This window comes from Prauserella cavernicola (assembly GCF_016595675.1).
Taxonomy (GTDB): domain Bacteria; phylum Actinomycetota; class Actinomycetes; order Mycobacteriales; family Pseudonocardiaceae; genus Prauserella_A; species Prauserella_A cavernicola.
On sequence record NZ_JAENJH010000005.1, the window covers coordinates 287416 to 344092 of the forward strand.

Below are 56677 nucleotides of genomic sequence, written 5' to 3' on the forward strand. Positions count from 1 at the left end.
GCGGCCAGGGCGGTCAAGGTGGTCAAGGCGGCCAGCAAGGTGGCGGCCGCGGCCGTGGCGGCAAGCCGCAGCAGCGCCAGGGCGGTCAGGGCAAGCAGCGTCAGGGCGGGCAGGGTGGCCAGGGCGGTGCGGGCGGCGCGATGGCCGACGCGCTGCGCAAGGCGGGCTACGGCCGCTGATCGAGGTCGCCGCCACGGGTGACCTCGGCGAACGACGTGGCGAGCCGGGCACTCAAGCCTGACAATGGGCCAATGACGTCCACCGGAGGCTTGAGCCCGGCGACCCGCGCGCGGCTCGAGAAGGAGCTCGACCAGCTACGCGAGCAACGTGAGTCGCTGGCCCCCCGGCTCGGGGAGGACCCGCTCGGCGACAGCGCGGACCAGGCCGACCTGCTCGAGCGCGCCGAGGTGGTGTCGCGGCTCGACCGTCGCATGGCGGAGGTCTACGACCTGCTGCACGGCGGCCCGTCCGCAGACCCCGAATCGGCGCTGCGCTCGGGCACACAGGTGACGTTGAAGTTCGGTGACGGCAGCGTCGAGGACATGGTCGTGGTCGGTTTCGCGGAGGAGGCCGACGAGGACGACGTGTCGGCTCTGACGGCCGACAGTCCGCTGGGGCGCGCCATCGCGGGTCACCAGAAGGGCGACACGATCACCTACCGCACGCCCGCGGGAGAGTCGACGGCGGAGATCGTGAAGTTCAAGGCCCCGTAGCGGTTGCCAGCCGCCGATGCCCACTGCGGTGAAGGGCACCTTTACTGCGTTCAACGCAGTAAAGGTGCCCTTCACCGCGTCTGGGGTAGGCCCGTGGGCGCTCAGTTCAGGGAGAAGCCTCGTGCCAGTTCCGAGAGCGCCTCGTCCAGGACGTCGCACAGTTGCCGTCCTGGCTCGGCCAGCCAGTGTTCGTACGCCGCGAGCGACACCCCGAGCGCGGCGTAGGCGATGGCCTGCGGGCGCAGCGCCCCGGGATCCTCTCCGAGTCTGCCCGCCGCGTGCTCGGCGACCACGGCCCGCCAGTCGCCGTAGCGCAGCGTCGAGTGCGCCTGCAGCGCGGGCACGCGCAGGATCAGCTCCATGCGCCTGCGGTGCCGCGGCACCTCCTCGGGGTCCACGCGGTTGAACTCCACCACCACGGCGCGCACCGATTCCATCAGTGGTTCGTCGGCCGGCCGCCGCGCGAACTGTTCCCGCATGTGGTCGAGCTGTTCGGTGAAGGCGCCCCACACCACGTCGTTCTTGGAGTCGAAGTAGCGGAAGAAGGTGCGCCTGCCGATGCCTGCGCGCTTCGCGATCGCGTCCACGGTGGTGGCGTCGAATCCCTCGTGGTCGAACAGTTCGAACGCCACGGCCTCGAGTTCGTGGTGGCTGGTCGCTCGGCGCCGGCCTGGCCGAACGGGTGGTTCCGACACCTTTCCGCCCCGATCCCTTCCATTTGGCACTCGGTGCCATATACCCTCGCGACGACGGTACAACCTGCTCAGTGAGGAGTAGCTTGCCATGAACGAGTCCGCCACCAATGAGGTCACCGTCGAAGAGGACCTGCTCGTCGAAGAAGTCTCGATCGACGGCATGTGCGGTGTCTACTGATCAGTTCGCCCCGGACCGGCCGTACCGGCTGAGCTCGTCGGTCTCGCTACGGCCGGAACCGTTCGGCGCTCTCGTGTACGACTTCACCACTCGCAAACTGTCGTTTCTGAAGACCCGGCTACTGGTTGACGTCGTCCGCGAACTCGAGCAGCAACCCGATGCGCAGGCCGCGCTGGTCTCGGCCGAGGTTCCCCCGGCCGAGCACCAGCGCTACCTCGACGCGCTCGCCGGGCTGCTCTCCGCGGGCACGATCGAAGCAAGAGGGACGTCATGAAACTCGTCGAGCACTTCCAGACCGGGCTGGACGCCCCGATCTGTCTCACCTGGGAACTGACCTACGCCTGCAACCTCTCGTGCGTGCACTGCCTGTCGTCGTCCGGCCGCCGCGATCCCCGCGAGCTGTCCACAGCGGACTGCAAGGCGGTGATCGACGAACTCCAGCGCCTGCAGGTCTTCTACGTCAACATCGGCGGCGGTGAACCCACCATCCGCCCCGACTTCTGGGAACTGGTGACCTACGCCGTCTCTCACGATGTCGGCGTGAAGTTCTCCACCAACGGCGTGCGCATCACGCCGGAGCGGGCGCGCTGGCTCGCCTCCACCGACTACGTCGACGTGCAGCTCTCCCTCGACGGCGCCACCGCCGAGGTCAACGACCACGTGCGCGGGCCGGGTTCGTTCGACACCACCGTGCGCGCCATGGAGAACCTGCGCGACGCGGGCTTTCGCGACTTCAAGATCAGTGTGGTGCTGACGCGGCACAACGTCGCCCAGCTCGACGAGTTCAAGCGCATCGCCGACGCATACGGCGCGCAGCTGCGGATCACGCGCCTACGTCCCTCCGGCCGGGGCGCGGACACGTGGGACGAGCTGCACCCCACGGCCGACCAGCAGCTCCAGCTCTACGAGTGGCTGGTCGACAACGGCGAGAACGTGCTCACCGGCGACTCGTTCTTCCACCTCAACGCGCTCGGCTCCACTCCGTTGCCGGGACTGAACCTCTGCGGCGCGGGCCGCGTGGTGTGCCTGATCGACCCGATCGGCGACGTGTACGCGTGCCCGTTCGCGATCCACGACGAGTTCCTCGCGGGCAACGTGCGTGACGAGGGCGGCTTCACCTCCGTGTGGCGCACGTCCGACCTGTTCGCGCGGTTGCGCACGCCGCAGACCGGCGGCGCGTGCACGTCGTGCTCGGCCTACGACTCATGCCAGGGCGGCTGCATGGCGGCGAAGTTCTTCACCGGCATCCCGCTCGACGGCCCGGATCCCGAATGCGTCAAGGGCAACGGCGAACGCGCGCTCGCCCTCGTCGGCGCCGACGCGGCCAAGCCGAGGCCGGACAAGGACCATTCCAAACCGAACCGGGCCAAGCGCAGCCGCATCGGTGTCGACATCGGCTGGGGTCCGCCCGAACCCGAACGCCTGCCGGATCGCGCGTGCGACACGAGTCCGCTGGCCGGTTTCCGGCCGTGAGACTCACCGAGCCGGTCATGCTGGCCGGCCGCCGCGCACCGTCACGCGTCGTCTTCGGGCCGCACGAGACGAACCTCGCGCGCGGCAGGGCGATCTCGCAGGCCCACGTGGCCTACTACGAGCGCCGCGCCGCGGGAGGTGCGGGGCTGGTCGTCACCGAGACGGCCAGCGTCGACGACTCCGACTGGCCCTACGAACGGGCGCCGCTCGCGGCCGACTGCGGCGAGGGCTGGGCCTCGGTCGCGCGAGCCTGCCGTCCACACGGGACGCTCGTGCTCGCCGGTCTCGGCCACGCGGGTTCGCAGGGCTCGTCGGCGTACTCGCAGCGGGCGCTGTGGGCGCCCTCGCGTGTGCCCGACGTCGCGAGCCGCGAGCTGCCGATGGAAATGGAGGCCGCGGAGATCCGCGCGGTCGTGGCCGGGTTCACGCGCGCAGCCGAGCTGGCCGTGGAGTCCGAGCTGGACGGCGTCGAGGTGGACGCGGGCCAGCACTCACTGCTGCGGCAGTTCCTCTCCGGGCTCACCAACCAGCGCGGAGACGCCTACGGCACCGACAAGGCGCTGCTGCTGCGCGAGGTGCTCGCCGCGGTGCGGGCCCGCCTCGGCGACGAACTGGTGCTGGGGCTGCGCCTGTCGTGCGACGAGCTGGCGCCGTGGGCGGGCATCACGCCCGAGCACGCGCAGGAACTCGCGACGGACCTCGCCGCCGGGGTCGACTACCTCGTGGTGGTACGCGGCTCGGCGATGGGCACCTCGGCCACGCGCCCCGACTCGCACACCGAGCCGGGCTTCAACCTCGAGCTGTGCCGCACGATCCGCACGGCCGTGGCCGGTGCGTCGCCGGTGGTGCTGCAGGGTTCCGTGGTGGATCCCGAGCAGGCCGAGCACGCGCTGGCCGACGGCGCCGCCGACCTGGTGGAGCTGACCCGAGCGCAGATCGCCGACGCCGAACTGGTGCGCAAGCTCGGCACACCGGAGCGCGTGCGGCCGTGCACGCTCACCAACCAGCGGTGCCGGGTGCGCGACAACCGCAACCCCATCGTCAGCTGCATCGGCGACCCGCGCAGTGGGCACGAGCTCACCGACACCCCCGTGGACGGCAGCGATACCCCACGATCCGTGCTGGTCGTGGGCGGCGGACCGGCGGGCCTGGAGGCCGCGCGCGTGCTCGCGCTGCGCGGGCACCGGGTGCGCCTGGTGGAGCGCGAGGACACCCTCGGCGGCGCGCTCGCGCTGGCCGCGCGGGTGCCCGGCCGCGATCGGCTGGGCCTGCTCGCCCGCTGGCTGGAGGACGAGGTGCGCGGGCTCGGCGTCGACATCGCCACCGGCACCGAGGTGGATCTCGCCGGGCTCTCCGGCGATGTCGTGGTGGCGACCGGTTCGGTGCCAGGACCGCGCGGCTACACCGTGTACGACGGCGGGCGCGTGCTCGACGTCGTGGACCTGCTGCGCGAGCCGTCCCTGCTGCCGGAGGGCCCGGTCGCCGTCCATGACCCGGTCGGTGACGCGGTGGGCGTCGGCATCGCCGAACTGGCGGCCGCGGCGGGCAGGCCGACCACGATCATCAGCCAGGACCAGGTGATCGGCACCCAGCTCGCCCTCACCGGCGACCTCGCCGACGCCAACGCCCGCCTGCAGCGGGCCGGAGTGCGCCTGGCCAAGCGCAGCGTGCTGCGCGAGGTGCACGCCGACCACGTGGTGGTCACCGACGCCGTCACCGGCACGCCCACCCGGCTCGACTGCACCACGTTGATCCACTGTGGACACCGGCTGCCCGATCCCGCCCCCGCGCCCGAGGGCGCGGTCGAGGCTGGCGACCGCGTGGCGCCCCGGACCGTGCACGAGGCCGTACTCGAAGGCCGCAGGGCGGCGCTGACGTTGGCGACGAGGCCGCTGGCGGTGCGCCCATGAGTGCCACGAGCCGCTACCGCCACTTGTTCTCGCCGCTGCGGCTGGGACCGGTGACACTGGCCAACCGCGTGGTGTTCTCCGCGCACCTGACGAACTACGCGCACGACGGCCTGCCGAGCGAGCAGCACGCGGCCTACTACGCGGCGCGCGCCCGGGGCGGCGCCGGGCTCATCATCACCGAGGAGCACTCGACCCACCCCACGGACTGGCCGTACGAGAAGCTGATCCACGGCTTCCACCCCGAGGTGGTCCCCGGCTACCGGCGCATCACCGACGCGGTGCACGCGCACGACGTCCCGGTCTTCGCCCAGCTCAACCACAACGGCGGGCAGGCGTCCAGCATGTACTCGCGACTGCCGGTCTGGGCGCCCTCGCCGGTGCCGGACCCGCTGTTTCGCGAGGTTCCCAAGGGCGTCACGCTCGCCGAGATCGACGAGATCGTGGCCGGCTACGCGACGGTGGCCGAGCACTGCAGAGCGGGCGGGTTCGACGGCGTCGAGTTGCAGTGCTCGCACTCCTCGATCGTGCGCGGCTTCCTCTCCCCCGCCACCAACGTGCGCAACGACGACTACGGCGGCTCGCTGGCCAACCGCGCGAGACTCCTGCTGCGGCTCGTGGCCGCCGTGCGCGAGGCGATCGGGCCGGGAATGGCACTGGGCGTGCGGCTGTGCGGTGACGAGCTGATCGAGGGCGGCACCACGATCGACGAGGCCGTCGAGGTGGCCAGATGGGTCGAGGCGAGCGGGTGTGTCGACTACATCAACACCTCGATCGGGGTCGCCACGTCGACGCTCTACATGATCGAGGCGTCGATGAGCATCCCGCCCGGCTACGCGATGTTCATCCCGAGCGCGCTGCGCAAGGCGGTGGACCTGCCGGTGGTCGGCGTGGGCCGGTTCAAGGACCCGCTGCAGGCCGACCGTGCGCTCGCCGAGGGACATGCTGACCTGATCGGCGTGGTGCGCGGGCAGATCGCCGACGCCGACTTCGTCGCCAAGGCGCGCGCCGGCCACGCGACGGAGATCCGCACGTGCCTGTCGTGCAACCAGGAGTGCGTGGGCCGCATGGGGCTCAACCGCTGGCTCGGCTGCATCGAGAATCCCCGCACGGGCAAGGAGAGCGTCGCGCTGCCGACGCCGATCCGGCGTGGCCGCAGGGTCGTCGTGGTGGGCGGTGGCCCCGCCGGGTTGCAGGCCGCGGCGACGGCTGCCGAACGCGGGCACGAGGTGACGCTGCTGGAGCGGCAGCAGGGCACGGGCGGGCAGGTGAGCCTCGCCGCGAGCGTGCCGAGCAGGGCCGAGTTCCTCGACGTGGTGCGCAACTCGCTGTCGGAGTGCAGGCGCTACGGCGTGGACGTGCGCACCGGTGTCACCGCGACCGCCGCCGAGATCCGCGCGCTGGAGCCCGAGGTGGTGGTGCTCGCCACCGGCGCGAGGCCGCAGGCGCCGTGGTGGGCGGGCGGTATCGAGCGCATCGTCGACGTGCGCGACGTGCTGGACGGCACGGCCGCGCCCGAGGGGCACGTCGTGGTGGTGGACGACCTGGGCTTCCACCAGGCCACGTCGGTGGCCGAACTACTCGCCGACCGCGGCTGCACCGTGCGGATCTCCACCTCGGGCATGGTCGTGGGCCAGGACCTGGGCGTGACGCTGGACCTGGAGACCTTCACCGTGCGCGCCGCGGCGAAGGGCATCACCCAGACCACCGACGAGGTCGTGCTGGGGGCCGAACAGGACGACGGTGGTGTGCGGCTGCAGATGCTGACGCACACCACCGGATCGACCACGGACGTGCACTGCGACTGGGTGGTCTGCGCGACGCACCAGACGCCGGAGGACGAGCTGTGGCACGAACTCTCGGGCGCGGCCGGGTTCGAGGTGCACCGCGTCGGTGACTGCGTGACGCCCCGCCGCGCGCACGCCGCCGTGATCGAGGGCCACCGGGTGGCGGTGGGGATATGAACGCCGATTGCGTTGCCCTGCTGGTGATCCGGCGTGGCGTGCCGCCGCTCGGCGGAGACGAGGCGGTGGCCGAGGCCGGTGGCGACGCGCTGCTCGTCGGTGCCGGGTGTGCCGAGGCCATGGCGCAGCTGCCGCCGTTGCGCCGCGCGTGGTGCGCCGAGTCCGGTGACTTCGCCGCCGGTGCGTGGGCGCGCGCGCTCGCGCCGGTGCTGCGCAACGTGCGCCGCGTGGTGCTGCCCGCCTCCGCCGACGGCAGGGATCTCGCGCCCAGGCTCGCGGCGGAGCTGGACCGGCCGCTGCTGGCCGGTGCCGTGCGGATCGGTGAGCGGGGCGCCGAACTGGCCCGCTGGGACGGACGGCTCGCGGTGACCGTGGATACGTCACGGCCGTTCGTCGCGACACTCGTGCCCGGGGTGCGCGGCAGCACGCCCGCCGAGGTGGAGCCCGAGGTCACCGCACTCGAGCTGACCGTGCCCGAGTCGGCCGACGCGCGGGTGCTCGAGGTGCTCGATCCCGACCCGGCCACCGCGGACCTCGCGGAGGCGCCGCGCATCCTCGGCGCCGGAGCGGGCCTCGCGCGCGGTGGGCTGTCCGGTCCGGAGTCGCTGGACCTGCTCGGCGAGGTCGCCTCGGCGCTGGGCGCCTCCCTCGGAGCGACGCGCGTGGTGACCGACGCGGGCTGGGCGCCCTACGAACGGCAGATCGGCACCACCGGTGTGGTCGTCGATCCCGATCTCTACGTGGCGTTCGGGGTCTCCGGCGCCACCCAGCACACCGGCGGGCTCGGCAACCCGCGCCACGTCGTGTCGATCAACACCGACGGCAGCTCGCCCATGACGGCGATGGCCGACCTCGGGCTGGTCACCGACGCGCAGGCGCTGCTGCGGGAGCTGGCCCGCCGTCTGGACGTCCCCGGGAGCGAACATGCGTGAGAGGGCAGGACCCGCGAGTACCGCGGTGATCGTGGACCAGCCCCGACGGCCGGACTTCGACGCGATCGTGGTCGGCGCGGGGCCCGCGGGCTCGGCCGCGGCACTGGAGCTGGCCAGGGCGGGACATTCGGTGGCACTGCTGGAACGCGGACCGTTCCCCGGCGCGAAGAACGTCTACGGCGGCGTCGTCTACGGCCGGGTGCTCGACGAGCTGATCCCCCGCTGGTACGACGAGATGCCGGTGCAGCGCTGGGTCACCCGGCGCCAGACCATGGTGCTCGACGGCGAACGCTCGATGACGGTGGACTTCCGCAGCCAGAACTGGGGCAGCGCGCCCTACAACGGCGCCACGACCTACCGCGCCGAGTTCGACGAGTGGCTCGCCGGGCACGCGCAGAAGGCGGGCGCGGTGCTGGTTCCCTCCACCGTGGCCACGCGGCTGTTGCGCACCGAGAGCGGCCGGATCGTCGGCGTGCGCACCGACCGGCCCGACGGCGACCTCACCGCCACGGTCGTCATCGCCTGCGACGGCGTGAACTCGTTTCTCGCCAAACAGGCCGGGCTCGTCCCCGGCGACCAGGCCGCGCACACCACACTCGGCGTCAAGGAGACGCTGGCGCTGCCTCGCAAGACCATCGACGAGCGCTTCGGCGTCAGCGCCAACGAGGGCGTGGACATCGAGATGCTCGGCTGCACCCAGGGGATCCCTGGCGGCGGCTTTCTCTACACCAACGCCGAGACGCTCAGCGTCGGGCTCGTGCTCGGGCTGCGGGGGCTCGCCGAGTCGGGCAGGCGGCCCGAGGAGATCCTGGCCGAGCTGAAACGGCACCCCTCGATCCAGCCGCTCGTGCGCGGCGCGGAGCTCGTGGAGTACTCCGCGCACCTCATCCCCGAGGGCGGCTACGACACCATGCCGCGGCTCGTCGGCGACGGCCTGCTGGTGGCGGGCGACGCGGCGGCGATGTGCCTCGCGGCCGGGATCTGGCTGGAGGGCGTGAACTTCGCGCTGGGCTCGGGCATGTACGCGGGCAGGGCGGCCGCGTCGGCGCTGGCCGCCGGCGACCTCGCCGGGCTGCGTGAGTACAAGCGCCTGCTGGAGTCGTCGTTCGTGCTCGCCGATCACAAGAAACTGCGCAAGGCGCCAGGGCTCGTGCTCTCCGAACGCATGCAGCGGCGCTACCCCGGCCTGGTGTGCGACCTGGTCGAGGGCATGTTCACCGTCGAGAACCCCCGGCCGAAACCGGGGGTGCGCAAGCTGCTGCGCGCGTCGGCGAAGCGCCACGGCGTGACACTGCGCGAACTGGCCCGCGACGCCCTCACGGGCCTCCGAACGTTCGGTTGAGGAGGCACCCACCTGTGAACCAACCAACCGCGGTGAAGGGCACCTTTACTGCGTTCAATGCAGTAAAGGTGCCCTTCACCGCATCCGGGAGGCACCCGTGAACCAGCGGTACGGCGACATCTCGTTCGAGGACCGGATGGCGCAGGTCGACTTCCGGGTGGCCGAGGAGCCGCACATCGTCGTGGACACCGACGTGTGCCGCTCGTGCACCACCAAGGCGTGTGTGCACGCGTGCCCGGCGAACCTGTTCGTGCCCACCGCCGAGGGCGGCATCCTGTTCAACTACGAGCAGTGCTTCGAGTGCGGCACGTGCTACCTGGTGTGCGACGGCGGCGACGCGATCAGCTGGAGCTATCCCGATGGCGGCCAGGGCGTGGTGTTCCGGCATGGCTGATCCGCTGGTGGTCGTGCTCCTGCGCTGGACCGACGCGCGCGCCAGGATCGACCCGCTCTCCGGCGAGGTCGAGTCCGATCCGCGCGGCGCGGGCCCGAGCGAGGCCGACCGCTGCGCGCTGGAGCACGGCCTGCGGATCGCCGAGGCGGCAGGCGGCCGGTGCGTCGCGGTGACGCTCGCGCCCGAGGAGGCCACCGAACTGCTGCGCGACGCGCTCGCGTGCGGAGCCGACGCCGTGCTGCGCGTGGCCGTGGCCCCGTGGGACCCGCGCGTACCCGACTCGGGCGCCGCGACCGCGCGGGCACTGGCCACAGCCATCAGGGCCGAGCTCGGCGAGCCGTCGCTGGTGCTCACGGGCGACCATTCCGCCGACCGCGGCACCGGCAGCACCCCGGCGTTCCTCGCCGCCGAACTGGACTGCGCCCAGGCGCTGGGGCTCGTGCGACTGTCCTATGCCGACGGTGAGCTGCGCGCCCTGCGCAGGCTCGACCGGGGCCGCAGGGAACGGCTGGCGATCCCGCTGCCAGCCGTGTGCTCCGTGGAACCGGCCGGACTGCGGCTGCGCAGGGCGAGCCTGCCCTCGACCCTGGCCGCGAGAACCGCCGCCATTCCCGTGGTTGCCGGTACGGTCGAGGCCGAGCCGGTGACGGCCCACGCCGCGCGCCCGTTGCGGCCGAGGGCCAAGGAGCTGCCCGCACCGCGCGAGGCCGACCCCAGGCTGCGGCTGCTGCGGCTCACGGGCGCGCACGAGGAACGGGAGCCGCCGCGCGTGGTCGTCACCGACGACCCGGCGGAGGCGGCCGACGAACTGCTGGACTACCTGAGGGGGAAGGGCTACCTGTGAGCGTCGCGCTGGTCACCGGAGCCGCCCGCGGGATCGGCGCGGCTGTGGCCCGGCGCCTGGCGTCGGCGGGCTGGCAGGTGGTGGCCGTCGACCGGTGCGCCGACGACCCTCGCGTGCCCTACCCGCTCGGCACCAGGCAGGAACTGGCCGCGCTCGCCGACGCCTACCCCGGTGCGGTGCTCGACGTCGTCGCCGACGTACAGGACCCGGCGGCGCTGCGCGCGGCGGTCGAGCTCGCGGAGGAACGCTTCGGCGGGCTCGACGCCGCCGTCGCCGCGGCCGCGCTGATGGCGGGCGGGCGGCCGTTGTGGGAGAGCGACGACGCCGAATGGGACGCGCTGTTCTCCGTCGGCGTCACGGGCGTGGCGAACCTGGCCCGCGCCGCGATCCCCGCCCTGCTGCGCAGGCCCGAGCCGCGCCAGGGCCGGTTCGTCGCGCTCGCCTCGGCCGCCGCGCACCACGGGCTGTGGCACCTCGCGGGCTACAACGCGGCCAAGCACGCCGTGGTGGGACTGGTGCAGGGCCTAGCGACCGACCTGCGCGGCACCGGCGTCTGCGCCACCGCGGTGTCGCCGGGCTCGACGCGCACGGAGATGCTCACCGCGACGGCGCGGCTCTACGACCTCGCCGACGTCGAGGAATTCGCCTCGCACCAGCTGGTGGGGCGGCTGCTGGAACCCGACGAGGTGGCCGCGGCGGTGTGCTTCCTGTGCTCACCGGAGTCCTCGGCGATCACGGGCACCGTCGTGCGCGCGGACGGGGGGTTCGCGCCGTGAGGCCGGGCACGCGGCTCACGCTGGACTCCTCGGTGCGCAGGCGCGGACCGCTGCTCATCGGCGGCTCGCCGCTGCGCCTGGTGCGGCTCGGCAACGCGGGCACCCGGCTGCTGGAGCGCTGGGTGGCAGGCGAACCGCTGGGCGACGGGCCCGCCGAGGAACGCCTGGCCCGCAGGCTGCTCGACGCCGGGCTCGTGCACCCGAGCCCGCCCGCGGAACTGACCGCGGCGGACGTGACGCTCGTGGTGCCCGTCAAGGACAACCCCGACGGCGTGCGGCGGCTGCTCGCCGCCACCGGCGAGGTGGGCGAGGCGATCGTCGTCGACGACGGCTCGCGAGTGCCGCAGCCGGGCGCGTGGCTCCGGCACGAACGCTCGCGGGGACCCGCGGCGGCGCGCAACGGTGGCTGGCGGCTGGCGAGCAGCAGGCTGGTGGCGTTCCTCGACGCGGACACCGTGCCGGAACCGGGCTGGCTCGAGACGCTGCTGCCGCAGTTCTCCGATCCCACGGTGCTCGCCGTGGCGCCCCGCATCCGCAGCGCCGCCGGAGCGGGCGCGCTCGCCCGGTACGAGACCGACCGGTCGAGCCTGGACCTCGGACCGCGCCCGGCTCCGGTGAGGCCGCTGAGCCGGGTGAGCTACGTGCCGAGCGCGGCGCTGGTCGTCCGCCGCTCCGCGCTGTCCGCTGTGGACGGTTTCGACCCGGACCTGCGGTTCGGCGAGGACGTGGACCTCGTGTGGCGGCTGCTCGAACAGGGCGCGGTGCGGTACGAACCGAGCGCGGTGGTGACGCACGAACCCAGGGCTGCGCTGCGCCCGTGGCTGCGCCAGCGGTTCGAGTACGGCACGTCGGCGGCGCCGCTGTCGAAGCGGCATCAGGGCAAGCTGAGCCCGGCGAGGCTGTCGGTGTGGAGCGCGGCGGCGTGGGCACTGCTGGTGCTGGGCAGGCCGAAGCCGGCACTGGCGCTGGCGGCGGGCAGCGCTGCGCTGCTCCCACGCAAGCTGCGGGGCCGGGGTGTGCCCGTGCCGGAATCGCTGCGTCTGGCCGCGCTCGGCCACCTCGGCGCGGGGCGGCTGCTGGCGGAGGCCACGCGCAGGGCGTGGTGGCCCGCGGCGCTGCTGACGCGCCGTGGCCGCCGGGTGCTGCTCGCGGCGCTGGTGCCGTGTGCGGCGGAGGCACTGGGCCACTCCCCCGCGTGGCTGGCGCTGCGGCTGGCCGACGACCTGGCCTACGGCGCAGGTGTGTGGGCGGGCTGCGTGCGGGAGCGGACGGCCGCACCGCTACTGCCGACGTTCACCGAAGGTGCGCTCCGATGACACCGTGGGCGGTGTCGCGGCGGGGCGCACGCACGTCGGCGGCTCGCCGGTGCGGCTGTGCGCAGCGCGCCGACACCCGCGAACCGCCAGGCCGGGCCAGGCTGTTCCCGGTGCCGAGACCCCACTCGCGCCACGCAAGCCCGCGAGGCCCCCACTCGCCACGCACCAGCAGACCGCGCCCGAGAGCCAGGCTCCACTCGCACCACCCGACACCGCTCCCCGGCGCCAGACGCGCCCCGTGCCGGAGCCGCGTACCCGTGCTCCCGGCCCCTGACATGACCTCGCTCGCCGATCGTCACTGGCCCGACGTCGAGCCCGCGCTGCTCGCCGTGCCGCTGGGCGCCACCGAGCAGCACGGGCCGCACCTACCGCTCCACACGGACACCACCATCGCCACCGCACTGGCGCGGCGGCTCGCCGAGCGGGTGCCGGGTGTGCTCGTGGCCCCGGCCGTGCCGTACGGGTCGAGCGGCGAGCACGCCGGCTTCCCCGGCACGCTGTCGATCGGGCAGGACGCGCTGGAGCTGCTGCTCGTGGAGTTGGCGCGCTCGGCGGACCACTTCGCGGGCGTGGTGTTCGTCAACGGTCACGGCGGCAACCTGGAGCCGCTGCGCAGGGCCGTTCGGCTGCTCCGCGCCGAGGGCAGGCGCGTGTTCGCCTGGGCACCTGGCGGACCGGCCGACGACACGCACGCGGGGCGAACGGAGACGTCGGTGCTGCTCCACCTGCGGCCCGCCGACGTTCGCGTCGATGCCGCGGAACCGGGCGACGCCACGCCGCTGCCGGACCTGCTCGACCGGCTGGTCGACGGTGGTGTCCGCGGCGTGAGCCCGAACGGAGTGCTCGGTGACCCGACGGGAGCCTCGGCGGAGGAGGGTGAGGCGCGGCTGACGACGTGGGGGGATGCGCTCGTCGCCGCCGTGCGCGGCTGGCTTGCCGGGTGACGCTAACCTGCCCAGAGGCACGCAGGATCAGCAATGAGGGTGGTGACGCGATGCCTGCGACGAACGGACGGCGCGGCAAACCGGTGCTGAGCAGGCGCCGCGAGGTCAGCCACATGAGCGCGCGCTCGCTGCTGATGACCCTGCTCGGAGAGTTCGTCCTCCCCCGCGACCGTCCGGTGTGGACCTCCGCGCTGGTGGACGCGCTGGGGATGTTCGACGTGGAGGAGAAGTCGGCGCGGCAGGCACTCGCCAGGACGGCGGCCGAGGGATGGCTGGAGTCGGAGCGGGTCGGCAGGCGCGTGCGCTGGTCGCTGACGCCGCCCGGTCGCAAGCTGCTCACCGAAGGAGCGCGGCGGATCTACGACTTCGGCAGCACCGAGCGCACCTGGGACGGCACGTGGCTGGTGGTACTGGTGTCGGTGCCTGAGACCAAACGGGACCTGCGGCACCAGTTGCGGACCAAGCTGACGTGGGCGGGCTTCGGCTCCCCCGACCCCGGTGTGTGGGTGACCCCGCACGTCTCGCGCGAGCAGGAGGCGCTGGGCATCCTCACCGACCTCGGGCTCGGCGACGGGCTGTCGTTCGCCGGTTCCTACGGCGCGATCGGTGACGAGTCCACGATGGTCGCGCGCGCGTGGGACCTGCGGGAACTGGAGACGCGGTACGAGGAGTTCGTCGACGCGTTCACGGCGCTGGAGCCCACGGACGGCGACGCGGTCCTTGACGCGCAGACGCGCCTGGTGCACGAGTGGCGCCGGTTCCCGTTCCTGGACCCCCAGTTGCCGGCGGCGCTACTGCCCGAGGGCTGGAGCGGAGCCACGGCGGCCGAGCTCTTCCACCGCAGGCACGCCGAATGGCGCCCCACCGCCGAACACCGCTGGGCCGAACGAGTGGCAACCCAAGAAGCCGACTGACCCAACGCCGCACCCACCCCCATCGCGAGTCCCCCACTCCAGCACGCGAGTCCCCCGTTCCGGGCCGCGAGTTCTTCAGTCCTGTCGCCGAGGTGCCCGCTCGGGCGTCGGGTTCTTCGCCGAGGCCGCCAAGCTTAGGCGCATCACTTCACGTTATTGCCAAGCGGCGAGGACCTCGCGAACGCGCAGCGCAGGACCAGTGGAACGACAACCGCACCGGAACGGGGAACTCGCATGCGGGAGCGGGGAACTCGCGTGCCCGAGTGCGGGACTCGCGAGCCAGAACGGGGGACTCGCGGGCTGGAGTGCAGTGCTCGCACCGCCGCCGCACCGCACCGCCGCCGGAGCGCGGCGGGCTCCGGCGGGGCTAGATTGCCAGGGTTGGATACAGTTTTGCGGCGTTGCCCGCCAGGGCATCGCGCAGGACTCCCTCCGGGAGTCCGAGCGCCGCGAGCGCACGGACGTTGCGCGCCGCACCGGGCACGCCCGGCCAGTCCGTCCCGAACACGAACCGGGTGGCCAGGCGGGCCAGGTCGAAGCGCGCGTAGTACTCCGGCAGCTTCTTCGGCGGCAGGCCCGCCAGGTCGAGCCACACGTTGTCCCTCGCCAGCGCCAGGAACGCCGCCACGTCGTACCACCACCCGCGCCCGCCGTGCGCGAACACGAACTGCACCGCCGGGAAGTCCTCCACGACGTCGGACAGCAGCTCCGGGTTGCCGAAGCTCGTCCGCGCGCCGGGGAAGCTGCTGGTACCGGAGTGCAGGATCACCGGGATCCCCCGCTCCTCGCACACGCTGTAGGCCAGGTACAGCTCCTTGTCCGCGGGCGAGAACCCACCGTGCACGGGATGCAGCTTCAGCGCCACGGCCCCCAGATCCAGCTGACGCTCCACTTCGGACGCCAGCGGGTGGTGCAGGTGCGGGTTCACGTTGGCCACGAGCCGGAACCGCGTCGGGTTGTGCTCCACGAACGGCAGGTTGTCCTCGATGCGCTGAATGCCGGTGGCGCGCGGGCTGTACTCGCAGAACAGCAGCGCCCGGTCGACGCCCTCCCGTTCGAACAGCGCGTCGAGCCGCTCGGGCACCGGGTCGCCGTCGGCGTCGTAGACCTCGCGCCACGGGTGCGGTCCCGAGAACGTCTCGGCCCAGTCCAGCCACGCCGGTTTGAGCGTCGACAGGCGCGGGACGTGCACGTGCGCGTCGACCACCGGGTATCCGTCGATCACGGGACAACCTCGACGGACGGCGCAGGCTCGGCCTGTATCACCAGGTCCCGCAGTACGTTGCGCCGGACCTTGCCGGTCGCGGTCTTAGGCAGCTCGGCGAGCTCCACCACGGCGCGCGGCCGCTTGAACGAGGCTAGTCCGGCCCGGCACCACGCGATCAGCGCCTCGGCGTCCACCGGCCTGCCCGGCATCGGCACCACGCACGCGATGGGTTTGTCGAGCTGGTCGGAGTCGGGCACGGCCACCACCACGGCCTCGGCGACATCGGGGTGCTCCAGCAGCCGCTCCTCGACCTCGCCGGGCGTCACCCAGATCCCGCCCGCCTTGATCAGGTCGTTGAACCGGCCGAGGCACGAGTACGTGCCGTCCTCGTTGCGCACGTAGGTGTCGCCGGTGCGCATCCACTCACCGAGGAACACCCTGCGCGAGGTCTCCGCCCGGCACCAGTACCCGGTCGCCGCGCTGTCGCCGCGCACGTACAGCTCACCGGGTGTGCCAGGCTCGGTCACCAGCGCGCCGTGCTCGTCCCGGATCTCCACGTCGTAGCCGGGCACGGGCGTGCCGGACGACGCGGGACGCACGGCGCCGGGCCGGTTGGACATGAAGATGTGCAGCAGTTCGGTGGAGCCGATGCCGTCGAGCACCTCGACTCCGAACTCGTCGCGCATGCCGGTGAACATCCGCGGCGGCAGCGCCTCCCCGGCGGAAACCCCTTGGCGCACCGAGGAGAACGCGTCGCGCGGCACGTCGCTGGCCAGCAGCGGCCCCCAGAAGCTGGGCGTGCCGAACAGCAGACTGGCCTCGTCGGTGCGCGCCCGCTCGGCGATGACCTGCGGGGTCGGCCGCGCCGACTCCAGCAGCGCCGTCGCCCCGACCGCGAGCGGGAAGAACAGGGAGTTGCCGATGCCGTAGGCGAAGAACAGCTTCGCGACCGACAGGCACCGGTCGTCGCGCGTGATGCCGAGCACCTGGCTGCCGTAGGTCTCCGCCACGAATCGGATGTCGCTGTGCCGGTGCATCGCCGCCTTGGGCGTGCCCGTGGTTCCGGAGGTGTAGAGCCACAGCGCGGGCGAGTCCGGCCAGGTCGCGTACGGCCGCGCACGCTGGCCCGCGTCGCGCAGCCGCGACCAGTCGCCGGTGAGCACCACGGTCTCCACGTCGGGCGCGTGCTCGACGGCGGCGGGCACCCGGTCACCGAAGTCCGACGAGCCCAGCACGATCCGCGCGCGGGAGTCGGCGATCAGCGTGCCCAGCTCGCCCGCGGTGAGCATCGTCGAGCACGGCACGGCGACGGCGCCCAGGTACAGGGCGCCGAGGATCGCGGTGGCCAGCTCCACCTCGTCGGGCATGCACATGAGCACGCGTTCCTCGGGCCGCACCCCCAGCGCGTGCAGGCCGCCCGCGACCCGGCGCACCTCCTCGTCGAGCTCGGCGTAGGTAAGGGTGCGGGTGTTGGACACTACGGCGGTGCGGGCACCGTCCCCCGCGGCGACATGCCTGCCGACCAGGTACTCGGCCGCGTTGAACGTGGTGGGAGGAGCGGTCAGCGCTGACATGGGCCCCGCCTTAGGTCAGGTAGACGTACTCGTAGTCGAAGGGCTTGCCGTTGATGCCGTTGCTCGGAGGTGCCACCCAGCTGGCGATCTTGCCGCGTTCGTAGACGGGTCGCATCAACGAACGCACGAAGGTCAGGTCTTCGCTGGTGGGCAACCACTTGCGTCGGCAGGCCTGCCACGTCTGCTCGTCGACGATAGTGCCGTCGGGGGTCACGTGGTAGCCCGCGTTGATGCCCACCTGCCGGTTGAACCCGGGGTGCGGCAGGTAGAGCTGGTGATCGATCTCGTTCTCGGCGAGGATCTTGTTCCAGCGCTTGAGCCCGCTGCGGCAGTCGGCGATGTACTCGGTGCGCAGGTCCAGGTTCAGCAGCAGGATCGCCTGCAGTTCGTCCTGCGTCCACGTGCCGTCGTCGGCGGGTTTCTCCAGCAGCGCGGAGTCGTCGGTGAGCTTGTGGTCGTCCTTGCGGCGGTTCTCCAGCCAGCGTCCCTTGAGGCCGGAGGTGTAGTAGTTGGCGGCATTGGTGGAGGTCTCGCTGCCGAACAGGTCGAGCGAGACCGTGTAGTGGAAGTTGAGGTAGCGCTGGATGATGTCCAGCGGGATCCCGCCGTGCGGGGCGATGTCGAAGGTGTCGTGCTCGCGGATCAGCTCGGCGCTGCGGGCGACCACGCGGTCGATGCCGGTGGTGCCCACGAACATGTGGTGGGCCTCTTCCTTGAGCATGAACTCGCAGGTGCGCGAGAGCGGGTCGAACGCCGACTCCTTCAGCGTGCCGAGCTGGTACTTGCCGTCGCGGTCGGTGAAGTAGGTGAACATGAAGAACGCGAGCCAGTCGGCGGTCTCCTCGTTGAAGGCGCCGAGGATGCGCGGTGAGTCGGGGCTGCCGGAGTTGCGGTACAGCAGCGCTTCCGCCTCCTCGCGGCCTTCGCGGCCGAAGTAGGCGTGCAGCAGGTACACCATCGCCCACAGGTGCCTGCCCTCCTCCACGTTGACCTGGAAGAGGTTGCGCAGGTCGTACAGCGACGGCGCGGTGAGCCCGAGCAGGCGTTGCTGTTCGACGCTGGCGGGTTCGGTGTCGCCCTGGATGACGATGAGCCGTTGCAGGTCGGCGCGGTACTCGCCGGGCACCTGCTGCCACACGGGACGGCCGCGGTGCTCGCCGAAGCCGATGGTGCGGTCGGTGTCGCGCTCGGCGAGGAAGATGCCCCACCGGTACTCCTCGGGCGCCACGTGGTCGAAGTGTGCCCAGCCCTCGCGGCCCACGCTGACGGCGGTGCGCAGGTACACGCCGTGGGTCTCGAGGGTCGGGCCCATCTCGGACCACCAGTTCATGAACCGCGGCTGCCAGCCCTCCAGCGCTCGCTGCAGGCGCCGGTTCGACGACAGGTCGACGTTGTTGGGGATCTTGGCGTCGTAGTCGATCTCGTGCGGCATGCTCTACACCCGTTTTCGGTCGAAGACGGCTTTCTGCCCGGTGCCGTACCGCCGCAGCGCTCCTTGCTCGCCCGCGGCGTTGGGGCGGTTGAAGATCCAGTTCTGCCACGCGGAGAGGCGGCCGAACACCTTGGTCTCGACGGTTTCCGGGCCGACGAAGCGGTGGTTGGCCTCCATGCCGGTGAGCGCGTCCGGCGACAGTCCTCGCCTGGCCTCGACGACGAGGCGGATCTCGTCCTCCCAGTCGATGTCGTCGGGAGCGTCGGTCACCAGTCCCAGTTCCAGCGCCTCCTCCGCGGACAGCGCGTGGTCGCGTTCGCGGGTGAGCCAGTCCAGATGCGCGTCGTGGCCGTGGAAGCGCGACTGCAGTCGGGTGAGTCCGTTGCCCATGGGAAACGGGCCGAAGTTGGCCGCGGTCACCGTGATCGCGGCGCGCTCGTCACTGTCCTCGTCCTCGATGGGCGGACCGTCCAGCATGTACTGCCGGTCGCACGCCAGCGCGAGCTCCAGCAGCAGCCCGGCGAAGCAGCTGCCCGGTTCGATCAGCGCGAGCAGGCTGCGGCTGGTCACGTCGAGCCGCTTCAGCGTGCGCTTGTAGTAGTGCAGGATCTCGGTGCACAGCCAGTCCTCGCCCGCGCCGCCGAGCACCACGGCCTCGTGCTCGGCCACGAGCGCGGCGTCGCCCTCGGTGCGCAGCACCCACGTGCCCAGTTCGGGTTCGTTGGTGCGCAGCCGCAGGATCGCGTCGTCGAGCTCGCGCGTGAGCGCCAGCAACCAGAACGCGGCGCCCTGTTCGTGCGGATCGCCGGGCTGCTCGCGCGGCCCGCGCACGGTCAGTTCCACGGTGCCCGCCTCGCGGTCGAGGTGCGCCGACACGTGGTCGTAGGCGAGGCCGTCGGCGGATTCCTCCCGCCGCAACGGGGTCAGCTCGATGCCCGTGGCCTCCCGAGGCCGGGTGCTGCGTTCGGCGAGCTCCGTCGCGCGCCTGGTCACGGTAGCGGCGAACTCGCGGCGCGGGGCCAGTTCGTCCACCAGGCCCCAGTCCACCGCGGTGCGGCCCTTGACGCCGTCCGGGCGGGTGGCGAAGACGTCCGCGCGGTCCTTGCGCACGTGGCGTTTGTCGACCACGCGCGTGAGCCCTCCGGTGGCGGGCAGCACGCCGAGCAGCGGTACCTCGGGCAGCGCCACGGTGGAGGAGTTGTCGTCCACCAGCACGATGTGCTCGCACGCGAGCGCCAGCTCGTACCCGCCGCCCGCGCACGCTCCGTTGACGGCGGCCAGGTAGGTCTGGCCGGAGTACGCCGTGGCGTCCTCCATCGCGTTGCGGGTCTCGTTGGTGAACTTGCAGAAGTTCACCTTCCACGGGTGCGACGACGCGGCGAGCATCCGGATGTTGGCCCCCGCGCAGAACACGGTGTCCTTGCCGCTGGTCACCACCACGGTGCGCACGCCGGGGTGCTCGAACCGCAGTCGCTGCACGGCGTCGGACAGCTCGATGTCCACGCCGAGGTCGTAGGAGTTGAGCTTGAGCTCGTAGCCGGGAACCAGTCCGCCCTGCTCGTCGACGTCCAGTTCGAGCCAGGCCACAGGACCGTCCACCCGGATTCTCCAGTGCCGGTAGGAGTCCGGGTGCCGGTCGAACGACACGGTGGGCCGTTCGGTTGTGTCCACGACGTCGATGGCGGTCACCCGACAATTTTCTACGCGTGACCGCGCTCACGTCAAGGTTCTGTAGAACCAACTCGCGTCAGGTGCGCCCGCCCGCCGCCTGCCGGAACGCGTCGCGCGGCTGTTCCCGCGAGTCCAGGTTCACCACGTCGTGCCCGAACGGCATCCCGACGAGCCAGTCGCCGAGCACGCGGACCGTGCGGTTGAACGTGGGGATCTGAGTCGCGTAGTAGGCGCGGCGCGCGGCCCACGCCGCGGCGCCGGCCACCCTGCGGCCCAGCACCTCGCCGACAGCCTTGTTCTTGCCGAGCGTCACGAACTCGCCGCGGCTGCGGTAGCGAAACGGTACGGGCGTGCCGCCGCGGACCCGCTCGGCGAGGTTGTCGCCGAGCTGGCGACCCTGCCGCACGGCGTACTGCGCGGTGGGCGGGCAGACGCCGCCGTTCACGAGATCGGGCACGGCGGCGCAGTCTCCCGCTGCCCAGAGTCCGTCCCGGCCCTGCACCCGCATCGTCTCGTCGACCACGATGCGGCCGCGATCGTCGACGGGCAGGTCCAGGTCCTTCACCAGCGGTGTCGGCTTGGTGCCCGCGACCCACACGAGCGTGCTCGCCCGGAACTCCTGGCCGTCGCTGAGCGTGAGAACCCCGTCCTCGGCGGACTCGAGCTGGGTGTTCACCCTGACGTCGATACCCCGGCCGCGCAGCTCGCACACGGCGTCCTCGGCCAGCTCGTCGCTGACGGTGTTCAGAATGCGGGGCAGGGCCTCCACGAGGATCCAGCGCAGCTCCGACGCCTCGAGCTCCGGATAGCCCGCCAGCACGTCGGTGGCCATGTCCTGCAGCTCGGCCAGCGCCTCGACGCCGGTGTAGCCGCCGCCGACGAACACGAACGTCAGCGCACACCGGCGCAGCTCCGGATCGGTGGTGGCGGAGGCGATCTCCAGCTGGCGCAGCACGTGGTCACGCAGGTGCACCGCCTCGGCCAGCGAGTTGAAGCCGATCCCGCATTCGGCGAGGCCGGGAATGGGCAGCAGTTTGGCCAGCGCGCCCGTTCCCAGCACCAGCTCGTCGTAGTCGAGCGTCAGTTCGGGACCCGCTTCCGGAGCGACCGTCGCGACCTTGCCCTCGGTGTCCAGGGAGGTCAGGCTGCCCGCCACGAACCGGGACCTGCGCAGCACCGCGCGCAGCGGCACCACCGCGTGCCTCGGTTCGAGGGTCCCCGACGCGACCTCGGGCAGCAGCGGCCGGTAGACCATGAAGTTCTCCGGGTTCACCACCGTCACCTGGGCCTCGCCGGTGCGCAGCTTCTGCTGGAGGCGAAGCGCGGCGTACAACCCGACGTAGCCGCCTCCGATGATCACGATCCGTGTGGTCACGCCAGAAACCTCCTACCCGCCGTCACGGGATTCGGGTACCCACGCATAGGGACCCAAACCCGACATGTCAGGGCAGCGACCGGGGCGCGGGCGCGGCGTGGATGGTGTCGGCGGCGTCGATGGCGTCGAGCTCGTCGGCGCGCTCGATCAGGTCGACGGTGAGGTCCTGGAGGTGATGTCCCAGCAGGCGCAGGCCATCCGCGGGCAGCCTGCCGCCGTCCTGGCGGTGCAGCAGCTCCACGACGGCCTCGCCGAGATGAGTGTTCACAGTGGAGAGGCGAGCGAGCAGCTCGCGGTCACGGCGGATCATTGGCGGTACCCCCTCGCTCGTCTTGGGTAGCACGCTACACGAAGTTCCGGCGAGGGGCACCGTCAGGGCGAGTGCGCTCTACTCGCGACCGAGGACGATGGTGGGCTCCAGTTCGTCCTCGTCCAGGAACTCACGGGGCGACGGCACGAGCACGCCGCGCACGTCGGCACGTGCGAACTCCGGCACCTCGACACGCTCGATCCGTTGCTCCGACTCGATACTCCGCATCACCAGCTCCTTTCCCGGGCAATCCGATGATCTTGAAGTACCGGACGAAAGAACGGGAAACCCCGGAGCCGATCCCAACCGGAAAGGCTGAACTTCGCCTCGCCCGTCAGGGATCGACGGGCAGCGACAGCAGCAGGGTCCCCAGCGTCTTGCCGTGCGTGTCCAGTTCGAGCGACGTGGTGACGCCGGCGTCCGCGCCGCGCTCGCACACGAACTGCAGCGCACAGAGATTCGGCAGCTCGTGGCGCACCACCTCGCCGCCGACCCACGCCGCGAGGTGCTCGCGCACGCGCCGCGCGGTCACCTCCCGCACCAGCACGGCGAAGTCGGCGTCGTCGTGGGGGAACACCGACAGCGTGGCGAGGTTGCCCTTGTCGCCCGCGCGGCAGTGCGCGAGCTCACGAAGCGGTACGGGCACGGCCTGCCTCCAGGATCGTCACGCCCGCGCGCACGCGGGCCCGTGGGATGAGGGTCGAGACGATGCCGACCACCTCGCCGAGGTGCACCCGGACGCCGCCACCACCCGCGGGACCGTTGGTGTACAAGGCTTCCACCTCGTCCCCGGCGAGTTCCAGCAGCGCGACGTCGTGGCTCGTGGCGGCCACGCGCAGGCGGCAGTCCTCTGGCCCGCCGCGCACCTCGACGCGCGGCCGCAACGCGGTTCCGGACAGACGCTGCGCCACGATCTCGCCCGCGAGCGCGGCCCTGGCGTGCGCGCCCGGGCCCGCGTAAGAGATCTCGGCCTCCACCTTCGAGCCCGCACGGTAGCCGACGCTGACCTTGAGCTCGTCCGGCCGCGCCCGACCGCGCGCACCCGTCACGCGCACGCGGTCCGGACCTCGCTCGTCGAGGCCCACCCCGAAGAGGTCCAGCGACACGTCGGGAGTGCGGTAGGCGCCCGGATCGGTGATCTCGTACAGCAGCTGCTCGCGCACGGTCGCCCGGTTGAGCATCCCGCCGGTGCCGGGCAGCTTGCCGAAGGTCGCCGAGCCGTCGGACTCGACGTCGGCGAACGGGAACCCGAGCCGCGCCAGACCCGGCACGTCCTTGCGGCCGGGGTCGGCGAAGTAGCCGCCGGTGAGCTGGCCCGCGCACTCCAGCAGATGCCCGACGAGCGTGCCCGCCGCGGCGGCCGACGGATCGGCGAGGTCCCAGCCGAGCCGGTGCGCGAGCGGGGCGAGGAACAACGAGGGGTCCGCGACGCGGCCGGTGAGCACCACCCGCGCTCCCGCGTCGAGCGCGGGCAGGATCGCGTCGGCACCCAGGTAGGCGTTGGCGGAGACGATCTCGCCGTGCTCGCGCAGCGGGCGGCCCGTCTCCCACGCGGGCGCGTCCAGGTCGAGCTCGGCCAGCACGTCGTCACCGGTCACCACCGCGACGGCGGCCGTCGAGCCGAGGCTGTCGAGCAGCCCGCGGGTGACCCGGCCGCCCTCGAGCGGGTTGGCGGCGCCCATGTTGGTCACCACGCGCACGCCGTGCTCGACGGCGAGCGGCAGCAGCCGCGCGAAGCGGCTGGGCAACCGGCGGTCGTAGCCCGCGACCGGGTCGGCGAGCCGTCGTTGCTGGCCGAGCGCGATCGTGCGCTCCGCGAGGCACTCCAGCACGAGGTCGTCGAGCCCGCCCCGCGCCAGCAGGTCCTCGGCCGGTTCCACGCGGTCGCCCGCGAACCCGGCTCCGCTACCGATCCTGGTGGTCACACCACTCCCCTTTGTCCTTGCCTAGACCGAGATCGCGCCGGTGAGCAGCGCGACCACGGTCATCACGAGCGTCGTGCCGAACGCCCACTTGAAGATGAACCGCTGGTGGGCCCCCAGGTTCACACCCGACATGCCGACGAGGATGAACGTGGACGCCGTCAACGGGCTGAGCGGGAACCCGGTGGTCATCTGCCCGAGGATCGCCGCGGTGCCGATCTGCGCGGGGTCGCCACCGAACGCCGTCGCCGTCTCGGCCAGCACCGGGAGCACGCCGAAGTAGTAGGCGTCCGGGGTGAACACGAGACTCAGCGGCATGCTCGTGATCGCCACGATCAGCGGGAACGCACTACTCGCGCCGTCGGGAATGATGGAGACGAGGCTCTGGGCCATCGCCTCGATCATGCCGGTGCCGTTGAGGATCCCGGTGAACACGCCCGCCGCGAAGATCATGGTGGTGACCAGCACGACGTTGTGGCCGTGCTTCTCGAACAGCTCCTGCTGCTGCTCCCAGCTCGGCCGGTTCACCAGCAGCGCCACGATGAACGCGACGACGAACACGACCTCGAGCTCGGCCAGCTGCAGGAGCAGCACCACCACGAGCGCCAGCGTGAGCACGACGTTGAACCAGAACCGCGCGCTCTGGGCCCTGGTGCGCGTGGGCAGCTCCGGGATCACGGTGTCGTCCAGCTCGATGGGGCCGAGGCGCTTGCGCTCCGCGCGGCCGATGAGGAACGCCGCGAAGATCACCCACAGGATTCCGGCGATCATGGCGGGGATCGCGGGCACGAAGATGTCGCCGCTGCCGAGGTCGAGCGCGGCCATCGCCCTGGCTGTGGGCCCTCCCCACGGGACCATGTTCATCACCCCGGCGCCGAGGCACACGACGCCGGCGAGCACGAGCGGCCGCATGCCGATCCTGCGGTAGATCGGCAGCATGGCCGACACCATGATCAGGAATGTCGAGGCGCCGTCGCCGTCGAGCGCGACGAGGACCGTGAGCACAGCGGTGCCGACGGTGATCTTGAGCGGGTCGCCCTTCGCCCAGCGCAGCACGCGGGCGACGGCGGGATCGAACAGGCCCGCCTCCACCATGAGGCTGAAGTACAGCACCGCGAACGTGATCATGATCGCGACCGGTGCGACCGTGGTGAGCCCGTCCGCGATCAGCTCGCCGAGGCTGCCACCGAAGCCGGTGACGACGGCGGCCAGCACGGGCAGCACGGTGAGCGCGATGAGCACGGAGACGCGCCGGGACAGGACGGCGACCAGGAACAGGGCAATCGTGACGAAGCCACTCGCGGCGAGCATCGTTGACCTCCGGGGGTGTGGTGAGGCCACCTTGAGGGGCCACACCTATCGCGGTCAAACATCAGAATTCGATAGATTGATGCGCTATGCGCATGGATCTGACGCTGCACCAGCTCCGCGTGGTGGTGGCGGTGCACGACGCGGGCAGCTTCACCGCCGCGGCGGCCGAGCTGCTGCACGCACAGTCCTCACTGAGCAGGACCGTGCTCGACGTGGAGCGCAGGCTCGGCGTCCCGCTGTTCGAGCGCACCACCCGGCGGCTCGTGCCGACCGCGGAGGGCAGGGAGTTCGTCGCGCTCGCTCGATCCACTTTGGACACTTTTGCCGCGAACCTGCGCCACTTCACCGGGTTCCTCGACGGCGAGCGCGGCCGCGTGCGCGTCGCGACGCTGCCCTCGCTCGCGGCGACCCTGCTGCCGCCTGTGGTCTCGGCCTACCAGCGGCAGCGGCCCGAGGTGGAGCTGTCCATCGAGGACGCGCTGTCGGCCGAGGTGCTCGACCGGGTTCGCTCGGGTGCCGTGGACTTCGCCGTGGCGGTGGTGTCGGCGCTGAGCGACCCGCTCGACGACCTCGACGTGCACCCCGTGACCACCGACCGGTTCTCGTGCGTCTTCCCGGCGGAGCACCGCTTCGGCGCGGGTACCGAGGTGTCGTGGCCGCAGCTCGCCGGGGAGCCGTTCATCGCGTTCGACCGCACGACGAGCATCCGCCAGCACCTCGACCACGCGGTCTCGGGTGCCGGGACGGCGCCGCGCAACACGGTGGAGGCGCGCAACATCAGCGCGGTGGCGGGCCTGGTCGCGGCCGGGCTCGGGGTGTCGGCGGTGCCGGGCCTGGTGCTGCCGCTGATGGAGTTCGCGGGCGTCGCGCACCGGCCGCTCGTCGACCCCGTGGTGGAGCGGGCGATCGCCGTCGTGCGGGTGCCGCACCGGCCGCTGTCCCCCGCCGCGGAGGCGTTCCTGGACGCGGTGGTCAGCGAGGCACGGCCGTAGCACTACCGTTGTAGTGATGGCAGGCAGGCGCGAACAGGTTCTCGACGCGGCGATCCGCGTGCTCGGCACCCAGGGCACGCGAGGACTCACCCACCGCGCGGTGGACGCCGAGGCCGGAGCGCCGGCCGGAACGGCGTCGAACCACTTCCGCACGAGGGAGGCGCTGCTCTCCGCGGTGCTGGAGCGGCTGAGGGAACTGGAGACGCGCGGCTGGGAACGCCTGGCGGCGGACCTCGCGGGCCCGGCCGGGGTGGCCGGAGTCGACGCGTTCGCCGACGCCGTGGGTGCGCTCGCACGCGAACTCACCGGCCCGGCCAGGGTGGCCACGCTCGCCAGGCACGCGCTGCTCGCGGAGGCGGCGTTCCACGACGACCTGCGCCACCAGGTGGCCCTGCAGCGCGCGGAGATCGAGTCGTGGGCGGCGGAGTGGTTCCGCGCGCTGGGCTCGCCGCACCCGGAACGCGACCTGTGGTCGGTGCTGGCGCTGCTCGACGGCCTGCTGGCACACCAGTGCACCACCCCGGACCCGGACTTCGCCCCGGAACCGCCGATCCGAGCCCTGGTCCAAGGCCTGTCGACAACCTGGCACCCACCCCGGCGCCGAACGCGGTGAAGGGCACCTTTACTGCATTGAGTGCAGTAAAGGTGCCCTTCACCGCATCAACAGGCCCACACCATGCGGAGCCCGAGCGCGCCTCGTGCCCAATGCAGTGAAGGGCACCTTCCGTGCGTTGAACGCAGTAAAGGTGCCCTTCACCGCAGTCGCGCGGGCTCCGGGAGCCGGGCTAGTAGCCGCGGACCTTCTCGATGCGGATCCGGACCGGGACCGGGTACTCCTCGGCGAACCGGGTCGCGTCGCCGCTCACCGTCACCATGCCCTCGGCGTACTTCTCGCGGTAGGCGGGCATCGCCTCGGGTGAGGAACCGTCGCCCTCGGTGATCCTCGCCGTGCCGCGCAGCACCACGATGTCGCCGCCCGCGCCATCGCCGTCGAAGTGCAGCGAGACGTGGGGACTGCGCCGGAGGTGCGCGAGGCGGTGCGCGTCGGGCCGGTTGAACACCAGCACCTCGTCGCCGTCCAGCACGAACCACACCGGGTTGGGCTGCGGAGTTCCGTCGGCGCCGACGGTGGTGAACCAGATGACCCGCTCGTCGGCGAGCCTGCGGCGGACCCGGTCCCCGAACGGGGTGCCCGCGGCAGGGAGCGCAGCTGCTGCCATGTCCCCCACGCTAGCCGCTAGAGTCCGGCACCATGCCGGAACCGTTCGCTCTCGCCGACCTGCCCGCCCTCGACGGGGACGTCTTCGGCGACGACGCGAACCTGGCCGCCGCGGCCAGGGACTGGGGCCACATCGTCCAGGCCAGACCGCGCGTGGTGATCCGCCCGGCCACCGCGGCCGACGTGGCAGCCGTCGTCGGGTTCGCCGCGAAGCGCGGCATTCCGGTGGCCGCCAGGGGATCCGGGCACTCGCCCTTCGGTCAGAGCCAGGCGGCGGGCGGCATCGTCCTGGACATGACCGGCCTGCGCACGGTGCACGCGAGCACCGGCAACAACGTCGTCGTCGACGCCGGCGCACGCTGGCAGCAGGTGCTCGGCGCGACGCTGCCGCGCGGGCTGACTCCACCGGTGCTCACCGACTACCTGGAGCTCACCGTGGGCGGCACGCTCGCCGTCGGCGGCGTCGGCGGCGCGACCCAGCACCACGGCATGCAGACCGACACCGTGATCGAGCTCGACGTGGTCACCGGCACCGGCGAGCTGACCCGCTGCTCCGCGGACGAGAACGCCGAGCTGTTCGACGCCGTGCGTGCCGGGCTCGGCCAGTGCGGCATCATCACGCGCGCCACGATCCGCCTGCAGCCCGCGAAACAGCGGGCGCGGCGCTGGAAGCTGTACTACGACTCGCTCGAGGACTTCCTCGCCGACCAGCGCACCGCCGTCACCGACCGCCGCTTCGACTATCTCGAGGGCCAGCTCGTCCTCGACGACGAGACCGGCGAGTGGCGGTACCTGCTCGAGGCCACCACGTACTTCTCGCTGCCGGACCAACCCGACGAGCACGAGTTGCTGGGCGACCTGTCGTTCACGCGCGAGACCGCGGAAACGGAGGACTCGACCTACCTCGAGTTCCTCGACCGCATGGCCGAGGGCGAGGCCGTGCTGCGCGAGGAGGGCAGCTGGTTCCACCCGCACCCGTGGCTCAACGTGTTCGTGTCCGACGACGAGGTGGACACCGTGGTGGCCGAGACGCTCGCCGGAACCACGGGCGCGGACCTCGGCGACTCGGGCCTGGTGATGCTCTACCCGGTGCGCCACGAGGTGCTGACGACGCCGCTCACGCGCGTGCCGTCGGGTGACGTGGTGTGGCTGTTCGCGCTGCTGCGCACGGGAAATCCCTACGATCCGGCTGGTGTGGCGCGCATGATCCGGCTCAACGCCGACCTCTACGAGCGCGTCACGCCGTCGGGTGGCACGGTGTATCCCGTGAACGCACTGCCGATGACCGAACAGGACTGGAAGGACCACTTCGGCAACGCCTGGGAGGCGCTGGAGTCGGCGAAGAAGACCTACGACCCCGCGGGCGTGCTCACCGGGGGCCAGGGCGTGTTCGGGGGTGGCGCGTGAGCTTCGACGGACACGACGACGCGCTCAGGGCCGTCGAGTCGAGTCTCGACCGGCCGTCCGCCGCACGCGTCTACGACTACTTCATCGGCGGGGACACGAACTACGCCATCGACAGGGCGTTCGCCGAGCAGGTGCGCGAGCGCGTGCCGCTCATCGGCGAGTACTGCAAGACGAGCAGGCAGTTCCTCGGCCGCGCGGTGCGCAGGTGCGCCGAGCTGGGCATCCGCCAGTTCGTCGACATCGGTTCCGGCCTGCCGACCGCGGGCAACGTGCACGACGTCGCCGACGACGCGCGCCCCGAGTTCGACACGCGCGTGGTCTACATCGACAACGAGCCCATCGCGCTCGCCCACTCCACGCTGCTGCTGGCCGACACCGCCGATCCCGACCGGCACCAGGCCATCGCCGCGGACCTGCTGCGCCCGACCGAGCTGTGGGAACGCGTGCGCGACACCGGGCTCATCGACCGGGGCGAGCCGGTGGCGTTGCTGGTCAACGCGGTGCTGCACTTCATCAAGGACGAGCAGGACCCGGACTCGCTCCTGGAGTTCTACCGCGACGTGCTGCCCACGGGCTCGCTGCTCGTGCTGTCGCAGATGACCAACGAGAACCCGGTCAGCGACGCCGAACGGCAGGCGCTGGCCGACCTCGTCGACTACTACGAGAACACCACGAACCCCGGCCAGCTGCGCACCACGGCCGAGTTCGCGCGGTTCTTCGGCGGCTGGGACCTGCTGGAGCCCGGTCTGGTCTACGCGCCGGCGTGGCACCCCGACGACGACACGGTGTTCGCGACGGTTCCGTCGGAGTCGCGAGTGCTGGGAGGCGTCGCGGTCAAGCGGTGATTCGACCGCTCCCTACCGCGAATGCGACATTTGGGTCAACCGGGTTGACCTGCGTTTTCACCTGAGGTGAGTGAACCCGCGCTGGACCCCTGGAAGTGCGGCTGCCACAGCGCGATCATGGATTCATGGCGTGTAGTGACAGACGAGGCGGCACGACGGTCGCGGAGACCGGTTACGAGGCGCGGGTGGCACGGCTGCGCGAGCAGCTCGCCGCGGTGCCCGACGGCGCACCGGTGCGCCTGGCCAAGCCCACGTCGAACCTCTTCCGGCCACGCAGCGGTTCCGGCTCGCCCGGCCTGGACGTCTCGGATTTCACCCACGTGCTCGACGTGGACGTCGAGGCGCGCACCGCCGACGTCGAGGGCATGGTCACCTACGAGCAGCTCGTGGACGCCACCCTGCCTCACGGCCTGATGCCGCTGGTGGTGCCGCAGCTCAAGACCATCACGCTCGGCGGCGCGGTCACCGGGCTCGGCATCGAGTCGTCGTCGTTTCGCAACGGGATGCCGCACGAGTCGGTGCTGGAGATGGACCTGCTCACGGGCAGTGGCGAGATCGTGCTCGCCAGGCCCGACAACGAGCACAGCGACCTGTTCTTCGGCTTCCCCAACTCCTACGGCACCCTCGGCTACGCGCTGCGCCTGCGGATCGAGCTGGAGCCCGTGCGCCCCTACGTCCGGCTCGAACACGTCCGCCACAGCGATCCCGTCCAGTACTTCGCCGCGCTGGAGCGGGCCTGCCGCGACCGCGAGGCCGACTTCGTCGACGGCACCGTCTTCGGTCCCGACGAGATGTATCTGACCCTGGCCACGTTCACGGCAGAGGCGCCCGAGACGAGCGACTACACGTGGCTCGACATCTACTACCGCTCCATCCGCGAGCGCACCGTCGACCATCTGCCCGTGCGCGACTACCTGTGGCGCTGGGACACCGACTGGTTCTGGTGCTCGCGCGCGCTCGGGGCGCAGAACCGGCTGGTGCGCCTGCTCGCCGGGCCGAAGCTGCTGCGGTCGGACGTGTACTGGAAAGTCGTGGCGTTCGAGCGCAGGCACCAGCTGCTCGGCAGGCTGCAGCGCGCGTTCGGCGCGGCCGAGCACGAGATGGTGGTGCAGGACATCGAGGTGCCGGTGAGCCGGGCGGCGGAGTTCCTCGATCTCTTCCGCAACGAGGTGCCGATCAGCCCGGTGTGGGTGTGCCCGGTGCGGCAACGCGATCCGGACCGCCGCTGGCCGCTGTACGAACTGGACCCGCACGCGCTCTACGTCAACTTCGGTTTCTGGGCAACGGTCCCGCTCGCTCCCGGACAGCCCGACGGCAGCCACAACCGGCTGATCGAGCGCACGGTGACCGAGCTCGGCGGCCGCAAGTCGCTGTACTCGGAGAGTTTCTACGACGAGGACACGTTCTGGCAGCTCTACAACGGACCCGCCTACGACGCACTGAAGCGTCGGTACGACCCGGCGGAGAGGTTGCTCGACCTGTACGAGAAGTGCGTCAAAGCGAGGTGATTCCATGACCCGGGGAGAACTCGGAGAAGTACTGGGACGGTTCGTCAACGCGGGCGAGCACGTGTCGATCACCGTCTACGACGGCAGTGTCGTCGGCGATCCCGACTCGCCACATCGCATCGACATCCGCTCACCCACGGCGCTGAACTACGTGTTCACCGCACCGGGCGAGCTCGGGCTAGCGCGCGCCTACGTCACCGGGCACCTCGACGTGCACGGCGACCTCTACACGGTGTTGAGCGCGCTCACCGCCGTGCTGGACGGGCTCAGCGTGGCCGACAAGCTGTGGATCATGCGCAGGCTGGGTACGCGGTTCCTCGGCTCGGTACCGGTGCCCGCGGAGGAGGCGCCGAGCCGGGTGCGGCGCGGGCTGCTGGGGCTGCGGCACTCGAAGGCCCGCGACAGTGCGGCGATCTCGCAGCACTACGACGTGTCCAACCGGTTCTACGAGCTGGTGCTCGGCCCGTCGATGGCCTACACCTGCGCGTGCTACCCGGAGCAGGACTCGACGCTGGAACAGGCACAGTTCCACAAGTTCGACCTGGTGTGCCGCAAACTCGGGCTCGAACCGGGCATGCGGCTGCTCGACGTCGGCTGCGGGTGGGGCGGCATGGTGGCCCACGCCGCCGAGCACTACGGCGTGCACGCGCTGGGTGTCACGCTCTCGCGCGAGCAGGCACAGTGGGGGCAGAAGGAGATCGTCGCCAGGGGCCTCGCCGACCGGGCCGAGGTGCGCCACCTCGACTACCGCGACGTGGCCGAGTCGGACTTCGACGCGGTGTCCTCGATCGGGCTGACCGAGCACATCGGAGCGCGGCACCTGCCGGCGTACTTCCGTTCCCTGGCCTCGAAACTGCGCGTCGGGGGCAGGCTGCTCAACCACTGCATCACGCGGCCGACCAACACCGAGACCCATCACACCGGGCCGTTCATCGACCGCTACGTCTTTCCCGACGGCGAACTCGAGGGCGTCGGCACGATCATCTCGGCCATGCAGGACAACGGGTTCGAGGTGCGCCACTCCGAGAACCTGCGCGAGCACTATGCGCGCACGCTCACGGCGTGGTGCGCCAACCTCGATGCCAACTGGCCGGAGGCGGTACGGGAGGCCGGGGTGCGCAGGGCCAGGGTGTGGGCGCTCTACATGGCCGCGTCGCGGCTGGGTTTCGAGCGGCACAAGATCGAACTGCAGCAGGTGCTGGGCGTCAAGGTCGACGACGACACCGGCGACGCGGCGATGCCGCTGCGCCCGGACTGGGGCGTGTGAGGCGACGCGGCTCACCCGTCGCGGGTGAGATGTCATACGGCGACGATCAGACCACCCGTTGTGGGTGAGCCCGCGCGCGCCGGTGGTCGCGAGTCTGGACGGAAACGGCGTCTCCTGGAGGGAGACCCATCATGTCCGGGCCTGCCGAGAGCGCCCCGCTGGCCGACGACGAGCGGGCCGAGCTGGAGCGCCTGCGCGCCGAGGTCGAGGCGTTGCGTACTCGCAGGCCGCCACGGCGGGTCCCGTGGCGCGCCATCGGTGCCGCGGTGCTGGGCGTCCTCGGCTGCCTGCTGACGCTGGTGTCGCTGCTGTCGGTGTGGGTGAACAACCAGGTGTCCGACACCGACCGGTTCGTGGCGACGATGAGCCCGGTGATCCGCGAACAGTCGGTGCGGGCCGCGATCACCGACCGGCTGACCGCGGCCGTGTTCACCCACCTCGACGTCAGCGCGCTCACCGACCGGGCCGTGACCGCGCTGGCACAGCGCGGAGTTCCGCCCGAGGCGATCGGCCCGCTGCGGGGGCTCTCGGGGCCGCTCGAGTCGAGCGTGCACGGCTTCGTGCACGAGCGGATCGGCGCCGTGGTGGCCAGTCCCACCGTCGCCGAGCTGTGGGACCGGGCGATCCGCACCGGACACGGCCAGCTGAACGCGGTCCTGTCGGGCGACAACCCGAACGTCGTCGTCAGTAACGGCGAGGTGAGGCTGGACCTGGCTCCGTTCGTCGCCGAGGTGAAACAGCAACTGGTGGCCGAGGGCTTCACCGTCGCCGATCGCATCCCCGACCTGCACCCCACGATCACCGTCGCGAACGCGCGCACGCTGGAGCGGGGACGCACCGTGTACAGCGTGCTCGACCAGGCGGCCGCGTGGCTGCCGTGGGTCACGGCGGTGGTGCTCGCGGCCGCCGTGTACCTGGCGCGCGACCGAAGGCGCGCCCTGGTCCACATCGGACTGGGGATCGCGACGGCCATGCTCGTGCTCGCGGGCGCGCTGCTGGTGGTGCGCGGCATCGTCGTGGGCGCCGTGCCCGACCGGTCCGTGACCGCCGTCGGCGATGTCTACGACACCGTCGTGCGGTTCCTGCGCGGCGGGCTGCGCACGCTCTTCGCCGTCGGCGTGGTGCTCGCACTCGGCGCGTTCGTGACGGGTCCCTCGGTGGCCGCGGTAAGGCTGCGCGCCGGGACGGCTGCCGCGATCGCGTGGCTGCGCGGGGGTGGCGCCAGGGCGGGGCTGCGCACCGGTCGCGTCGGACCGTGGGTGCACACCTATCGCGGTGTCCTGCGGACGGGCGCGGTGGCGGTGGCCATGCTGGTGTTCGTGTTCCTGGACCGGCCGAGCGGGGTCACCGTGCTGGTGATCGCACTGCTGCTCCTGCTGTGCCTTGCCGTGATCCAGTTCCTCGACCAGCCTGCCGCGCCACAACGGCCGGACGGCTGAGCTCAGGACGTCGGTGCCATCGTCCCGGACGTGCACACGTCGGCGGCGTCGCGCAGCGCCCTCAGTGCGTCCGTCGACGCGGCGCGCACAGCCGCCATGTCGGGCGGTTGCGCCGTGAGAGCGTCGCCCATCCGCTGCGTCGCGGTCTTGGCCTGGTCGAGGTTCGCCTGAGCCTCGGGACCCGCGGTGGCCCTGAGCTTGTCGACCTGTGTCGAGACGTCGTTCGCCGCCGACCGGACGTCGTCCGCGCTGGCATTGCCCGACACGAACCGGGTGGCCGTGGACACCAGTGCCTGCCCGCTGTCGACCAGACCGGCGCAGCGACCTTCGGACTGCGTGACCGAGGGCGTGGTCGTGGGCGCCGGGGAGCTGGCGGGCTGGTTGCCGTAGGAACCGCCGCCGCCACACGCGCCGAGCGCCGCGACCGCCAGTGCCGCGCCGGACAGCGCGGCCGCCGCCCGGCGACGTGCTGTCGCAGTGGTCACGCTCGCTCACCCCTCTCAGGAGTCGAGGATCCCCACCAGGATCGGCGCGGCGAGTCCGGCGCACCTCGCATGTCGCGGGTGACTAGTCTTCGCCGCGTGAGCGAGTACCTGAGCATCTCCACGCCCGCCGGTTCCTTCGACGCGCTCGCGGCGGGACCCGAGGACGGCCGCCCCGTGCTGCTGTTGCACGGCTTTCCCGAGGCCGCGATGGAGTGGGAGTACCAGGTCGGCGTGCTCGGCAGGGAGGGCTACCGGGCGGTGGCGCCCGACCAGCGCGGCTACTCCCCCGGTGTACGGCCGGAGAACGTCGCGGACTACGCGATCGAGCACCTCGTCGACGACGTCGTGGCGATGGCGGACGCGCTGGGCTGGGCCCGGTTCGACCTGGTGGGCCACGACTGGGGCGGCGCCGTCGCGTGGTGGACCGCCGACGCGCACCCCGAGCGGCTGCGCTCGGTGACCTCGGTGTCGACCCCGCACCCCGGCGCGCTCGCCGAGGCGCTGCGCTCCGACGAGGAACAGGCCATGCGCTCGCAGTACATGCGCGACTGGCGCGGCAGGGACACCGAGAAGCGAATGCTGGCGAACAACGCCGAGGCGCTGCGGCGCATGTACGAGTGGAAGGTGCCGAGGAGCAGGGTCGAGGACTACGTGCGCAGGCTCTCCGAGCCGGGCGCGTTGACCGCGGCGCTGAACTGGTACCGCGCGGGCAAACCCGCGGCGCGCATCGGCAAGGTCTCGGTGCCCGCGCTGTACGTGTGGAGCACCGAGGACGTCGCCTTCGGCTCCACCGCCGCCCTGAGCACCGAGAACTGGGTCACCGGGCCGTACGAGTTCCAGATGCTGGAGGACGTGACGCACTGGGTGCCCGAGGAGGTCCCCGAGGCGTTCACCGCATTGCTGCTGGAGTTCCTGCACGGCCGGTGACGACTCGGGCACCCTCCGGGTTGCGCCCGATGTCCGAAACCACCACAATCGTGAATCAACTTCATATTGATGGTGGGGTGGGTGGCGTATGGACGTGCGGGCCGAGTCCGGTTCCCCTGCAGGCACTGCGGTGCGCGCGGAATGAGGGCGCGGGCTCTCACCGCCGCCCTGCTCGTCGCGAGCACCCTGGTCGTCGCGCCCGCGACGGCGCCCGCCGAGCCCGCCGAGCCGTACCTGGTCGGCCGCGGCATCGCCGACGCGACCGGGGAGATCGCCGAGGTCGGCATGATGGGCTACGGCCGCATCGACCAGCAGGCCGAAGGTCTGCACAACCGCCTGCGCTCACGCGCGTTCGTCGTCGCCGATCCCGTCACCGACCAGCGCGTGGTGCTCGTGGTGGTGGACTCGCCGATGATCTTCGGCAGCGTGCACCAGGAGGTACTGCGCAGGCTCGCGCAGCGCTACGGCGACCGCTACACCGAGCAGAACGTGCTCATCAGCGGCACGCACACCCACGCGGGCCCCGGCGGCTACTCACACCACCTGCTCTACAACCTCACCACGTTCGGCTTCCACGGCAAGACCTTCGACGCCATCACCGACGGCATCGTCGAGTCGGTCGAGCGCGCGCACGCCGACCTCGCACCGTCGTCGCTGACGCTGACCCACGACGAGCTCACCGATGCGAGCGTCAACCGCTCCCGGGACGCGTTCGACCGGAATCCGGCCCGGGACAGGGAGTTCTTCCCCGACGCGATCGATCCGCAGACCTCGTTGCTGCGCGTGGAACGCGACGGCCGCCCCGTCGGCGCCGTCAACTGGTTCGCCACCCACAACACCAGCATGTCCGGCGACAACCGGCTGATCAGTGCCGACAACAAGGGCTACGCCGCCTACCACTGGGAGCGCGAGGTCGAGCACGTCGACTACCACGCGGAGCAGTCGCCGGACTTCGTGTCGGCGTTCGCGCAGACCAACGCGGGCGACATGTCGCCGAACCTCGACCTGCGACCGCCGACCACCCCAGAGGACTTCGCGGCGACGAAGGAGATCGGCCTGCGGCAGTTCGAGGCAGCGGTGGGCCAGCTCGGCGAGAACGGCGCCGCGCTCGACGGCGGCGTCGACTCCCGGCTCGTCCACGTCGACCTGTCCTCGGTGGACGTGCGGCCCGAGTTCACCGGCGACGGCAGGCACCACCGCACGTGCGCACCGGCCGTCGGCGCCGCGATGGCGGCGGGCAGCACCGAGGACGGCCCCGCGTTCCCGCTCTTCGCCGAGGGCGAGAACCCGTTGTGGGACAAGGTGTCCGACTCGGTGTTGTACAACGCCTCACCGGAACTGAAGCAGTGCCAGGCGCCGAAGGGCATCGTGGTGCCGATCGGTGCGATGAACGCGGCGTACCCGTGGGTGGCCGAGACCGTGCCGGTGCAGCTGGTGCGCATCGGCAGGCTGCACCTGATCGGTGTGCCCGGCGAGGTCACCATCGCGGCCGGCCTGCGACTGCGGCGCACCGTCGCCGACGTGGTCGGTGCCGACCTGCGGGACGTGCTCGTGGCCGGCTACAGCAATGCGTACTTCCACTACGTCACCACGCCGGAGGAGTACGACGCGCAGCACTACGAGGGCGGCAGCACGCTCTTCGGGCGCTGGCAGCTGCCCGCGTTGCAGCAGACGGTCTCCGGGCTCGCGACGGCGCTGCGCGACGGCACTCCCGCGCCGAGCGGACCGCGGCCGCCGGATCTGTCGGACCGGCAACTCTCGCTGCAACCGGGCGTGCTGGCCGACGTGCCGCCGCTGGGCAAGCGGTTCGGCGACGTGCTCGGCCAGCCCGAACCGGCGTACCAGGCCGGTGAGCGCGCGGAGGTCGTGTTCGCGGGCGCGCACCCCGGCAACGACCTGCGCCGGGGTGGCACGTACCTGGAAGTCCAGCGCTGGGACGGGAATCGCTGGCTGACGGTCGCCGACGACGGCGACTGGAGCACGACGCTGCGCTGGCGGCGGCACGGGCTCGCGGCCTCGCACGTCACCATCGGCTGGGAGGTGCCGCCTGGCGCGGACGGAACGTATCGGATCCGCTATCACGGTGACGCCAGAAACCCGTTCGGGGGCGTCCGGAGCTTCTCCGGAGTGTCCAACGAATTCACAGCGTCCGGTTGACCAGCTGGATCCTGCTCCATTCGGAGCACAGCAGTGTGACACCTTGCCCACAAGTGCTACTTTAAGTTTTGATCATCGAAGTGGCCGACCCGATACTCATCCTGCGCTGACCCGTCGAGGAGTGCCCATGAGCTCGCGCGGTTCCTGGCTGGAGACGACGACCGAGACGGCGACAGCGCTCGTGGCCGACATGTCCGCCGATCCGTGGGGACGGTTCTCGCCGTCCGTCTACGAGACGGGCAGGCTCGTCGCGCTCACCCCGTCCCTGCCGGAGCACGAGCGGCGCGTGGACTTCCTGTTGCGACAGCAGCGATCCGACGGCCGCTGGGGCGGTCCCGGCGACTACGACATCGTGCCCACGCTCAGTGCCGTCGACGCGCTGATGCGCGAGCAGCGCAGGCCCGCGGCGGCGCCTCGGGTCGGTGACGCGGCCGCCCGCGGACTGCACGCGCTCACGAACCGGTTGCGCGACAACGACTCCCTGCCCGACACCGTGGCGGTCGAGCTGATGGTGCCCGGGCTCGTCGACGACATCAACGACCAGCTCGAGCGCGTCGGCAGTGTGCCACTCCCCACGCCGAAAGGCACCTACGCGGACCTGCTCGCACAGCTGCGCTCGGCCGTGGCGCACGACTACCCGCTGCCCGACAAGCTGTTGCACTCGCTGGAGATCGTCGGCCCGCCCGCGCAGGGCGCGGCATTCGTGACCCCCGCGCAGGGCACCGTGGTGGGCTGCTCCCCCGCCGCGACCGCGGCGTGGCTCGGCGACCGGGCCGTCCGCGACGAGCACGACCCGTGCGTGCGCTACCTGCGCGCGGTGCAGGATCCCACCGGCGGAATCCCCGTCGCCGCACCGCTGGCACTGTTCGAACGCTCGTGGGTGCTGTCCACTCTGGCCGGAATCGGAGTGCGTTTCCACGCCCCGCCCGACCTGGTCGCCAGCCTGCACGCCGCGTTCACCGACGAGGGCGCCGCGGGCGGCTGGGGCCTGCCGCCCGACGCCGACGACACGGCCACCGCGCTGCTGGCGCTGGCGCTGCTGGGCAGCCCGCGCTCGCCCGAGTGCCTGTGGACCTACGACACGGGCGAGCACTTCGCGTGCTTTCCCGACGAACGCACTCCGTCGACGAGCACCAACGCCCATGTGCTGCAGGCCATCGGGGCCTCGCTCACGCCGGAGCTGCCCGACCGCGACCGCTACGTCGCGGCGGCGGGCAGGGTCACCCGCTGGCTCGCCGAGTGCCAGCAGAGCGACGGCAGCTGGCGGGACAAGTGGCACGCCTCGCCCTACTACGCCACGGTGTGCTGCGCGACGGCGCTGGCCGAGCACGGCGGCCCCGAGGCCGAACCCGCCGTGCGCAAGGCCGTGGCGTGGCTGCTTGCCACCCAGCGCGAGGACGGCTCGTGGGGGCACTGGGACGGCACCGCGGAGGAGACGGCGTACGCGATGCGCACCCTGCTGCACCCGGCGATCCGTGCGGGCGAGCACGCGGCGGCCAGGGGCGCGACGTACCTGCGAAGGCCCCAGGCCGAGCATCCCGCGCTGTGGCACGACAAGGACCTCTACACCCCGTTGCGGATCGTGGAGACCGAGATCCTCGCCGCCCTGCACCTGGCCCGCACCACCCCGGCGGTGGCCGCGTTGCTCGAGCCGGAACGGATCGGCGCGGGATGAACAGGACCGAGCTGCGCATGGCACTGCGCACGCTGTCCTTTCTTGACTCCCAGGCGCACCGGCCGGAAGGCTTCGTCGAACTGAGCGGCGAGCCGCACCCGAAGCTGCTGGTGTGGCAGCCGGAGGCGATCGAGTGGATCTTCCGCGAGGACAGCGGGCTCGACCACCCTGGCAGCCGCTCGATGCGGCCGCTGCTCGGCCCGCACTCGCTGCTGTGGCTGGACGGCCCGCGCTACGGCACCTACCGGACGCTGCTCGGCCCGGCGCTGGGCTCACGCAGGCTCGCCGACTTCCACGGCCTCATCTCCGACGCCGTCGACCGCGCGCTCACGGAGCTGCGGCCGGGCACGGAGTTCGCGCTGCCGGAGTGGACGCGGCAGGTGACCCTCGACATCGCGAGCCGGATCCTGCTCGGTGCCGACGGTCCGCCGGTGCTGCGTGAGCTCACGGCGTGGCTCGAACGCGCGCTCGGTTCCCCGGTCCGGTCGCTGGCGTACCGGCTGTTCAGGGGCGGGCTGCCGGCCTCGGATCCCGCGCTGGACCGCGAGCTCGTGCGTATCGCGCGCGCGGCGCGGCCCCCCGCGCTGGCCGCGCTGCTGGTGGACCCGGACGGCCCGCTCGGCGGGGTCGGCGACGAGGAGCTGCGCGACCAGATCGTGTCGCTGCTCTTCGCCGGACACGAGACCACGGCGTCGGCGACGGCGTGGACGGTGTGCTGGCTCGACCGGAATCCCGACGTGCGCCGCGACGTGCTCGACGAGTTGCGTTCCACATCGGACAGCGGTGCGGACGCGAACGCCGTGCCGCTGCTGCAGGCTTGCGTACGGGAGTCGCTGCGACTCAGTCCACCCGTGCTCATCGCGGGCAACCGCAGGCTGACCGGCAAGGCGCGGCTGCTCGGCCGCGAGCTGCCGCGCGGGACCGTGCTCTCCCCCAGCATCTACCTCGCCCACCGCAGGCCGGACTCCTTCCGCTGCCCGCACCGCTTCGACCCTGGCCGGTTCCTCGGCGCCCGCCTGCCCACGCAGCACTACCTTCCGTTCGGCGGAGGTGCACGCCACTGCCCCGGCAGCGGCCTCGGGCTGCTGGAGGCGCGGATGATCACGGCGGCACTGCTGCGCAGGCGCGAACCGCGCAGTGTCGGGGAGAAGGCCGGTGTGCCGGCGATCCGCGGCCACGCGATGGCGCCGTCGAGGCGGCTGCGCATGACCGTCACGGCATGTCACGACTGACGGCGCCGCGGTGGCGTGACCTCGCCGTCGTCCACCGCCTCGAGTACACGCTGCCGGTGAGCTACCTCTGTTACGCGGTGCTCGGCGCGTGCGTCGCCGCGGACGGTGCCGAGCAGGCCGCGATTCCCGTGCTGCTGGCCGTGGTCGCGAACCTGCTGCTCATCGTCGGTCCGCTCGCCCTCAACGTCGCCGCCGACCTGCGCGCCGACGAACGGAACCCGGAGAAGCGCTATCTCGCCTCCGCCACCACGGGTGTCGGCAGAGTCCGCACGCTGCGGTGGGCGGTCACCGAGCTGACCGTCGGCGCAGCGCTGGCGTGCGTGGTCACGGTGTGGACCGGGTCGTGGCCCGTCGCTCTGGTCGCGGCGGCGATCATCGCGTTGCAGGTGGCCTACAACCTGGAGCCGCTGCGGCTGAAGCGGCGTGGGCTCGCCGGACCGGCCGCGTTCGGGATCGCGTCGGTGGGGCTGCCGTTCCTGCTCTCCTACGCCGCCGTGTCGCACGCGGTGCCGGGATCGGCGTGGCTGCTCGCCGCGGGCGTCGGTGTGCTGTCCACGGGCCGGACCCTGTGGTGGTCGCTACCCGACCGCGCGGCCGACGCGGCGACGGGCATCGCCGTCCCCGTCGCTCGCTTCGGCGTGCGAGGTACTCGCGTGCTCACGTGCGCCGTGCTCGTGGCCGGGCTCGTCCTGCTCGTCGCCGGGCTGTGGCTGCACTACGGACCGGCGTGGGCGCTGCTCGGCAGCGCGGGGCACGCGATCTTCACCGGATGGCTGGCCGTACTGGCGTTGCGGCCGTCCGGCCACGCGGCCCCCAGCGCGCGCCGGATGCTCACGCGGTCGCTGACCCTCGTCGCACTCTCCGAGGTGCTGCTCGTCGCCACGGCACTCGGCAATCTCTGACCGCTCAGAGCTTGCGGCCGAGGCCCGCGTGCACCTGCACCGTCTCGGGATTGCGGACGGTGTCCTCGTCGTCGGGGCGCCACAACGGAACCGGGACGATGCCGGGCTCCACCAGCTCGAGACCCGCGAAGAAGTCCACCAGAACCTCGCGGTCCCGCAACGTGACGATGGGAGGAGCGCCGAACATGCGGCTGAACAGGTTCAGACCCTGGTCCAGCTCCTCGTTCTGGCTGAAGTGCACGATCCCGACGTAGCTGCCGGACGGGACGGCGTCGACGAAGGACCGCACGACGGCACCGGGGTTCTGCTCGTCGTGCAGGTACAGCAACGTCTCGATCATGAGCACGGCGACCGGCTGGGTGAGGTCGAGCAGCTCGCGGGTCTCCGGGGCGCCGAGGATCCCGGCCGCGTCAAGGATTGTCCCCTCCACGAAGGCCACGCCCGGGTCGTCCGCCACCAGGGCCGCGCCATCGGCCACGACGTTCGGGTCGTTGTCGACGTACACGACCCGGCAGGCCGGGTCGAGGCTCTGGGCGATCTCGTGCACGTGGCCCTCGGTGGGGATTCCCGAGCCGAGGTCGAGGAACTGGCGCACGCCCTGGTCGACCAGGTGGGCCACCATCCGCCTCAGCAGCTGGCGCGACTCCCTGACCAGGTACGGCACGTGGGGCGCGCAGAGGGCGATGTGGTCGGCGTACTTGCGGTCGAGCTCAGTGTGGTGCGATCCCTCCAGCCAGCAGTCGTGCACCCTCGCGATGCTCGGCTGCTCGGCCTCGTGCTGGCCTTCGGTTCCAACAGGGAGTGCCACTTTCGAGTACGCCTCCTCGGGACTGAGCCCAGTTCGCTCCGCGTGATCTTGCTCCGCACAGGGCACCAGATTCTACTGCGAACGGCGGCCCCGTGGTGGCCGGGCTGGCGGCGACATTGTGCCCGGTGGCGGGAGTTTTCGCTTGCCGGACAACAGAAATTAGTAACGCGGTGCAGCGCGGCATGACGCTTCGGTCTCTCCGGGTGAGGCCGAACGAGCACGTGTCAGGCGAGACAGACACGGTCGCGCGCGCTGGGCGGTCACGCCTCGAGGTACGTCCGCGCCGCACCACAGCGTCTCCCCGCCGTCTCGCCGCCTCGCTCGGGGTCGCCCTCGCTCACCGGCTGCCCGAACACGGCCTCGCCGACTCGTACGTATGCTGACCCGCGTGAAGCACATCCACGCGGGCAAGGTCAGGGATCTCTACGAGGACCGGGGCGACATCCTGCTCGTCGCCTCCGACCGGGTCTCGGTCTACGACGTGACGCTGCCGACGCCCATTCCCGGCAAGGGCGCTCTGCTCACGCAGCTGTCGCTGTGGTGGTTCGAACGCTTCGGCGACGTCGTGCCCAACCACGTGGTCTCCGGCACCGACGTGCCGCCCGAGTTCGCGCGCAGGGCCATCCGCTGCAAGCCGCTGGAGATGGTGAAGGTGGAGTGCATCGCGCGCGGCTACCTCGCCGGGCTCGGTCTGAAGGAGTACCAGAAATACGGCACGGTCTCGGGTGTCGCGCTGCCCCCTGGCCTGCAGGAGGGCAGCAAGCTGCCCGAGCCGATCTTCACGCCCACCACCAAGGCCGAGGTCGGCCACGACGAGTTCATCACCTTCGCCGACGTGGTGAACCAGGAGGGCAGCGAGACCGCGGAGCGGCTGCGCGAGCTCACGCTGGAGATCTACCGCAGGGGCGCCGAACACGCCGCCGAGCAGGGCATCCTCGTGGCCGACACGAAACTGGAGTTCGGCCGCGACACCGACGGTACCCTCGTGCTCGCCGACGAGGTGCTGACCTCGGACTCGTCGCGGTTCTGGCCCGCCGACGAGTGGGAGCCGGGCAGGCCGCAGCACGCCTTCGACAAGCAGTTCGTCCGCGACTGGGCGACCAGCACCGACTGGGACCGCACGCCTCCGGGGCCCGAGGTGCCCGCCGATATCGTCGAGGCCACGCGCGCCCGCTACACCGAGGCCTACGAGCGCATCACTGGCATCACCTGGCAGGCCTGAGCCGCCGGGCGGTCACTCCACCCGCCGGTACTGCACCGGCGGGCTCGGGTCGGTCCACCCGCCGAGATGCGCGCACGCCGCGCAGCCGAGCAACAGCGCGCCGACGAACACGAGCCCCCAGTGCAACGTGATCGCGCCCAGCAGCAGGACCAGACCCGCGAGCAGGTCCAGTGCCAGCCTGGCCATCTTGGTCAGTGAAGGACCGGGCGGCTCGCTGCAGGTACTGAGTGCCGCCGCGAGTTCGGGTTCGTCGCTTTCGAACCGTTGCTCGATCGCGTTCAGTTCCCGCCGTTCGTCATGACTCAGCATCATCGGCTCCGGGGCTCACTCGGCGGCACGGACCACTTCGGGACCGCGTGGGTACCACCACAACTTTCGGTTCAAACGGCCCCGTTTCACCCACACGGGTATGGATACCCGCACGGTATGGCCAATCCGCGCGTGCGCCTGACCGCGGACCTGCTGCACCGCGCGGCCACCGTCTCGGCCGAGCTGCTGCTGGTGTTCCTCGCGGTGTGGGCATTGCGCAACGTGGTGCAGCACCTCGGCTACGTGCTGATCCCGATCGCGGTAGCGCTGCTGCTCTCGGCGTTCCTGCAGCCGTTGGTCTCGTTCCTGAACAGGCACCGCTGGCCACGGGCACTGTCGGTGCTCGCCTCGTTCGTCGCGGGACTGGCCGTGGCGGGCGGCATCGTGACGTTCGTGGTGTTCTCGATCGTCAACAGCTTCGACGAACTGCGTGAGCGCGTCACGCAGAGCGTCTCGCGGGTCCAGGAATGGCTGCAGACCGGGCCGTTGGACATCGACGGAGCTCTCTTCGACCGGGTGCGGGACTGGCTGGGTGGCAACCAGCAGGCCGTGGTGTCGCAGGCACTGGGCGCGTTCAACACCGCGAGCTCCATCGTGGTGGGACTCTTGCTGTCCACTGTGCTCCTGGTGATGTTCCTCTACGACGGCCCCCGCATGTGGCGGTTCCTGATCAGCCCGTTCCGCACGCAGACGCGCGACCTGCTCGACCAGGCGGGCCGCAGGGCTTATCGCGGCGTCGTGTCGTACGTGTGGGTCACCGCGCTGGTCGCCCTCATCGACGCGCTCGGCATCGGCATCGGGCTGGTGATCGTCGGCGTGCCGCTGGCGGTGCCGCTCGCGGCGCTGGTGTTCCTCGGCGGGTTCGTGCCCTACGTCGGCGCCGTCACCTCCGGCGTGCTCGCCGTCGCGGTGACGCTGGTGAGCAACGGACTCGGGGCGGCGCTCGTCATCCTCGGTGTGGTGCTGGCGGTGCAGCAACTGGAGGGCAACGTGCTCCAGCCCGTGCTGCAGGGCAACGTCTCGCGCCTGCACCCGGCGATCGTGCTGGTGGCGCTGGTGATCGGCGGCGCGGAGGCCGGCATCGCCGGCCTGCTGTTCGCGGTGCCCGTGCTCGCGGCCGCGCGGGCGGTGATCCTCACGGTCGCCGAGCGGCGCTCGTGAGCGTTTTCGTGATCCTGGCGCCGGGTAGCCGAACAGGACAGACCCCGAGGAGCCTCCAGGAGGCGACCATGACCACCTCCTTCTCCGGTACCCGCGACCTGATCGACCTCATCCGGGACGCCCACACCGAGACGGAACGACGGTTCTCCCAGCTGCGGGACGCGAACCTGGATCAGCACAGCCGCAAGAAGCTGACCGATCGCGTGATCGCGGATCTGGTCCGGCACTCCGTTGGCGAGCAGCAGGTCGTCTACCCGGCCGCGCGCAGGTTCGTCGACGACGGCGACGCCATCGCCGAGCGCGAGATCGGCGAGCACGCCGAGGCGGAGCGGGTGATGAAGCGGCTCGAGGACCTCGACGCGGCGAGCCCGGAGTTCGACCGCCTGGTGGAGCAGCTCATCGCCTCGGTCCGGCGCCACATCGAGGACCAGGAGACCCACCTGCTGCCCGCACTGCGCGACGCGTGCGGCGACGACGAGCTCGTTCAGCTGGGCCACCGGATGGCGCGGGCCAAGCAGACCGCGCCCACCCGGCCGCGTCCCGGCAACCCGGATCGCTCACCGGCGAACCAGATTGTCGACCGTGGTGCGGGCCTGATCGACCGCGTGCGGGACAAGGTCGGCAAGCACCGGCGTTGACCCCGGAAACGAGAACGCGGGTGGGGAGACCGATTCCGGTCGCCCCACCCGCGTTCTGCCACGACTGCCCACGCCCGCAGCTGTGCAGCCGGCCGAGCGCGGTGGTTCAGTTCTTCTTGCCGACCCCACCGGTCATGAAGCGCACCCCGATGGTCGTGGCGTCGGTGAGGATCTCCTCCGGACGCCACAGCGGCAGCGGGACGAGACCGGGAGACAGGATCTCCAGGCCCTCGAAGAACTCTTCGAGCTCGGCGGGCGTACGCACCCGGCCGGTGCCCAGCTGCTCCAGCAGCTGCCGCTCCAGCTCCTCGCTCTCCTCCGAGTCCGAGAGCCGCGTGAAGTTCGTGATGAAGAAGTACGAACCGGGCACGGCGGCCTCGCGCAGCGCCTTGACGATTCCCTTCGGGTCCTCGTCGTCGGCCAGGTGGTGCAGGATGCCCACGAGCATCACGCACACCGGCTTGCTGAAGTCGATCATCTCCTGCACGTCGGGGTGCTTCAGCACCTCGTCGGGCTTACGGAGATCGGCGGTCACGACCCGTGTGTTGTCGTTGTCCTGGAGCAACGCCCTGCCGTGCGCGAGCACGATCGGGTCGATGTCGACGTAGACGACCTTCGCGTCGGGGTTGGCCTCCTGAGCGACCTCGTGGGTGTTGCGGACCGTGGGAAGCCCGGAACCGAGGTCGAGGAACTGCGTGATCCCCTGCTCGGCGGCCAGGTACCGCACAACGCGGTGCAGGACCGCTCTGTTGTGCAACGCGATCTCCTTGAGCTCGGGGATGATCCCCAGACTCCCCTCGGCCACCTGCCGGTCGATCGCGTAGTTGTCCTTGCCATTGAGCATGACGTCGTAAACTCGGGCGGCTGTCGGCACCCCGTTGTCGAGCACGACGATTTCGGGGTCGACTGCTGCACTGTCGGAGGACATTGAAGACTCGCTCTCCTCACACCTTCTGCGGGACGCTGAACATCGTAGCCGTTCCGCCACACGCCGTCACTGAGGTTGCGAGCTTTGGGCGATCGACTTCGTCGACTGGGGGTCGAACACGTGCAGTTCGCCCAGTTCACGCAGGCCCACGCGCACCTTCTCACCGAGCCGGGGCGGCGTCCTGCCGTCCACGCGCACGACGATCCGCTGGCCTTCGCCCGCGTTGCCGTGCACGTAGGCGTCGGCGCCGAGCTCCTCCACCAGCTCCACCACGAGGTCGAACCCGTCCTCGCCGTCACCGACCAGCCGCAGCGACTCGGGCCGCACGCCGACGACCACCTCGCTCAGCTCACCGGCCCTCGCGAGCACGTCCCTGTCCAGCGGCACGGTGAACCCACCCAGCGTCACCCCGGCCTCACTCAGTGGAAGCTTGGCCAGGTTCATCGCCGGTGAGCCGATGAAGCCGGCCACGAACGTGTTGGCCGGCCGGTCGTAGAGCTCCCTCGGCGACGCGCACTGCTGCAGCAGGCCGTCCTTGAGCACCGCGACCCTGTCGCCCATCGTCATGGCCTCGACCTGGTCGTGGGTGACGTAGATCGTGGTGGTGGAGAGCCTGCGCTGCAGCGCGGCGATGTTGGCCCGCGTCTCCACCCTCAGCTTGGCGTCCAAGTTGGACAGCGGTTCGTCCATGAGGAACACACTGGGCTCGCGCACGATCGCCCTGCCCATCGCCACGCGCTGCCGCTGCCCACCGGAGAGCGCCTTGGGCTTGCGGTCGAGGTACTTCGTGAGGTCGAGCATCGCCGCCGCCTCGTCGACCTTCGCCCTGACCTTCTCCTTGGACATCCCCCTCAGTTTGAGCGCGAAGCCCATGTTCTCGGCGACGCTCATGTGCGGGTACAGCGCGTAGGACTGGAACACCATCGCGATGTCGCGGTCCTTCGGCGGCAGGTCGGTGACGGCGCGATCGCCGATGCGGATCTCGCCCTCGTCGACGTCCTCCAGCCCCGCGACCATGCGCAGCGCCGTCGACTTACCCGACCCGGAAGGCCCGACCAGCACCAGGAACTCGCCGTCGGCGATGGAGAGGTCGAGCTGGTCGACGGCCTTCACCGGCGTCGATCCGGAGTAGATCCGCGACGCGCCCGCGTAGACGACTTCGGCCATGAGACAAGCTCCTTTACTTGACGGCGCCCATGGAGAGGCCGCGGACGAGGTGGTTCTGCGCGATCCAGCCGATGATCATCACCGGCAGCGAGGCGAGCAGCGCGGCAGCGGAGAGCTGCGCCCAGTACAGGCCCTCACTGGTGATGAAGCCGGACAGGAACACCGGCACGGTGCCCGCACGCGCGGCGGAGAGGTTGACGGCGTAGAAGAACTCCGTCCAGGAGAAGATCACGCAGATCAGCGCGGTCGCCGCGATGCCGGGAGCCACGACGGGCAGCACGACCCGGTAGAGCAGGGTCGGCAGCTTGGCGCCGTCCACCCGCGCGGCCTCGATCATCTCCTTCGGCACCTCGAGGAAGAACGAGCGCATCATCCAGATCGCCAGCGGCAGGTTCATCGCCGTGTAGAGGATGATCAGCGCCCACACGTTGTCGAGCAGCTGCAGGTTCTGCGAGATCACGTACAGCGGGATGATCGCGGCGACGATCGGCAGCATCTTCGTGGACAGGAAGAAGCCCAGCACGTTGCTCGTGCCCTTGACCGGCGAGATCGACAACGCGTACGACGCCGGGATCGCCAGCAGCAGCACGGCGAGCGTCGAGATCAGCGTGACGAAGCCCGAGTTGGCGAGGTAGGGCAGGAACCCGCGCTCGAAGACGCCGGCGAACTGTTCCAGCGTCGGCGTGAAGAACAGCTTGGGCGGATCGGTGTAGGCGTCCGCCTCCGTCTTGAACGACGTCAGCACCATCCAGATGACGGGGAAGACGAACAGGATCGCGACCAGCCACGTGAACGCGGTCAGCGAGATGCGACCGAGCCTCATTTGACACCCCCGCTCACATCGAAGGTCCGGAACATCAGGCGCAGGGTGAAGGTGGCCACGATCAACGTCAGGATCACCACGATCACGCCCATCGCCGAGGACTGTCCGACGTCGAAGCCCTCGAACGCGCGCTGGTAGATGTAGAAGGGCAGGTTGGTGCTCGCCGTGCCGGGACCGCCCTGCGTCATCAGGTAGATCGCGTCGAACGAGTTGACGATGTAGATCGCCCCGAGCAACGCGGCCAGCTGCAGGTAGCGGCTCAGCTGCGGCAGCGTGATCGACGCGAACGTCCGCCACCGTCCGGCACCGTCGACCTGCGCGGCCTCCAGCACCTCCTTGGACTGCGCCTGCAGCCCGGCGAGGATCAGCAGCGTCATGAACGGCGTCCACTGCCAGATCACCTGGGTCATCACCGACCCGAGCGGGTACGCCGACAGCCAGTCGATGTCGGTGCCGAAGACGAAGTTGAGCAACCCGTGCACCGGGTCGAACATCGCCGTCTTCCACAGCAGCGCGCCCGCCGCGGGCAGGATCAGAAACGGCGTGATGATGAGCGTGCGGACCACGCTGCGGCCCGTGAACTTCCGGTCGAGCAGCAACGCCAGCCCGAGCCCCAGCACCATCGACACGAACACGCACACCACCGTGAGCACGACGGTGTTGAGCATCGCGGTGCGGAAGGTGCTGTCCGCGAAGACGTCGATGTAGTTCTGGAACCCGACGAAGTACTGCGAGCCGGGGCGCACGAGGTTCCACGACTGGAACGAGTAGAACACCGTGACCAGGAACGGAATCTGGGTCACCGCGATGGTGAAGATCAGCGCGGGCAGCAGCGGCGCTCTGCGCTTCCACGGGCTGGCGTGCCTGCGCGGTGCCGGCTGCTCGGCACCGCGGCCGGCCGGGGCAGGAGCGACCTCTGTCGTCGTCATTGCGTCTCCCGGTAGGCCTGGCCGACCGTCTCGGCGTACTCCTGCGCCTGCTCCAGTGCCTCGTCGACCGTCTTCTGTCCGGCGATCGCGGCGGAGAGCTGCTGGCTGATCCGAGTGCCCAGGTCCTGGAACTCGGGAATGCCGACGAACTGGATGCCCGGGTAGGGCACCGGCTCGGTCATCGTGTTGTCCTGGTTGGCCTCACGGATGCCGTCGAGGGTCGGCTGCGCGTAGGCCTTGGCCGCCTCGGTGTACTCGTCGATCTCGTAGGTGGACTGGCGCACGCCCGGCGGAACGCGGTTCCAGCCGAACTCCTCGCCCACGGTCTGCACGAACTGCTTGTCGGTCATCCACCGCATGAACTCCCACGCGGCGTCCTTGTTCTCGGTGACCTTCGGCAGCGCCAGCGACCAGGTGTAGAGCCAGCCGCTCGCGTCGGTCTTGTTCACCGGCGCCGAGACGTAGCCGGACTTGCCGGCCACGGTGCTGCTGGCCGGGTCCTCGTTGGTGCCTGCCATGACCGTCGCGTCGTACCACATCGCGGCCTCGCCCTGGCCGTAGCGCGTGCCGCACTCGGTGAAGCCCGCGCTGGAGGCGCCGGTCTGGCCGTGCTCACGCACCAGGTTGACGTAGAAGTTGGCCGCCTCCTTGAACTCCGGCGAGGTGAGCTGTGCGTTCCAGTCCTCGTCGAAGTAACGGGCGCCGAAGGTGTTGACCACCGTCGAGAACGGCGCGAGGCTCTCGCCCCAGCCCGGCTTGCCGCGCAGGCAGATCCCCGCGACACCGTTCGCCGGATCGTCGAGCTGCTCGGCGAAGCCCGCGATCTGCTCCCACGTCGGGTTCTGCGGCATCGTCAGCCCCGCCTGCTGGAACAGGTCCTTGCGGTAGGCCACGAACGACGACTCGCCGTAGAAGGGCACCGCGTACATGTCGCCGTCGTCGGACAGCGACTCGCGGATGCTCGGGATGAAGTCGTCGGCGTCGTAGCCCTCGGTGGAGTCGATGTAGGGCTGCAGGTTCTCCAGCCAGCCGTTGTCCGCCCACTGCGGGGTCTCGTAGTTGCTGATCATCACCACGTCGAACTCGCCGCCCTGCGTGGCGGTAGACGCGGTGATCTTCGCGCGGGCCTGGTTCTCCGGCAGTGACACGAACTTGAGCTCGATGCCGGGGTGGTCGCGTTCGAACTGGTCGGACAACGCGATGGCGTCGTTCATCTGTGGGTTGGCGACGATCGCGATCACCAGCGTCTGTCCGCCCGCGCCGATGGCACCGGCGCCTGCGCACCCGGTGGCCAACAGCAGGGCGGACAGCAGGATCGCGGACAGCCGGCCACGTCGCCGTCTGCCGAAGGCGTTACGCATCGTTGCTGCCTCCTGGGGCTCCGCCTGGAACAACCTGCACCTTCAGACCGGAACCACTGCGCATCAGCGCCAGTGCGTCCGGGTACTGCTCGAGCGAAAGCGTGTCGGTGAGCAGGGCGTCGGTGTCGATCGCGCCCGCGGCGACGAGGTCGAGCGCGGCACCGAAGCTGTTGAGCACCGCCATCGAGCCGACGATGGTGATCTCGTCGTTGTAGATCCGGAACGGCGACAGCGCCACCCGCGCCTCCTCGGGCGCGACACCGAAGACGAGCAGCCTGCCGCCTCTGCGCAGTGAGTCGAACGCGGCCTCGATGGCAGGCACCACACCGGTGCAGTCGGCCGCGGCGTCGAACTTCTCGTCGTTCAGCTCCGAGACGTCGGTGACGACGGCCTCGGCGCCCAGCGCGGTGGCCCTCGGCAACCGGGCGGCGTTGCGGTCGACGACGGTGACGCGCGCGCCCGCGCGCTGCAGCAGCTGCTGCATGATCAGGCCCATCGTGCCCGCACCCATGACGAGGAAGCGCTCACCGGCCTCGACGCCGATCCGGCGGACGCCGTGCACCGCGCACGAGACGGGTTCCACGAGCGCGCCCTGCTGGAAGGTCAGCTCGTCGGGCAGGCGGTAGCAGTTGGCCGAGGGCACGGCGACGTACTCGGCGAAGGCACCGTCGACGGTGTCGCCCGTGGCGCCCCAGTTGGCGCAGAGGTTGCCGTGGCCCGAGCGGCACGGGGTGCAGTAGCCGCAGAACAGCGACGGGTCGACGGCCACGCGGTCGCCGACGCTCCAGCCGCCGGGGACGTCGGCCCCGAGCTCCACGATCTGTCCCGCGAACTCGTGGCCGGGCACGATCGGGTACGGGGTGGGCGGGAAGTGCCCGTCGGCGATGTGCAGGTCGGTGCCGCAGATGCCGCACGCCCCCACCTTCACCACGACCTGCCGTTCACCCGGCTTGGGATCCGGCACGTCGCCAACTCTGATGGTCCCCGGCTGGTCGACGATCGCGGCCCGCATGCCACCTACCTCTCATCGCTCATCTGAGCGTCAACAAAGAATAAAGCCCACTGCATGTGCCAGGCATTGAAGAACTTTGCCTGGTGTTACGTCAACCTTTCGGCTGGATTTCAAGCTATAGTGCTCAGATGAGCGCTCAACGTCGGCCCCTCGGGTTGTCTGATTCGGTTCAGGCCGCATCGATCGCACACCGCTTCTACGTCCGGGGCGAGTCGAAGCTCGAGATCGCGGAGGCGTACGGTCTGAGCCGGTTCAAAATCGCGCGAATTCTCGACAGTGCAAGGGAAAGCGGTCTGGTACGCGTCGAGTTCGACCTCCCGGCCCCCATCGACCCCGCGCTCTCCGACGAGCTGCGCTCCGCGTACGGTCTTCAGCGCGCACTGGTGCTCGAACGAGCGAAACCGAACGAGACCAGACCAGAGCTGCGCAGGCGGATCGGAGCACTCGCCGCCCGGCTGCTCACGGAGATCGCCACCAAGGACGACGTCATCGGCCTGTCCTGGGCACGCTCGGTGAACGTTATGACGGAGCAAATCAGCACGCTGCCTCGTTGCCCGATCGTGCAGCTCTGCGGTGTACAGGCGGGCATGGACATGCGCGACCGCTCGGTCGAGACGGTGAGCGGCCTCGCGCGGATCTCCGGCGGCGACGCCTACCCCATCTACGCGCCGCTCGTGCTGCCCGACCGCAGGACCACCGAGACGCTACGCCGTCAGCCCGGCATCGCCGAGACGTTCGGCCAGTTCCGCAGTCTCACCAAGGCGGTGGTCAGCATCGGCGCGTGGCAGGAGAACGAGTCGACGGTCTACGACTCACTCTCGCCCGCCGAGCGCGACGCCATCAGCAAACGCGGCGCCAGGGCCGAGGTGGCGGCGAGACTGTTCGACGCGGAGGGCAACGCGCTGTCGACCGGGCTCTCCCACCACGTGCTCGCGATCAGCCACGAGGAACTGCACCAGGTGCCCGAGGTGATCGCGCTGGGCTACACCACCCCGAAGGCGGAGGCGGTGGATGCGGTGCTGCGCTCGGGCATGGTGTCGACGTTGATCACCGACGCCGACGCCGCCCGCGACGCGCTGGCACTCGCGTCGGGGCGGCGTGGTTAGAAAACGCCTGGGGCGTCAGGAGTTGTCGTCGCTGGCGTTGACGTCTCCGTTCACGCCACTCGGGAAGAAGCCGCCGGAGGTGGCGGACTGGTTGGTCAGATAGACCACGTTGAGCACCTGCCCGGGGCTGCGGGAGAAGGTGATGCCGCTGGCGTCGGTGGGAACGATGTTCGCCCGCCCGTCGCCGTCGACCACGCCCTGGTCGATGTCGGTGGTGCCGTCGAGGCTGTCGCGGGCGTCGGAGAGCTTGACCGACGCCTCCTTGAGGTCGCGGCCGAGCAGCCCGAGTCCCAGAAGACCGCCCTTGTGCTCGTAGAGAGCACTGCGGATGTTGCCAGCGTGGTAGGCCTCAGCGGCGAGAATTCCCGCGGCGGCGTCCAGGTAGGTCTTGTTGGTGATCAGCGGAGCCGCGCCCTTGTAGGCCGTCACGCCGACGTCCTCGAAGAGGTACGCGGCGAGCAGGAAGTTCTCTTCGCACGCGAAGGCGTCGAACGAGCTCCCCGGCTTGACGATGCCCGCCGCCTGCGCGGCCGCGGTGAAGCTGCTCTGCAGGTCGATGGCCGGACGGCTCACCGCCGCGCCACCGAGTGCCGTGCGCAGGAACTCGACGTGCGCCTTCTCGTCCGACGCGATCTCCTGCGCGTACTGGCGGGCGGCCCTGCTCGTGAACCGCACGGCGCGGCCACCGGTGACACCCCCGGGCGTCCCGGTGCCGGAGGTGAGGGAATCAGGCAGGCCCTGACCGGTCGTGGCGTACAGGTAGAACTCCGCCTCGAGGTATTCGAGGTTCAGCGCGAAGTTCAGCACCGCGCTGTCGCTGACCTCGGCCGCTGCTTCCTCCGCCGAAGCCGCGCGGCTGCGCGGTGCCGCGGCGGCCGGCGCCGCGAGCCCGCCGAGCGCTCCCGCGCCGACGGCCCCGAGGCCGGTCATCCCGGCCGCCCTGAGGAAACGACGACGGTCCTTCTCGTTCTCCGCGCTTCGGTTGATCATGGACGCGGCATGGCGTTTGCCGAACAATTCCAGTCTCCCTTCCTTCGCGCGGCGACAGTGCTCGAGGTCGCGCGAGCCCCGGCGGGTCCGCCGGGAAGTTCCGGTGGTGTCTACCTGACAGGGGTGGTTCGGAACTGTGTCCCGGCCGGTTTGCCGAGTTGCCCGAACGGATGACGGGCGCGGGCCCCCGGCACCATCGCCGAGGGCCCGCGCCGAGCTCATCAGAAGTCGATGTCGTTGCCGTTCAGCACGCCACCGACGTCGAGGTTCGCGGCGTCGCCCGCGACCTGGCCGACGTTGCCGACCTCGCTGAGCTGACCGACGTGCGCGCCCTCGCCGATGCCCGAGGCGACGTCGCCGACGACGTCCTGCGCGACGGGCGCGACGGTGGTGGCGGGGGCGATGTCACCGACACCCAGGTCGCCGCCCTCGACCGCGTTCGCCACGTCGCCGGTGACCGCGTTCAGGTCGCCGACCGAGGAGGCGCCAGCGGTGAGGTCGTCGAGGCCCTCGAAGCCGGCCAGGCCGGTCACGTTCTCAACCGCGCCGACCCCGGCGCCGCCCACGGCGACGTCCTCGACGGCTCCGGTGACGGCACCGGCGACGTCTCCACCGGCGATGTCGCCACCGGCGATGGTGGAGTCCAGGCTCTGCGCGAGGTCGTTGACCGAGGAGAACCCGTTCTCCACACCCAGGTCCTGGGTGATCGAGTCGACGGTCTGGATCTGCGTCGAGTCGAGCACGAGCGGGAGGATCTCCTGGACGTCGCCCGGGGTGATGTCGCCCAGACCCGCCCCGTTCAGCACGTCCTGCGGCGCGGCGTCGAAGGCCGAGCGGGCCTCGGGGTCGGTCAGCAGGTTGAGCGCGAAGTCGTACAAGTTCTGTTCGGGCACGGAAGTGTCTCCCAGTCACGTGTTGATCGGTTCGGCGGCCACGCTAGGGCCGCCGAGCCCGGGGACACATCGGTGTTCGATCCCGGTTCGCCTCCACCCGTCATCGGGGCACCCCGCTCTCACCCCCTAGGGGGCACCGGGGATCACTGTGCGCATCGCCTGGTCGCGCGAATCACATCGATCGAGTGAACCGAACGCGGAGCGGCTCCGAATACCGGGTGCACGTGTCGACGAACGGAGGCGGAACGGATGCTGGACCAAGCCGCGGCGGTGGGCGGGCCGCTCCTGGGCGAGGAGGCCTCGGGGCTGCTCGACACCGTGCGGCAGGCCCCCCGGTCGGGGCTCCACGTACTCGTCACCGCGCCGGGCGGCTACGGCAAGTCCGCGCTGATCGCGGCACTGTCCGACACCTACGACAAGGCGGACGTGCAGGTGGTCGACGATCCGGGCACGGGATCCGGCGACGAACGGGCGCTCGTGGTGGACGACGCGCACCTGCTGTCCGAGAACGCCATCGACCGCGTCCGCGAGCGGGTGCGCGACGGCTGGCCCCGAGTGGTCCTCGCCACGAGGCCGCACCCACTGCCCCCGGCGCTGCGGGCGCTGGCCGCGGAACTCGCCGGCGACACGGCCGTGCTGTCGCTCGGCCCGCTGAGCCTCGCCCGCACCACGGAGCTCACCGCGGCGGCGGGCTCCTCACTCGACGACGACCTGCTCTCCCGGCTGCACCGCTACACCGCCGGGGTGCCGCGATTCCTGTCGAGGCTGCTGCCCGTCGCCGCGCGCCTGGGCTCGGCCTGGATCCCGTCGGCGAAGGCCAACCTCGCCGTGCTCGACGCGTTCGGCGCCGAGCTGGCCGTGCTCGACGACGCGGTGCTGCGGTTCGTGATCGCCGCCGACGCCGGGGCTGCGATGAACACCGAGCTGCTGAGCGAGCTGTTCGGATCCGACGCCGACCTCGTGGCCGAGACCGCGCGGGCGGCGGGCCTGCTGGCGCCGGACGGCCGCCCGGCGCCGATCGTGGCCGACGCCGTGCGACTGCAGTACCCCGCGCAGCGCCGCAGCGACGTACTCGGCCGCATCGCCGACAACCACCAGCGGTCGGGGCTGCCGGTGGCCGAGCTCGCCGACGCGCTGCTCGATGCCGGCGTCTCGGGCCCGACGGCGGCCGGGATCTTCAGCAGAGCCGCGACGGAGACGACCGACCCCGCCGTGTCCGTGCGCCTCTACCGGGCCGCCGCCTCGGCGGGCCCGCGCACCGGCGACGTCGTCGCGGGATGGGCGCGCGCCTCGGCGCTCAGCGGCGACTTCGACACGGCGCTACTGCTCAGCGACGAGCTGCTCACGAGCACGCGGGACGAACACCGGGCCGAAGGTGCGCTGATCGCGGGCACCACCCTGGCGCGACGCGGGGAGCTCGCGCGTGGCGAGGAGCTGCTGCGTTTCGCGGGCGGTCCCGCGGCGACCCGCTTCGCCGAGATCGTCTCCATCGGCCTCGGCAAGGCCGAGCCCGGCCCGCCCTCATCGAGCGCGGCGGGACCCACCCTGCTCGCGGGCGTGGCCGAGCGGATGTCGGCGGGGCTGCGGGAGTCGCTGTCCCCCGAACCCGCACGCACGTTGCCGACGCTGCTCGGCGCCGCGGAGCTCGCCAGGCCGGCCAACCCCGGCACCCTGCTCCCCGAGTCCCCTGCCGGGCTGGCCGCGCTCGCCGCACTGCACTGGGGTGAGGTGGTCTCGGCCGAGACCGTGCTGGCCTCGGCGCTCGCCTCCGCGGGCGCGGAACAGCCCTTCGCCGAGCGCAACCGCGTCCTGCTGGCCTGGGCGGCGCTGCTCGCGGGCGATCTGCCGCTGGCCGAGCAGCGGGCGCACGGGCTGCGGCCCGTCCCCGGTGACGGCGGCGAGCTGTTCGTCGCCGCGCTCCGGCTCGGCGCGGCGCGCCGCGCCAGCAACCTGCCGGCCCTGCGCAGCGCGTGGAGCACGGCCTACCACGCGCTGCTGCGCAGCTCCGTGTCCCTGTTCGCCCTGTTGCCACTGAACGAGATCACCATCACGGCCGCACGTCTCGGCGAGGAGTCCTCGGT

General features: G+C 71.2%; 55 protein-coding genes (2 of these 55 running past the window's edge). 32 read left to right on the forward strand and 23 right to left on the reverse strand.

Features of this window, described 5'->3' with window-relative positions; translation table 11 throughout:
* Nucleotides 1-179 carry the 3' portion of a Tex family protein gene (locus JHE00_RS21700; RefSeq protein ID WP_200320971.1) on the forward strand. Its footprint begins 2236 nt before the window's first position, so 179 of the gene's 2415 nt are visible here — the last part of the coding sequence; the start codon falls outside the window, past its left edge; it ends in the stop codon at nt 177-179.
* 72 nt (nt 180-251) lie between these two features.
* Nucleotides 252-713 carry a GreA/GreB family elongation factor gene (locus JHE00_RS21705; protein ID WP_200320973.1) on the forward strand — a complete coding sequence of 154 codons (462 nt, stop codon included), beginning with the start codon at nt 252-254 and terminating at the stop codon, nt 711-713.
* Nucleotides 714-814: 101 nt separating this feature from the next.
* On the opposite strand, the gene mftR is transcribed toward JHE00_RS21705, so the two are convergent.
* Nucleotides 815-1345: a mycofactocin system transcriptional regulator MftR gene (mftR, locus tag JHE00_RS21710; protein ID WP_307832052.1), complete on the reverse strand. Its 531-nt coding sequence runs from the start codon at nt 1343-1345 to the stop codon at nt 815-817.
* A gap of 151 nt (nt 1346-1496) precedes the next feature.
* Here mftR and mftA point away from each other — a divergent pair, with 151 nt between their 5' ends.
* The 13 genes from mftA to JHE00_RS21775 all read left to right on the forward strand — a co-directional run bounded on the left by mftA (nt 1497) and on the right by JHE00_RS21775 (nt 14392).
* Complete coding sequence (mftA, locus tag JHE00_RS21715) at nt 1497-1586, forward strand: mycofactocin precursor MftA (protein WP_200320978.1); 90 nt, start codon at nt 1497-1499, stop codon at nt 1584-1586.
* The gene (gene mftB / locus JHE00_RS21720; protein WP_200321326.1) at nt 1576-1860 is read left to right on the forward strand and encodes a mycofactocin biosynthesis chaperone MftB; all 285 of its coding nucleotides are present in this window, start codon (nt 1576-1578) and stop codon (nt 1858-1860) included. Before mftA ends, mftB begins: the two co-directional genes overlap by 11 nt.
* The gene (gene mftC / locus JHE00_RS21725; RefSeq protein WP_200320980.1) at nt 1857-3059 is read left to right on the forward strand and encodes a mycofactocin radical SAM maturase; all 1203 of its coding nucleotides are present in this window, start codon (nt 1857-1859) and stop codon (nt 3057-3059) included. The genes mftB and mftC overlap by 4 nt, the downstream gene beginning before the upstream one ends.
* Complete coding sequence (locus tag JHE00_RS21730) at nt 3056-4969, forward strand: mycofactocin system FadH/OYE family oxidoreductase 1 (RefSeq protein WP_200320982.1); 1914 nt, start codon at nt 3056-3058, stop codon at nt 4967-4969. The genes mftC and JHE00_RS21730 overlap by 4 nt, the downstream gene beginning before the upstream one ends.
* The gene (locus tag JHE00_RS21735; protein WP_200320984.1) at nt 4966-6930 is read left to right on the forward strand and encodes a mycofactocin system FadH/OYE family oxidoreductase 2; all 1965 of its coding nucleotides are present in this window, start codon (nt 4966-4968) and stop codon (nt 6928-6930) included. Before JHE00_RS21730 ends, JHE00_RS21735 begins: the two co-directional genes overlap by 4 nt.
* Nucleotides 6927-7862 carry a mycofactocin-associated electron transfer flavoprotein alpha subunit gene (locus JHE00_RS21740; RefSeq protein WP_200320986.1) on the forward strand — a complete coding sequence of 312 codons (936 nt, stop codon included), beginning with the start codon at nt 6927-6929 and terminating at the stop codon, nt 7860-7862. Before JHE00_RS21735 ends, JHE00_RS21740 begins: the two co-directional genes overlap by 4 nt.
* The gene (locus JHE00_RS21745; RefSeq protein WP_200320988.1) at nt 7855-9204 is read left to right on the forward strand and encodes an FAD-dependent oxidoreductase; all 1350 of its coding nucleotides are present in this window, start codon (nt 7855-7857) and stop codon (nt 9202-9204) included. Before JHE00_RS21740 ends, JHE00_RS21745 begins: the two co-directional genes overlap by 8 nt.
* A gap of 97 nt (nt 9205-9301) precedes the next feature.
* Complete coding sequence (locus JHE00_RS21750; protein ID WP_307832053.1) at nt 9302-9598, forward strand: ferredoxin family protein; 297 nt, start codon at nt 9302-9304, stop codon at nt 9596-9598.
* Entirely contained in the window at nt 9591-10442 is an 852-nt protein-coding gene (locus JHE00_RS21755; RefSeq protein ID WP_200320990.1) for a mycofactocin-associated electron transfer flavoprotein beta subunit, read from the forward strand. The genes JHE00_RS21750 and JHE00_RS21755 overlap by 8 nt, the downstream gene beginning before the upstream one ends.
* The gene (locus tag JHE00_RS21760; protein ID WP_200320992.1) at nt 10439-11218 is read left to right on the forward strand and encodes a mycofactocin-coupled SDR family oxidoreductase; all 780 of its coding nucleotides are present in this window, start codon (nt 10439-10441) and stop codon (nt 11216-11218) included. Before JHE00_RS21755 ends, JHE00_RS21760 begins: the two co-directional genes overlap by 4 nt.
* Entirely contained in the window at nt 11215-12534 is a 1320-nt protein-coding gene (mftF, locus tag JHE00_RS21765; protein WP_200321000.1) for a mycofactocin biosynthesis glycosyltransferase MftF, read from the forward strand. Before JHE00_RS21760 ends, mftF begins: the two co-directional genes overlap by 4 nt.
* Nucleotides 12535-12809: 275 nt before the next feature.
* On the forward strand, nt 12810-13478 hold the full coding sequence (mftE, locus tag JHE00_RS21770) for a mycofactocin biosynthesis peptidyl-dipeptidase MftE (RefSeq protein ID WP_200321299.1): 669 nt from the start codon (nt 12810-12812) through the stop codon (nt 13476-13478).
* Between the two features lie 50 nt (nt 13479-13528).
* Nucleotides 13529-14392 carry a PaaX family transcriptional regulator gene (locus JHE00_RS21775; protein ID WP_200321002.1) on the forward strand — a complete coding sequence of 288 codons (864 nt, stop codon included), beginning with the start codon at nt 13529-13531 and terminating at the stop codon, nt 14390-14392.
* 367 nt (nt 14393-14759) lie between these two features.
* Here JHE00_RS21775 and JHE00_RS21780 read toward each other — a convergent pair whose 3' ends face one another.
* The 10 genes from JHE00_RS21780 to JHE00_RS21825 form a co-directional block, all read right to left on the reverse strand.
* Complete coding sequence (locus JHE00_RS21780; protein WP_200321004.1) at nt 14760-15617, reverse strand: amidohydrolase family protein; 858 nt, start codon at nt 15615-15617, stop codon at nt 14760-14762.
* On the reverse strand, nt 15614-17173 hold the full coding sequence (locus tag JHE00_RS21785) for a benzoate-CoA ligase family protein (protein WP_200321006.1): 1560 nt from the start codon (nt 17171-17173) through the stop codon (nt 15614-15616). The genes JHE00_RS21780 and JHE00_RS21785 overlap by 4 nt, the downstream gene beginning before the upstream one ends.
* 10 nt (nt 17174-17183) lie before the next feature.
* Nucleotides 17184-18605, reverse strand: a complete 1422-nt coding sequence (boxB, locus tag JHE00_RS21790; protein ID WP_200321008.1) for a benzoyl-CoA 2,3-epoxidase subunit BoxB — start codon at nt 18603-18605, stop codon at nt 17184-17186.
* A 3-nt stretch (nt 18606-18608) separates the two neighbouring features.
* The gene (gene boxC, locus JHE00_RS21795) at nt 18609-20294 is read right to left on the reverse strand and encodes a 2,3-epoxybenzoyl-CoA dihydrolase (RefSeq protein WP_200321010.1); all 1686 of its coding nucleotides are present in this window, start codon (nt 20292-20294) and stop codon (nt 18609-18611) included.
* Between the two features lie 58 nt (nt 20295-20352).
* Entirely contained in the window at nt 20353-21651 is a 1299-nt protein-coding gene (locus tag JHE00_RS21800; protein ID WP_200321012.1) for an NAD(P)/FAD-dependent oxidoreductase, read from the reverse strand.
* A gap of 67 nt (nt 21652-21718) precedes the next feature.
* On the reverse strand, nt 21719-21961 hold the full coding sequence (locus JHE00_RS21805) for a hypothetical protein (RefSeq protein ID WP_200321014.1): 243 nt from the start codon (nt 21959-21961) through the stop codon (nt 21719-21721).
* Between the two features lie 78 nt (nt 21962-22039).
* Entirely contained in the window at nt 22040-22189 is a 150-nt protein-coding gene (locus tag JHE00_RS21810) for a hypothetical protein (RefSeq protein WP_200321016.1), read from the reverse strand.
* A gap of 106 nt (nt 22190-22295) precedes the next feature.
* Entirely contained in the window at nt 22296-22607 is a 312-nt protein-coding gene (locus JHE00_RS21815; protein WP_200321018.1) for an AtuA-related protein, read from the reverse strand.
* Nucleotides 22588-23886: an acyclic terpene utilization AtuA family protein gene (locus tag JHE00_RS21820; protein ID WP_200321021.1), complete on the reverse strand. Its 1299-nt coding sequence runs from the start codon at nt 23884-23886 to the stop codon at nt 22588-22590. The genes JHE00_RS21815 and JHE00_RS21820 overlap by 20 nt, the downstream gene beginning before the upstream one ends.
* Before the next feature lie 21 nt (nt 23887-23907).
* Nucleotides 23908-25194, reverse strand: coding sequence for a CitMHS family transporter (locus JHE00_RS21825; RefSeq protein ID WP_200321023.1), 1287 nt, complete (start codon nt 25192-25194; stop codon nt 23908-23910).
* A gap of 86 nt (nt 25195-25280) precedes the next feature.
* Between JHE00_RS21825 and JHE00_RS21830 the strand changes: the two genes are divergently transcribed.
* Together JHE00_RS21830 and JHE00_RS21835 are read left to right on the forward strand one after the other, a co-directional pair.
* The gene (locus JHE00_RS21830; RefSeq protein WP_200321025.1) at nt 25281-26186 is read left to right on the forward strand and encodes a LysR family transcriptional regulator; all 906 of its coding nucleotides are present in this window, start codon (nt 25281-25283) and stop codon (nt 26184-26186) included.
* 16 nt (nt 26187-26202) lie between these two features.
* On the forward strand, nt 26203-26799 hold the full coding sequence (locus JHE00_RS21835; RefSeq protein ID WP_200321027.1) for a TetR/AcrR family transcriptional regulator: 597 nt from the start codon (nt 26203-26205) through the stop codon (nt 26797-26799).
* Nucleotides 26800-26971: 172 nt separating this feature from the next.
* On the opposite strand, the gene JHE00_RS21840 is transcribed toward JHE00_RS21835, so the two are convergent.
* Entirely contained in the window at nt 26972-27406 is a 435-nt protein-coding gene (locus tag JHE00_RS21840; RefSeq protein ID WP_200321029.1) for a TIGR03667 family PPOX class F420-dependent oxidoreductase, read from the reverse strand.
* A 32-nt stretch (nt 27407-27438) separates the two neighbouring features.
* On the opposite strand from JHE00_RS21840, the gene JHE00_RS21845 reads away from it, so the two are divergent.
* The 5 genes from JHE00_RS21845 (at nt 27439) to JHE00_RS21865 (ending at nt 33871) form a co-directional block, all read left to right on the forward strand.
* The gene (locus tag JHE00_RS21845; RefSeq protein WP_200321031.1) at nt 27439-28812 is read left to right on the forward strand and encodes an FAD-binding protein; all 1374 of its coding nucleotides are present in this window, start codon (nt 27439-27441) and stop codon (nt 28810-28812) included.
* Nucleotides 28809-29657, forward strand: a complete 849-nt coding sequence (locus JHE00_RS21850) for an SAM-dependent methyltransferase (RefSeq protein WP_200321033.1) — start codon at nt 28809-28811, stop codon at nt 29655-29657. Before JHE00_RS21845 ends, JHE00_RS21850 begins: the two co-directional genes overlap by 4 nt.
* 125 nt (nt 29658-29782) lie before the next feature.
* The gene (locus tag JHE00_RS21855; RefSeq protein ID WP_200321035.1) at nt 29783-31165 is read left to right on the forward strand and encodes an FAD-binding oxidoreductase; all 1383 of its coding nucleotides are present in this window, start codon (nt 29783-29785) and stop codon (nt 31163-31165) included.
* Between the two features lie 4 nt (nt 31166-31169).
* Nucleotides 31170-32432, forward strand: coding sequence for an SAM-dependent methyltransferase (locus tag JHE00_RS21860; protein ID WP_200321037.1), 1263 nt, complete (start codon nt 31170-31172; stop codon nt 32430-32432).
* Nucleotides 32433-32563: 131 nt separating this feature from the next.
* Nucleotides 32564-33871: a hypothetical protein gene (locus tag JHE00_RS21865; RefSeq protein WP_200321039.1), complete on the forward strand. Its 1308-nt coding sequence runs from the start codon at nt 32564-32566 to the stop codon at nt 33869-33871.
* A gap of 2 nt (nt 33872-33873) precedes the next feature.
* On the opposite strand, the gene JHE00_RS21870 is transcribed toward JHE00_RS21865, so the two are convergent.
* Complete coding sequence (locus tag JHE00_RS21870; protein WP_200321041.1) at nt 33874-34356, reverse strand: hypothetical protein; 483 nt, start codon at nt 34354-34356, stop codon at nt 33874-33876.
* Between the two features lie 96 nt (nt 34357-34452).
* On the opposite strand from JHE00_RS21870, the gene JHE00_RS21875 reads away from it, so the two are divergent.
* The 5 genes from JHE00_RS21875 to JHE00_RS21895 all read left to right on the forward strand — a co-directional run bounded on the left by JHE00_RS21875 (nt 34453) and on the right by JHE00_RS21895 (nt 41249).
* Nucleotides 34453-35283, forward strand: coding sequence for an alpha/beta fold hydrolase (locus JHE00_RS21875; protein ID WP_200321043.1), 831 nt, complete (start codon nt 34453-34455; stop codon nt 35281-35283).
* Nucleotides 35284-35424: 141 nt separating this feature from the next.
* On the forward strand, nt 35425-37440 hold the full coding sequence (locus JHE00_RS21880) for a neutral/alkaline ceramidase (protein WP_200321045.1): 2016 nt from the start codon (nt 35425-35427) through the stop codon (nt 37438-37440).
* Nucleotides 37441-37567: 127 nt separating this feature from the next.
* On the forward strand, nt 37568-39115 hold the full coding sequence (locus JHE00_RS21885) for a prenyltransferase/squalene oxidase repeat-containing protein (protein WP_200321047.1): 1548 nt from the start codon (nt 37568-37570) through the stop codon (nt 39113-39115).
* Entirely contained in the window at nt 39112-40347 is a 1236-nt protein-coding gene (locus JHE00_RS21890; RefSeq protein ID WP_200321049.1) for a cytochrome P450, read from the forward strand. Before JHE00_RS21885 ends, JHE00_RS21890 begins: the two co-directional genes overlap by 4 nt.
* Nucleotides 40335-41249 (forward strand): UbiA family prenyltransferase, encoded by a 915-nt coding sequence (locus JHE00_RS21895; protein ID WP_200321052.1) that lies wholly within the window; start codon nt 40335-40337, stop codon nt 41247-41249. Before JHE00_RS21890 ends, JHE00_RS21895 begins: the two co-directional genes overlap by 13 nt.
* Nucleotides 41250-41253: 4 nt before the next feature.
* Here JHE00_RS21895 and JHE00_RS21900 read toward each other — a convergent pair whose 3' ends face one another.
* Complete coding sequence (locus tag JHE00_RS21900) at nt 41254-42057, reverse strand: SAM-dependent methyltransferase (protein ID WP_200321054.1); 804 nt, start codon at nt 42055-42057, stop codon at nt 41254-41256.
* A gap of 388 nt (nt 42058-42445) precedes the next feature.
* Here JHE00_RS21900 and JHE00_RS21905 point away from each other — a divergent pair, with 388 nt between their 5' ends.
* Nucleotides 42446-43279 (forward strand): phosphoribosylaminoimidazolesuccinocarboxamide synthase, encoded by an 834-nt coding sequence (locus JHE00_RS21905; protein ID WP_200321056.1) that lies wholly within the window; start codon nt 42446-42448, stop codon nt 43277-43279.
* 12 nt (nt 43280-43291) lie between these two features.
* Here JHE00_RS21905 and JHE00_RS21910 read toward each other — a convergent pair whose 3' ends face one another.
* On the reverse strand, nt 43292-43591 hold the full coding sequence (locus JHE00_RS21910; protein WP_200321058.1) for a DUF3040 domain-containing protein: 300 nt from the start codon (nt 43589-43591) through the stop codon (nt 43292-43294).
* A 114-nt stretch (nt 43592-43705) separates the two neighbouring features.
* On the opposite strand from JHE00_RS21910, the gene JHE00_RS21915 reads away from it, so the two are divergent.
* Nucleotides 43706-44749 carry an AI-2E family transporter gene (locus JHE00_RS21915; protein ID WP_200321060.1) on the forward strand — a complete coding sequence of 348 codons (1044 nt, stop codon included), beginning with the start codon at nt 43706-43708 and terminating at the stop codon, nt 44747-44749.
* Between the two features lie 68 nt (nt 44750-44817).
* Nucleotides 44818-45387, forward strand: coding sequence for a hemerythrin domain-containing protein (locus tag JHE00_RS21920; protein WP_200321062.1), 570 nt, complete (start codon nt 44818-44820; stop codon nt 45385-45387).
* Nucleotides 45388-45493: 106 nt separating this feature from the next.
* On the opposite strand, the gene JHE00_RS21925 is transcribed toward JHE00_RS21920, so the two are convergent.
* From JHE00_RS21925 to JHE00_RS21950, 6 genes are all read right to left on the reverse strand, one after another.
* A complete protein-coding gene (locus JHE00_RS21925) occupies nt 45494-46315 on the reverse strand; it encodes an SAM-dependent methyltransferase (RefSeq protein ID WP_200321064.1) in 822 nt (273 codons plus the stop codon).
* Nucleotides 46316-46381: 66 nt separating this feature from the next.
* Nucleotides 46382-47482, reverse strand: a complete 1101-nt coding sequence (locus tag JHE00_RS21930; RefSeq protein ID WP_200321066.1) for an ABC transporter ATP-binding protein — start codon at nt 47480-47482, stop codon at nt 46382-46384.
* Between the two features lie 13 nt (nt 47483-47495).
* Nucleotides 47496-48305: a carbohydrate ABC transporter permease gene (locus JHE00_RS21935; protein ID WP_200321068.1), complete on the reverse strand. Its 810-nt coding sequence runs from the start codon at nt 48303-48305 to the stop codon at nt 47496-47498.
* Nucleotides 48302-49234 carry a carbohydrate ABC transporter permease gene (locus tag JHE00_RS21940; protein ID WP_200321070.1) on the reverse strand — a complete coding sequence of 311 codons (933 nt, stop codon included), beginning with the start codon at nt 49232-49234 and terminating at the stop codon, nt 48302-48304. Before JHE00_RS21940 ends, JHE00_RS21935 begins: the two co-directional genes overlap by 4 nt.
* Nucleotides 49231-50595, reverse strand: coding sequence for an ABC transporter substrate-binding protein (locus JHE00_RS21945; RefSeq protein WP_200321072.1), 1365 nt, complete (start codon nt 50593-50595; stop codon nt 49231-49233). Before JHE00_RS21945 ends, JHE00_RS21940 begins: the two co-directional genes overlap by 4 nt.
* Nucleotides 50588-51607 carry a zinc-dependent alcohol dehydrogenase family protein gene (locus tag JHE00_RS21950; protein WP_200321074.1) on the reverse strand — a complete coding sequence of 340 codons (1020 nt, stop codon included), beginning with the start codon at nt 51605-51607 and terminating at the stop codon, nt 50588-50590. The genes JHE00_RS21945 and JHE00_RS21950 overlap by 8 nt, the downstream gene beginning before the upstream one ends.
* 128 nt (nt 51608-51735) lie before the next feature.
* Here JHE00_RS21950 and JHE00_RS21955 point away from each other — a divergent pair, with 128 nt between their 5' ends.
* Nucleotides 51736-52713 carry a sugar-binding transcriptional regulator gene (locus tag JHE00_RS21955; RefSeq protein WP_200321076.1) on the forward strand — a complete coding sequence of 326 codons (978 nt, stop codon included), beginning with the start codon at nt 51736-51738 and terminating at the stop codon, nt 52711-52713.
* A 15-nt stretch (nt 52714-52728) separates the two neighbouring features.
* Here JHE00_RS21955 and JHE00_RS21960 read toward each other — a convergent pair whose 3' ends face one another.
* On the reverse strand, nt 52729-53730 hold the full coding sequence (locus JHE00_RS21960; RefSeq protein ID WP_200321078.1) for a ferritin-like domain-containing protein: 1002 nt from the start codon (nt 53728-53730) through the stop codon (nt 52729-52731).
* A gap of 194 nt (nt 53731-53924) precedes the next feature.
* The gene (locus JHE00_RS21965) at nt 53925-54596 is read right to left on the reverse strand and encodes an IniB N-terminal domain-containing protein (protein ID WP_200321080.1); all 672 of its coding nucleotides are present in this window, start codon (nt 54594-54596) and stop codon (nt 53925-53927) included.
* 249 nt (nt 54597-54845) lie between these two features.
* Here JHE00_RS21965 and JHE00_RS21970 point away from each other — a divergent pair, with 249 nt between their 5' ends.
* Nucleotides 54846-56677: the 5' portion of a helix-turn-helix domain-containing protein gene (locus JHE00_RS21970; RefSeq protein WP_200321082.1), read on the forward strand. Its footprint extends 628 nt past the window's final position; the window shows 1832 of its 2460 coding nt (coding positions 1-1832); its start codon is at nt 54846-54848; its stop codon lies off the right edge, out of view.

Bases quoted from the DNA above. Each gene is read 5' to 3' on its own strand.
- JHE00_RS21705 (WP_200320973.1), top strand. From the start codon at position 252: ATGACGTCCACCGGAGGCTTGAGCCCGGCGACCCGCGCGCGGCTCGAG.
- mftA (WP_200320978.1), top strand. From the start codon at position 1,497: ATGAACGAGTCCGCCACCAATGAGGTCACCGTCGAAGAGGACCTGCTC.
- JHE00_RS21745 (WP_200320988.1), top strand. From the start codon at position 7,855: ATGCGTGAGAGGGCAGGACCCGCGAGTACCGCGGTGATCGTGGACCAG.
- JHE00_RS21895 (WP_200321052.1), top strand. From the start codon at position 40,335: ATGTCACGACTGACGGCGCCGCGGTGGCGTGACCTCGCCGTCGTCCAC.
- JHE00_RS21865 (WP_200321039.1), top strand. From the start codon at position 32,564: ATGTCCGGGCCTGCCGAGAGCGCCCCGCTGGCCGACGACGAGCGGGCC.
- JHE00_RS21930 (WP_200321066.1), bottom strand. From the start codon at position 47,482: ATGGCCGAAGTCGTCTACGCGGGCGCGTCGCGGATCTACTCCGGATCG.
- JHE00_RS21775 (WP_200321002.1), top strand. From the start codon at position 13,529: ATGCCTGCGACGAACGGACGGCGCGGCAAACCGGTGCTGAGCAGGCGC.
- JHE00_RS21955 (WP_200321076.1), top strand. From the start codon at position 51,736: ATGAGCGCTCAACGTCGGCCCCTCGGGTTGTCTGATTCGGTTCAGGCC.
- JHE00_RS21805 (WP_200321014.1), bottom strand. From the start codon at position 21,961: ATGATCCGCCGTGACCGCGAGCTGCTCGCTCGCCTCTCCACTGTGAAC.
- JHE00_RS21740 (WP_200320986.1), top strand. From the start codon at position 6,927: ATGAACGCCGATTGCGTTGCCCTGCTGGTGATCCGGCGTGGCGTGCCG.
- JHE00_RS21845 (WP_200321031.1), top strand. From the start codon at position 27,439: ATGCCGGAACCGTTCGCTCTCGCCGACCTGCCCGCCCTCGACGGGGAC.
- JHE00_RS21825 (WP_200321023.1), bottom strand. From the start codon at position 25,194: ATGCTCGCCGCGAGTGGCTTCGTCACGATTGCCCTGTTCCTGGTCGCC.
- JHE00_RS21890 (WP_200321049.1), top strand. From the start codon at position 39,112: ATGAACAGGACCGAGCTGCGCATGGCACTGCGCACGCTGTCCTTTCTT.
- JHE00_RS21945 (WP_200321072.1), bottom strand. From the start codon at position 50,595: ATGCGTAACGCCTTCGGCAGACGGCGACGTGGCCGGCTGTCCGCGATC.
- JHE00_RS21915 (WP_200321060.1), top strand. From the start codon at position 43,706: ATGGCCAATCCGCGCGTGCGCCTGACCGCGGACCTGCTGCACCGCGCG.
- boxB (WP_200321008.1), bottom strand. From the start codon at position 18,605: ATGCCGCACGAGATCGACTACGACGCCAAGATCCCCAACAACGTCGAC.
- JHE00_RS21830 (WP_200321025.1), top strand. From the start codon at position 25,281: ATGCGCATGGATCTGACGCTGCACCAGCTCCGCGTGGTGGTGGCGGTG.
- mftE (WP_200321299.1), top strand. From the start codon at position 12,810: ATGACCTCGCTCGCCGATCGTCACTGGCCCGACGTCGAGCCCGCGCTG.
- JHE00_RS21860 (WP_200321037.1), top strand. From the start codon at position 31,170: ATGACCCGGGGAGAACTCGGAGAAGTACTGGGACGGTTCGTCAACGCG.
- JHE00_RS21910 (WP_200321058.1), bottom strand. From the start codon at position 43,591: ATGATGCTGAGTCATGACGAACGGCGGGAACTGAACGCGATCGAGCAA.
- JHE00_RS21885 (WP_200321047.1), top strand. From the start codon at position 37,568: ATGAGCTCGCGCGGTTCCTGGCTGGAGACGACGACCGAGACGGCGACA.
- JHE00_RS21735 (WP_200320984.1), top strand. From the start codon at position 4,966: ATGAGTGCCACGAGCCGCTACCGCCACTTGTTCTCGCCGCTGCGGCTG.
- JHE00_RS21925 (WP_200321064.1), bottom strand. From the start codon at position 46,315: ATGTCCTCCGACAGTGCAGCAGTCGACCCCGAAATCGTCGTGCTCGAC.
- JHE00_RS21840 (WP_200321029.1), bottom strand. From the start codon at position 27,406: ATGGCAGCAGCTGCGCTCCCTGCCGCGGGCACCCCGTTCGGGGACCGG.
- JHE00_RS21950 (WP_200321074.1), bottom strand. From the start codon at position 51,607: ATGCGGGCCGCGATCGTCGACCAGCCGGGGACCATCAGAGTTGGCGAC.
- JHE00_RS21920 (WP_200321062.1), top strand. From the start codon at position 44,818: ATGACCACCTCCTTCTCCGGTACCCGCGACCTGATCGACCTCATCCGG.
- JHE00_RS21755 (WP_200320990.1), top strand. From the start codon at position 9,591: ATGGCTGATCCGCTGGTGGTCGTGCTCCTGCGCTGGACCGACGCGCGC.
- JHE00_RS21785 (WP_200321006.1), bottom strand. From the start codon at position 17,173: ATGTCAGCGCTGACCGCTCCTCCCACCACGTTCAACGCGGCCGAGTAC.
- JHE00_RS21835 (WP_200321027.1), top strand. From the start codon at position 26,203: ATGGCAGGCAGGCGCGAACAGGTTCTCGACGCGGCGATCCGCGTGCTC.
- mftC (WP_200320980.1), top strand. From the start codon at position 1,857: ATGAAACTCGTCGAGCACTTCCAGACCGGGCTGGACGCCCCGATCTGT.
- JHE00_RS21855 (WP_200321035.1), top strand. From the start codon at position 29,783: ATGGCGTGTAGTGACAGACGAGGCGGCACGACGGTCGCGGAGACCGGT.
- JHE00_RS21810 (WP_200321016.1), bottom strand. From the start codon at position 22,189: ATGCGGAGTATCGAGTCGGAGCAACGGATCGAGCGTGTCGAGGTGCCG.
- JHE00_RS21935 (WP_200321068.1), bottom strand. From the start codon at position 48,305: ATGAGGCTCGGTCGCATCTCGCTGACCGCGTTCACGTGGCTGGTCGCG.
- JHE00_RS21880 (WP_200321045.1), top strand. From the start codon at position 35,425: ATGAGGGCGCGGGCTCTCACCGCCGCCCTGCTCGTCGCGAGCACCCTG.
- JHE00_RS21940 (WP_200321070.1), bottom strand. From the start codon at position 49,234: ATGACGACGACAGAGGTCGCTCCTGCCCCGGCCGGCCGCGGTGCCGAG.